The following is a 54,600-nucleotide window of genomic DNA, read 5'->3' as shown; positions in this document are numbered from 1 at the left end:
TTCTTCAAATAGAAGATGACTGAAAATGTACTTCTCATTGCTTTTGTTCCTTTCGTTTGCAAAATTATTTACTGTGGAGCAGTTGTCCACTAAGCAAATCGAGGGGAACGCGGAATAAGAAACCGAAGGGTAGGAATTTTCAGCCTAACAGCCTATTTCAGAGCGAATCTCCTTGTTTTCCCATTTGTTCATTCTTACCCTTGCAGGGGTTACGAATAGGAGACGGAACGCTGTCACTGTTTGGCATAAAGACCGTACACGGTTGGCATTACACTACTTCCAAAAGCCCTTTTAAGTCTTTGATTGATAACGTTATCGCTACATTTTCCCAAATTTCAGATTTTATATGTACTTTAGCGTGCAAAATGGCTGCGATTGGAACGCAAGGCGTAAGTTGTTGATAGCCATTTGACTGCATGTAGGGACGCACGGTCCGTGCGTCCGCTCCTAATAATCGTGCATTTGTGTTTCATTCTCCTTGCGCGGACGCACGAGCCGTGCGTCCCTACATGCCTCTAAGCATGCAACTCGTCCACCAGTCCACTTGTTTACTCCTCAACTGCGCGTGCGCGGACGCATGGGCCGTGCGTCCGCCCAACCAATCCTGCATGATGTGATTTCAATACAAGGGAGGGTCGTTCGCAACTTGATCTTCCATGAGCGAAAAAACAGCGTGGAAAGAAAAAAATATCGGCCGGAAATGATGAACATATCATGATTTTCTTTATATTTGTAGCCTGAACAATAACCTAAACGCAATTAAAACCAACATGAGACACATTACTTTCTGAGTCCGAAAGGACATGGAATAGCTGCCACCGTGCAGGGTATTCCGCTCTATCATCGCTTAAAAAACAAACTAAAAACAACGTATTTATTTCTCAAAAAACACTGTTATGAACCTAAACATCAAACCATCAACCTTGCTCATCGTGCTGTGTTCCGTCGCCGGGACATTGGCAACGCAGCAGGTTTCGGCACTCCCGGCGGTGCAAAACACGTCGGTTGTGCAGCAAGTTCGAAAGGTATCGGGCACCGTAAGCGATGCCATGGGACCACTGATCGGGGCAACCGTGAAGGAAAAAGGAACGTCGAATGGAGCCGTTACCGACCTCGACGGCCGCTTCACACTGTCGGTTCGGTCCGGAGCAACACTCGTTTTCTCCTACATCGGCTATGATGAGCAGGAGTTATCCGTGGGGAACAACGCCACGTTCAACGTGACTTTGAAAGAGCAGGGCCGCAACCTGAACGAGGTAGTTGTCATTGGTTACGGTACACAACGGCGTGAAGCAGTCACCGGTTCGGTAGCCAATGTGAGGGGAGACCTTGTGCGTGAGGTGCCCGGAAGCGACATTTCGAATGCCTTGCAGGGCCGTATTGCGGGCGTACAAATGATGCAAGCGTCTTCAAAACCGGGCGCTTCGATGCAGATTCGCATTCGCGGTACGCGTTCATTAACGGCAAGTAACGACCCATTGGTGGTGCTTGACGGGGTTCCTTTCGCCGGAAGTATCAATGACATCGACCCGAACAACATCAAATCGATGGACATTTTGAAAGACGCTTCGGCCACGGCTATCTACGGATCGCGCGGTGCCAACGGTGTAATTATCATCACAACATACAAGGGTTATCAAGATCAAAAGCCCACAGTAACGTACAATGGCTACGTAGGCATGAAGACGTTGTTCCACCGTTATCCCATGATGAACGCCGAAGCGTTCACGGAATTGCGCCGATATGCCAATAAATACCAATACGGAACGGACGAGATTGCGTGGGGAGAAGCCGGAAGTGTGGACACGGATTGGCAGAAATTGCTGTTCAAAAACGGCCTGACAACCAATCAAGACATCGGTGTTTCGGGTGGCTCTTCACATGGAAGTTACAACTTTGGTCTATCATATTTCCGCGATGAAGCAGTCATTCCGACGCAGAACTTCAATCGTTATGCGTTGCATGCCGCTATCGATCAGGAGATAGGGAAGTATATCAAGGTGGGCTTCAGCACCAATGCCAACTACAGTATCACCAATGGTGGGTCGTTGGGACTCTACAATACGCTCAGTGCGACGCCCATTACGAACCCCTACAGAGCCGACGGAACGCTGAAAGAACGCGTGAACATGGCCAGTGATACGCAGTGGGTGTATGCCAAGAAGAGCATCGAAGGCTTGGGAGATAATTTCAAAGACCAGACAAAAGCCTATGGTGCATATAACAATTTCTATGGAGAAGTGAAGATACCCGGCGTAGATGGGTTGAAATACCGCATCAACTTAGGACTTAACTACCGCCATAGCGACTACGGAAACTACGTGGGTACGGGCGTATTCTCAGATACTCCGAATGCCGATTCGCACGCAACTTCGCGCGAAAACACCACGACCAACTGGGCGATTGAGAACACTTTGAACTACGATAAGAGTTGGGGAAAGCACACCATCAACGCTGTCGGGCTCTATTCGGCAGAGCAAACGGTCTTCAAACAGACCTATATGTATGGCTTAAAGGTGCCGGCCGGCTTCCAATTCTACAACATCGGACAGGCCCAGAACGTTACGATAGACCCCTCGCAACAGGCTTATTACAAGAGTGGATTGGTGTCGGTGATGGGTCGTTTGATGTATAACTACGACAATAAGTATATGCTTAGCGTGGCATTCCGTTCAGATGCGTCGTCACGTTTGGCCAAAGGACACCAGTGGCACACCTATCCTGCGGTGTCATTGGGCTGGAACATGGCCCGAGAAACGTTCATGCAAGATGTCAAATGGCTTGAGACTTTGAAGCTACGTCTGGGCTATGGCGAGACTTCCAACCAGTCTGTGAACCCTTATTCCACTATGGGAACGCTCAGTACGCGCCCATATAACTTCGGTGAAAGCTATGCCGTGGGCACTTATGTCAGTTCACTTCCCAACGCAGCTTTGGGCTGGGAGTATTCCAAAACATGGAACTTCGGCGTGGATTTTACGCTGCTGAAGGGGCGATTAAGTGGGACATTGGAGTATTATGTACAGAATACAGAGGACTTATTAATGGGGGTTAACCTGCCTTCAACAACGGGTGTGAACAGCTATATGGCCAATGTGGGCAAGACACGCAACCGCGGTTTTGAGCTATCTCTCAATGGAACAATCCTCAATAACAAGGAGGGTTGGACGTGGGAAGCCGGACTTAACTGGTATACCAACAAGAACGAGCTGATAGAACTGGCCTCTGGAGCAACGCGAGATGAAAGCAATTGGTGGTTTGTCGGATATCCCATTAACGTCGTATATGACTATGAAAAGATCGGAATATGGCAGAAAGATGAAGAGCATATCCGCCGAATTGCAGAGCCGGGAGGCAATGCGGGCATGATAAAAATACGCTATAACGGAGCCTATGAGGCCGATGGTGTGACCCCGAAACGGGCATATGGCGAGGCCGACAGGCAGATTATAAAGATGGATCCGGCTTGGGAAGGCGGCTTCAACACACGTGTTTCCTACAAGAACTGGGACCTTTCACTCGTCGCTTCCTATCGTCATGGAGGCAAACTTATATCGACTATCTATGGCTCACAGGGCTATTTGAACATGCTAAGTGGGCGTCGTGGCAACATTAAAGTGGATTATTGGACAGAGAATAACCCTACGAATGATAATCCAAAGCCCGGAGGTATCGAGAGTAGCAACAATCCAAAGTATGGCAATTCCTTGGGTTATTTCAGCGCATCTTACCTGAAAGTGCGTACCATCACGCTGGGTTACAACTTCAATCAGCCCTGGCTTAAAGCCTGCGGTATATCGAAAGCCCGCGTTTATGCAACGGTTCAGAATCCCTTTGTGCTCTTTTCTCCCTACACGAATAAGTCGGGTATGGACCCAGAAACCAACTCCTACGGTAACGAAAACCAGGCCGTTGGCTCGTTCTATAAGTCACATTTGCTCGTTGTGGGCTTCAACACGCCTGCTACCCGCAACTTCCTTCTTGGCGTAAACATCACTTTTTAAACGACAAAAAAGATGAAAAAACATCATAATACAATCGCAATCGGCATCTTGGTAACGGGACTTACGCTCGCAGGATGCTCCAATGTGCTGGACGAAGTGAATCGACAGACCTACACGCCCGGCTATTTTCAAACGCAAGCTGGTGTAGAATCGGGCATAACCTCGCTCTATGCGAACCTCCGTTACTATTGGGGCAATGGCTATTGGCTCATTGCCAACGAGACAGGAACAGACGAATACACCTACGGACACGGTGGAAATGAAAACGATCTGCCCATCGATATGTCGGGAAAAGGCGCACTCAACGCCACAAACTGCCGTGCCGACGTGCTCTGGAACGTGGCTTTCACCGATATCAACACGGCAAGTGGCGTGCTTGAAAACGGCGCATCGATCGGTGTCAGTGAGGCAATGCTCTCCGAAGCTCACTTCTTTCGTGCCCTTGACTACTTTGAATTGGTACAGACTTTCGGTGGAGTTCCGTTGGATTTAGGCTCGGGTCAGCTGAAATTCAACACTGCTTCGGTTCGCACTTCCAAGCGAAATACGGTGCCAGAAGTGTACACCAAGGCCATCTTTCCCGACCTTCTGACAGCCATAACCCACCTTCCTGACAAGGGAAGAGTAACGGGTGGGGTGACGAAAACGGCTGCCCGACTCGTGCTGTCAAAGGCATATCTCACCTATGGATGGTGGCTCCAAAACCCCAATGGCATTCCTACTTACCCCGAATGTGACCGTACTGACCCCGATGGACACACGGCTTCGTGGTATTTCCAGCAGGCTTATGACATTGCAATCACGGCAATCAAGAACCCCGGAGCCTTTACCTTGCAACCCAGTTTCTATCAAGTGAACGTGGGAACTAACGACCGTAATGCCGAAATATTGCTTTATGCAGACCACACACAAAGCAGTAATTACTACGATGGTGGCACGAATTTCGATTGGGGAAACGGCAATTCACCCGGCAATTTTGCCCGTTGGATGTGTCGATGGGACTACACTTTCCTTGAGTCTTCCAGCCATCCTGTGAAGTGGACCAAGTTCCGTTCGGTGCAAAGACAGGCCGTTCAAGGGAAAGACCGCCCGTGGAAAGAAATGGCAACTCCAATTGAAGTGATGACCAAAACCTTTAAGGAAAAGACGTTCGACTCGCGTTTCGACGGCACGTTTGCCTATCAGTTCCGGGGCAATTGGGAGCTTTCGGGTGCCAATTCCGATGCAAACGGCAACGCAAACGTAGCCTATAACGCCAACATGTTGCCCATCAATGCAGAGGATTCTGTGCTGACCTTCATCGATGACGATGCCATCTTGGGCAGCATCGTCTATCCCGTTAAGGGCGCAATCAACGCTGCAGGCGATGGAACAAGCGCTGCCGGATACAGCAATGTGGGCGGTGGTGTGCTGCCGGGACGGGCAGATTGGGTGATTGGTGCGCATGGAATCAGTCGCTACGCCTATCTGAATAACTGGAAGAACGGCATCTATCGCACGGGAGACAAGGGACTTGGCAAGCCCAACGGCGACAGTCCACGTCCTTATCCGGTGCTGAAACTCTCCGAACTTTACTTCATTGCCGCCGAAGCTGCAGTGAAAGGAGCAACTACAGAGAGCGGATATACGGCACGAGACCTTGTGAATGTGATCCGTGCACGGGCAGGAAAGTGGACGTATGACAATAATCGTCAGCGCGAAAAGATTGTAGATCATAGTGCAAAAATGGTGGCTACAACGCCTGCAACCATCACGATTGACTACCTACTCGACGAGCGTAGCCGTGAATTCTTCGGTGAAGGATATCGTTGGTGGGACCTTGTTCGCACGCAGACTTGGGCAACCAAGGCCGCAACCTACACCATTTGCGGACTTCAGGCGGGCGACCATACGCCGCAAACCATCACGCGAACCATCACGAAAGACCATTACCTGCGCCCGATTCCGCAAGGACAAATCGACGCTTTGCAGATGTCTGCAGCCGAAAAGACGACTTATCAGAATCCGGCCTATCGGTAATAACGGTCCAATCTCACCCATTTTGCACGATAAAATGGGTGATTTCACCGTGCAATATGGGTCATATTGCCGCGCAATATGGCTCATTTTAGAAACCGATATGGCCGAGCCGGAAATGTAGGGACGCACGGGCCGTGCGTCCGCTTAAACGAAAATACTTTCATAAAGCTTTGAGGAGGGTAGAGAAACGCTTGGTTGGAGCGGACGCACGGACCGTGCGTCCCTACATGCCAACAGCGATGTTGCGCAACACAACTGACGGAATTGCGACGCAATCAACGTACTTGTAGAACTTGAAGACATGAACAGTGCCTTTCCCCCGAAGTTTCATTGCGACGTAACCAACGCACTACGGGAGCGGACCTTGGCCTCACTTTCTCTTCGTTTTCTGCTACCGAACTTTCCGAAAAAATCCCTTGTCGGCCCCGAAATGGGTGGACAAGGGATTTTCCTTTAAGGTTTGAACTTCGAAACTTTGACGTTTGAGCTTTGAAACTTTGAAGTTTGAAGTTTGAAATTTGAACTTTATGATAAGCTCATCTTTCAGTTTAAGCCTTCAGACTTTGAAGTTTGAACTTTGAAATTTGAACTTTATGATAAGCTCATCTTTCAGTTTAAGCTTTCAGACTTTGAAGTTTGACGTTTGAAATTTGAACTTTATGATCGGTTGACTGTGTTTGTATTGCACGAAAGCACTGCTTATTTTGCGAACGAGAAGTGCTGCCAAGGACTGTCAGGTTCGTTCATGAGCTTCTTGACTGTGGTGGCACTGTGCTTTAATTCATAGCCGTCGGCACCCCAAAGGCAATAGCCGATGAGATAACTCTTACCGTAATCCTCCCACGAAGTGAGCGACTTATGGGCCTGTTCATCGGCAAAATCAACGTATTCCCACAGTTCCTTCTCACTGATATACTTTGATTCTGCACACCAACGTGCAACGGATATCAATTGAGTAGTATCGAAAGCGATGCCGCCGATGCGTGAAAACTCGGCCTCATCCTTTACGATTCCCTCTTTAACAAGATTGCCGATATACTTGAATGCACGTCCAATCTGCTCTGCACATGCCTTTGCTTCGTTTGGATTTACAAAGGTTTCACTGAGATACTCCTCTATGGCTTTCTGCTCTTTCAGCTTGAATGCCTCGGCAATATGAGAGGAATAGTCTTTCTTGCATGCAATCTTCAGATCGTTTAAAGCATCAACAGCCGTGTCATGGTCATCGATGTTCCAATCCTCTTTCAGCCTGTCTTCGCGCTCTTCCTTTTCAAGTCCGGTCTTAACGGAGTTCAGATAGCCTTTGTCGAACATTGCATATATGGCACCCAACAGTATTTTTCGCTGTTGGTCCTCGGTCAACGAAGTGTTCTCGTCCATACGGAACCCACTCTTGAAGAGGCGGAGAAAGCCCCTTGCCTTAAAGAAGTAGCGGTAAAGAGTGACGGCAACCACCACTATAACGATGGCATAGACAATCCATTTAACGGCTCCACTGGATTCACCGGACTCTCCTGCGGGAACCCGGACACGGAATCTAAGGGCGAAAACTTGCTGTGCTGCGAGGCACAACATCAGCATCATGCTTGTGATAACTCTCTTTTTCATAAATGATATGTTTGATTTGGTGAAATAGTTTCAAGTCGGGAGTGGTGAACTTGCGCCTTATTTCGCGAAAGGAATGCACTTCCAAGGACTCTTCGGGTTGGTGTACATCTTCTTGGCATAGCCTGTCATCACCTCGAAGTAGTTGGCCGTGCCACACCACAGACAGCGACCAATAATGTAACTCTTGCCGAAATCTTCCCAATTGGTAAGTGTGCGGTGAGCAATTTCGTCAGCTGCATCGGCATAACGCCACAGTTCTTCCTCGGTGATCCAGCCCTCTTCGGCACACATTCGGGCCACAAATACGAGCCTACCTACGTCCCATGCGTCGGGTCCGATGCGTATAAAGTCGGCCTCATCCCGTATGATTTGCTCCTTCATCAGCGGTTCCAAGGACGCAAAGGCATATTGCACTTGCTCCCAACAGTCCTGCATGTCCTCCTCATCTTCAAAGCTTTCGCTGATATATTGCTGGATTTCTTTCTTGTTTTTGAGCTTCAATGATTCGGCAACTTGGGTGAAGAAGCGGCGCGAACCGGCATCTTTGAAATAGTCCAACTTGTCTTTTGCCGTCGCCGAATCGGTAATTCCGTAGGCCCGGGACAGCAGTTCCCGGCGTTCTTCCCTGCCCATTCCGGTCTTGATGACATTCATGGGCGAACTCTTTTGCGTTGAATAAACCCCGCTCAAAAGCATTTTTCGCTGTTGGTCCTCGGTCAGTTGGGTGTCCTCTTCCATGCGAAGACTTCCGCCAAACATGCGGAACAGCATCTTCACTTTCGACCAATGGTTGTACAAGGTGACGAGGAGGAACACGCCACCGAAAGCAAGAATGAACCATAACGTAGTGTAACTGCTGCTTACGGGAGCTTCCAGTCGCTTCTCAGTAAGCTTGGATGCCGCTGCATACTGGGCCGTGAAGCACAGCAACGGCAGAAGGATTGTTGTTGTTTTCTTTATCATATAGGTGTCATTATTAGGGGTTTCGGCTTATTTCTTCTTGCCTTTTGCAGTCTTCTTTGCCACAGGTTTCTCGGGCATTTTGTTCTCCGGACGTTCAAATCCGTCTTTCTTTGCCCGCTCACTCATGGTCTTGATGCGCTTGTCAAGGTCGGGATGAGAGGAGAACATACGCTTCCATTTGCTGTCTTTTTGGTAACCTGCGTCCTCTTCGAGCTTCTTTAACTTCTCAAACGACAATGCAATAGCCCACGGGTTCTTGCCGTTTTTCTTCAGAAACTCATAGCCATAGCTGTCTGCACTGCTCTCTTGTTTTCGCGAATATGAGGCATTCAGCAACGTTTCTCCAAGGTCGCCGAGTTGCGAATCAGTGAGTGCTGCGGCCTTACCGTTGGTAGATGAGACGCCGTCTTTTAGTGCCGAAGTGAGCAAAGCCGTGCGGAATGCGTCCTTAGAATCCTTGTGTGCGACGTGTCCGATCTCGTGTCCAATGACCCCAAGTAGCTCTTCATCGGTCATAATGTCCATCAAAGAGGAGAACACCCGCACGCTTCCGTCGGCACAAGCAAAGGCATTCACGTCGGTAACATAATAGACCTTGAAGTTCAAAGGAATGCCTTCAACGTTGGTCAGGCCTGTCGTCAGCCTCTTCAGACGCACGGTATAGGGATTCTTTTCAGGGCAAACCTGATTGTGTTTGTCCATCCAAGCGACGTATTCCCTGACATAATTCGCCATGTCGGCATCGGTCAGCGTCGCCGCTTTCACTGCCTTTGCAGCCCCGCTGACGGCTTTCTTAAGATTAAACTGTGCCATCACCGGCATTGAACTCACCATACAGCATGCTGCAATCAGCAGGCGTGATACTACTTTTTTCATACAATAACTTTTTAATATACTGTTAATCGTGTAACAAAAGTATATAAAAAATCGGTAAATCTGTACAGTCTCACTGTCTTTTTTACGTTTTTTCGTTTCAGATAAACGCCACGGTGAGTCCTGCCATGACGATGCTTACCATCGACATTAGCTTGATCAAGATGTTCAGACTGGGGCCTGAAGTGTCTTTAAAAGGGTCTCCAACGGTGTCACCCACGATGGTTGCCTTGTGAGCCGCAGAGCCTTTGCCACCGAAGTGTCCTTCTTCTACCATCTTCTTTGCATTATCCCACGCGCCACCGGCATTGGCCATGAACACCGCCAACGTGAACCCTGCCGACAAACTGCCCACCAATAAGCCCAAAACTCCGGCCACTCCGAGCACCATTCCCACTACGATTGGAATGGCAATCGCCAGCAAACTCGGCACAATCATCTCTCTTTGAGCACTCCGAGTGGATATTTCTACACAGCGACCATAGTCGGGTTCGGCCTTTCCTTCCAGTATTCCTTTGAACTCACGGAACTGCCTTCGCACCTCTTCCACCATGGATTGGGCAGCCCGTCCCACGGCTCCCATCGTCAAACCACAGAAGAGAAAGGCCGCCATTGCACCGATAAAGGCACCCACAAGTACCTTGGGATTCATCAAATTCACTTGAAAGAAGTCCATGAAATCAGGCATCGTAGCCCTCGAAGGGTCGAAAGATTGCCCCGCAACATCTATGAAACGGGCCCCTTCTTCCACGGCTCTTGCCATCGCTATCTTTATCTCTTCGACATACGAAGCCAGCAAGGCAAGGGCCGTCAATGCCGCACTTCCGATGGCAAACCCCTTGCCCGTGGCGGCCGTTGTGTTGCCCAATGCGTCGAGCGCATCAGTACGTTGGCGCACTTCCTTGCCCAGTTCGCTCATCTCGGCATTGCCTCCTGCGTTGTCGGCAATGGGACCATAGGCGTCAGTTGCAAGCGTTATGCCGAGCGTTGAGAGCATTCCAACGGCCGCAATGCCGATGCCATAGAGGCCACGACTGATGGAATCGGCCCGCATGCTCATGTCGAAACCGTTGGCACAAAGGTAACTCAGCAGGATAGCCGCAGCGATAACGAGCACGGGAATGCACGTGGAAATCATGCCGGTGCCCAAACCTTTGATGATTACCGTGGCCGGACCGGTCTGGCTTGCCTCGGCTATTTGCTGCGTGGGACGGTAACTTTGCGAGGTATAATACTCGGTTGCCTGACCGATAATGACCCCTGCAATGAGTCCACTGATGACAGAAAACGACACACCGAGCCAGTTTTCAATGCCTAAAAGATAAAGAATAACGAACGAAGCCACGGCAATCAGCACCGCACTCACATTGGTTCCGAGTCCCAAGGCCCGTAACAATTGCTTCATCGTTGCCCCTTCTTTCGTGCGAACAAGGAAGATTCCGATGAGCGAAAGGAATATTCCTACGGCCGCAATAATCATCGGTGCGATGACAGCCCGCAGTTGCATGTCGCCTTTCATGGCAAAGGCTGTGGCCCCAAGTGCGGCAGTTGAGAGGATACTTCCGCAGTAGCTCTCATACAAATCGGCCCCCATTCCGGCCACATCGCCCACATTGTCGCCCACATTATCAGCTATCGTGGCCGGATTTCGCGGGTCGTCTTCGGGGATATCTGCCTCAACCTTGCCCACAAGGTCGGCTCCCACGTCGGCTGCCTTGGTGTAGATGCCACCGCCGACACGCGCAAACAACGCCTGCGTAGAGGCGCCCATGCCAAACGTGAGCATGGTTGTCGTGACGGTAATCAGGGCCGTTTGCTCGCCTTCATAGACGTAATTGAGAATCAGGAACCACAGGGCAATGTCGAGAAGTCCCAGTCCCACGACTACAAGTCCCATCACGGCGCCACTTCTGAAAGCCACTTTCAGTCCGCTGTCCAAGCCTTTCTGCGCCGCATGCGCCGTGCGTCCGGAGGCATAGGTGGCTGTCTTCATGCCGAAAAAGCCCGAGAGTCCCGAGAAGAAACCACCCGTCAAGAAGGCCACGGGCACCCAAGGATTCTGTATTTTCAGCACATAAGCCATGAAAGCAAACACCAAAGCGAGCACCACAAACACGATGCCAACAACCTTATATTGCTGCCGCAGGTAGGCCATGGCGCCTTTCCTGACGTGCATGGCGATTGTTTTCATCTTCGTGGTTCCCTCATCTTCTTTCATCATGGCCGTGAAAAAATACCACGCCATGCCCAATGCAACGGCCGATGCCAGCGGCACAAGCCAAAAAACGGTAGGAATGTTCATCATGCGTTTCTATGTTAAGGTAAATCAATTCGTGCAGTGTTTGGGAACAAATATACGAATATTCGTCGCTTATTGTCCCCATTTTGGATTATTTAACAAAGGAAAAGCCCTCCGAACATGGGTTTGGAAGGCGGGGAGAAAGGGCACGACAATCCATCAGGACGCACGAGACCGCACGCCCTTTTTGCCCATCGTTGAGGCCAAAAACACTATGCTTGCGTCGCCTTACCGCTCAAACTTCTCGATGCTCAGCCCCTTTTCGCAGAGCGATTCCAACTGAGGCACAAGGCGGGTGAAGTGCTCTGAATGCGCATGCTTATCCAAAAGTTCGCTGTTTTCCCAGCTTTCACAGAACATATATACGCCGGGTTGAGTGGTACTTTCAAAGAGATCGTAGCCCTTGTTGCCTGCATCTTGGCGCGATTTCTCCACCAATTCGTCGGTCACAGCCTTCACTTGGGCGGTGGTCACGCCCGCTTTCACTACGAAAAATGCATTGATACGAATCATAATCCTAATGTTTTATTGATTGATTGAAGTGCCGCAAAGATAGTGTTTTTTGCTGAACAGGCCATCGTTTTTTGCATATAATCGCACCGAATGGCTGTCCTGAGCGCCCTTTTTCACGCTCCTTTCAATGCCGTCGGAGTGAGATAACGATGTAGGGACGCACGGCTCGTGCGTCCGCGTAAGGGGATTACAAACGAATATGCGTGATTGATGGAGCGGACGCACGGGCCGTGCGTCCCTACATGCGTCGAACCATCAACTTGTCCACTTGTTTACGCGTCCACTGTCAACTGAAATGTGAACGGACGCACGGGCCGTGCGTCCCTACATCATTCGCAGTGATTATCAACGACTTTCATCTCATGTTCCAATCTCACCCATTTTGCCGTGTAATGTGCCCCATATTACACGCTAATCTCACCCTTATTGCGCGGTAAAATGGGTGAGATTGGAACGCAACATGCAAAGGGTTGATTTTCAATCCTGTTTGCGCTGTCTGAAACGGCTGCCTTCCGGTATTCCCGATGGCGGTTCATGCGTCGTGATGTTCACGCACCGACGGTCCGACACTAGGCGAATGGGCCTCGGAAAGTGGTGACCTTTCGGTCGTTTCGGGCAGCATATACCGCTCCACATTGTCGTTGAAGAGCGGGCATGCGGCCGACTGCGCCTTTCCTTCACGGTAGACAAGGCGGCAGATATGGAGCAAATCGGGCACGTTGGCATGCAATAACATGATTCGACGCGTCAGGATTTGGGTGGCAAACATGCGCTTCATCAAGGGCGCGGAAAGCCAAACGGGGAGCCGGAACGGGAGCACTTCGCCCCTGTAATGGCGCAAGTTGACGCCCCGACCGGCTACGATCTTCATACATTCGCGCACCGTCAGCACCGCACGGCGCAGGAGATGGGTGCTGTCCATCAGCCTTTCTACGCACTCGTCTGCCCGCTTTGGGTCGGCTTCGGCAAGGGCAATGATGGTCGAAATCACGCCGGCATTGATGCTCATATGCAGCCATATCCACTCTAACATGTCGTGGGGGCACTCGCTTTTTATGCCAGATTGGAGGAAAGAACGGGTGATATCGTCGTAGTTTTCGACAGCGGTTCGCTCGCGGGATTCAAGCATAATGTGGTCGAAAACCACGCATTCCAGTCGGCAATCTGCCTTGTTCAGTCGTCCTCCTGCAACGGGATAACCCAACAGATAAGGCCTTCCGGCCATGATATGTTCGATATGTTCGCGGCTTTCCCATACGCCGCAGAAGAGCAATATCGTTCCTTCGAAGCGGTTGTCGCGAAGGGTTTCGAGCGCTTCTTCAAGGCGGAGGGACGACAGACTGACGATGATGAAGTCGTAACGGCTGCCGGGTGTGGCACGAGTTATAGGGTAATGGTCTTCCGTTTGTAGCCCTTTCTTGTCGTTCCGGCCGTCGAGCAGCGACACAGAGAGGCTTTCGGTGGCATGGTTCTGCGACGTGGGACGAATGTAATGTGCCACATCGTGCCCGCTTTTTCGTAGGATATAGCCATACGTAGAGCCGATGACACCGAGCCCGAGGATTAATATTTTCATGCGAATATGGCTTTAATGATGATGAAAATTCATGTCGCAAAGGTAGTCATTCAATGAGGAATATCGGGTCTTTCGGCTGGAAAAATAACATTGTTTCAAACAAACAACCGGCCGAAATACCGAAAACCGAGTAATAAAACAAGGTATGTGGGGCGGCTGTGAATTGCCTATTAATAGGTATTGCGAGCCGAAAACGGAAGGCGTATCTTTGCATTTGACAAATCAAACCGTAGAATTTAAAACGCAATCATATGAAAACAAAATGCTTTTTAGGCTTGATGGCACTGCTGTGCACACTTTCCTTGCCCGGTAAGGCGGGCGAACCGGTGGCGAAGAACCGCACCGATGCGAACATCTATGGGCATGTTGTCCAAGCAAAAGACAATGAACACCTGGCCTATGTCACCGTTTCTGTGAGGGGAACCACGCTGACGACCGCCACAGATGCTACCGGTCACTATTACTTAAAGGACCTTCCTGTGGGCAAACATACTGTTGAAGCGAAGGCATTGGGCTATCGAACGGCCACCCATGAGATAGAAATCAGCGCGAATAGTTCGCAAGAAGTGAACTTCACACTCACCGAAGATGCCATCGCTTTGGACGAAGTTGTGCTCACAGCCAACCGCTCACAGACGCTAAGGCGCGAGGCTCCGGCCCTCGTAAACGTGTTGGACAGCAAGCTATTTGACCAAACCAACGCCATGTGTATGGCGCAGGGACTGAACTTCCAGCCCGGTGTACGCACCGAAAACAACTGTCAGAACTGTGGCTTCTCACAGGTGCGTATCAACGGACTTGACGGACATTACAGTCAGATATTGATTGATTCGCGCCCTATTTTCACCTCACTCAACGGTATATATGGCTTGGAACAAATCCCTTCAAACATGATCGATCGCATCGAAGTGGTGCGGGGTGGCGGCTCAGCGCTATATGGTGCGTCGGCCATCGGAGGCACCATCAACGTCATTACCAAGGAACCTGTGCGCAATTCTGCCGAAGTGAGCCACACAACGACGTCCATAGAAGGAAAGGGAGGCATGGAGAATAATACCACAGCCAACGTCTCTGTGGTGAGCGAAGACGGCAAAACAGGCCTCTATGTCTATGGTCAACACCATTACAGACCAAGCTTTGACCACGACGGAGACGGCTATACTGAATTGCCAAACCTGCGGAATCAGACGCTCGGATTGAGCGCTTTCTACAAGTTTACGCCTTATTCAAAGCTCTCATTGCAGTATCATAACATCAGTGAATTCCGAAGGGGAGGCAACAACTTGGACCTTCCGCCCCACGAAGCCAACATCACCGAGCAGCTCGACCACGACATCAACGGGGGCAACTTGGCCTATGATCTCTCGTCAAGTGACTACAAGAACCGCCTGAAAGCCTATTTCTCGTTCAGCAATACCACCCGGAAAAGCTACTATGGTGGCATCGGTGAAGGTTCTTTCGCCGACCGAATTGCAGCGCAAAAAGCCTACGGACGCACCACAGATTTCACTACTGTTACGGGCTTACAATACCTCCATCAGTTCGATAACCTGCTCTTTATGCCATCCGATCTCACCCTCGGTGCAGAGTATAACCATGATGCATTGAAAGACAAAATCATCGGATATAACCATCTACTTGAGCAGAAATCGAGGATTACCAGCGCTTATTTGCAAAACGAATGGAAGAATAAGACGTGGAGTTTCCTGCTGGGTTGGCGCATAGATAAGCACAATCTGATCCGTCATGCCATCTTCAGTCCGCGCGTGAACCTGCGCTATAACCCCACAGAAAACATCAATCTGCGGGCCAGTTACTCCAGTGGTTTCCGCGCACCGCAGGCATTCGACGAAGACCTTCACGTGGGGTTTGCAGGCGGAGAACGCATCGTTACGCGACTGGCAAGCGGACTTAAAGAGGAGCGTTCACACAGTTTTAGTCTCTCGGCCGACCTTTATCAGACGATAGGAAGCGTGCAAACGAACTTCCTCATCGAGGGCTTCTACACCCATCTGACCGATGTTTTCGCCCTAAGACAGCTCAACACGAAGGACAGCGAGGGTAACCGCGTGCAGGAACGCTACAACGGAAGCGGCGCAAAAGTGCTCGGACTGAACCTCGAAGGCAAGGCAGCTTTCACCTCATGGTTCCAACTTCAGGCCGGAATGACGCTGCAGCAAAGTCGCTATGACGAAGAAACGGAGTGGGACGAAGACGCCCCCAAGGTGAAGAAATTCATGCGCACGCCCTCTGCCTACGGCTACTTCACGGCCTCGTTCACGCCACTCAAGAACCTCTCGGCCTCGCTTTCGGGCAACTACACGGGCCGAATGCTCGTCGGACATGCCAAGCACACGCTCGAAGACGGAACCGAAGTAGGGCCCGAAGCCGTTGACACACCGGCCTTCTTCACGCTCAACACGAAACTGGCCTACAACATCCGGCTCTCCGATTACGTGAAGCTGGAGCTGAACGCCGGCATTCAGAACCTCACCAACGCCTATCAAAAGGACTTCGACCGCGGTTGGGGACGCGACTCGGCCTACATCTACGGTCCGGCTCAGCCCCGTTGCTTCTTCGCCGGCGTAAAAATCGTTTATTAAGGGAGCCTCCCCCGGTCCCTCCAAAGCAGGGGAGTGGTGTCTTGCGGGCTATCATGCCCGTGAAACAGCGCGTGGAAGTCGGCGGAACGGGGAGGAAGAGGCTGCAAGATAGAGAGAACTTATGGCCTAAATAGGGAGCACTTGTTGACAAAGTAAGGAGCACTTATGGCCTAAGTAGAGGAAAGCTATCGACCAAATAGGGAGCATCTATTGACCAAATAGGGAGCATCTATTGACCAAATAGGGAGCATCTATTGACCAAATAGGGAGTATCTATTGACGAAATAGGGAGAAGAGGACGACAGCTATAGGAGTTGCGACTTTCCCAACGTAGTGGGAAAGTATTCCCACTACGTTGGGAAAACAGTCCCACCACGTTGGGAACATCGTCCCACCACGTTGGGAAACCGATAGGTCCTATAGCTGTCGCTATCAAGTCCTATAGTTGTGCACGTCAGAATAGGCTTTTGTGTTGCACAATACCTATTATTATACAACGGAAGGCCTATCGTTATACAACGCAAGGCTTATCGTTATGCGACGCAAGGCCTGCGCTTGTGCCTCGCAAGGTGTATGTTCCCACTGCGCAAGAGACATGCTTCGGGCGCACGCCCCGGGGCGCCTCACATTCCTTATAAATAATGATTGCACGGCCGAATGCAAAGCTTTAACTTTGCAAACGAATTCAAAAAGACGAAAACATGAGATTTATGTTATCCCTACTCGGGGCATGCTTTGCGACGGCCGCAGGTGCAACGGAAGCCGACTCGACCATCGCAAGCCGGCACGAACTGCGCGAAGTGGTCGTGACGGGCTTCAAACAAGACAACGTGAAAGATGCACCTGTGTCGGTTTCGACAGCCGGAAGCCGCTTCATTCAGGACAACGAACTGTGCGGACTGCGCGAGATGAGCACGGTGTTTGCCAACTTCTTCATGCCCGACTACGGGGCACGGCAGAACACGCCCATCTATATTCGCGGCATAGGTTCGAAGATCAACGCGCCTTCCGTGGGACTTTACGTCGACGGAATGCCCTATTTCGACCGCTCGGTTTTCGACATGGAGCTTGCCGGAATCAGTGGGATTGAGGTGCTTCGTGGGCCACAAGGCACGCTCTACGGACGCAATTCGACGGGCGGACTCATCAATATTTCGACCCATTCGCCGCTGGATTACCAGAACACTATGGCCCGAATTGGCTACGGATCGCGCAACGATATGCAGTTCACTTTGGGTCATTATGCGAAGCTGAACGAGCGTTTCGGCTTCTCCATATCGGGTAATTACCACCACAACGACGGCTTTTTCTATAATCGAACCCTTGGCGAGAAGGCCGATGACAGCAACACTGCGAGCGCCAGACTGGGCTTTGCTTGGCGGCCGACCGACCGCTGGACGATGCGCATGAGCCTCATCTTCGACCACACGCTGCAGGGCGGTTATCCCTATGGTGCCTATGATGTGGTGGCAAACCGGGTCGGAACGGTCGGCTATAACCGCCGGAGCAACTACCGACGCAACCTGTTCTCGGGCGGAATGAACTGGCTCTACCGCGGCGAGGGCTTCAGCTTCAACAGCCAGACGTCCTTTCAATACAGCAAAGACCGGCAACACATCGACCAAGACTTCATGCCGGTCGACCTCTTCTTTGCCATCACTGCACTGAAACAACGCCTCGCCAGTCAGGAGTTCACGCTGCGTTCGACGCGCCACGACAGCCGCTATCACTGGATTGTTGGGGCATTCGGCTTCTATCAGAAGCTCAACAACATGGTCGAAACACAGTTCCTGACGCCGAAATTCGCCACACCGAGGTTCTATGACAACCCCACTTGGGGCGGTGCCCTCTATCATCAATCCACCTATGACCTTACGCAAAGCCTGCATGCTGCCGTGGGATTGCGCTACGATTACGAGCGCGTGGGCGAGGATTATGAGGCTTATAAATACGCGTTGGCGGCGGGAATGGACAGCAAGGTGCTGACGGCTACGTTCAAAGACCACATGCATTTCAGTCGGATTACGCCGAAGTTCACGCTCAGCCAACACCTCTCGGCCGACAAAATGGTGTATGCTTCGGTGGCAGCCGGCTACAAAGCGGGCGGCTATAACCTGACGTCGACCACGAAAGACCTGCCGGCTTACGACCCCGAATACAACTGGAACTACGAGATCGGTGCGAAGTTGGCCTTCTTCGACAGGGCACTTCAGACCGAAATAAGCCTGTTCTACATCGATTGGAAGCATCAGCAAGTGACCTCGACCGTGCCGGGTCTGGGCAATATCATCAACAACGCGGGTCACTCCGACAGTAAAGGTGTCGAGCTTTCGGCTGTCTATAGGCCCCTCACGGGCTTGGAACTGCGGGCCAATTACGGCTACACCTACGCCCGGTTCCTGCGCTATGAGAAGAGTGCGACGGTCAGTTACACGGGCAATATGCTGCCGATGGTGCCCCGACAGACGATGGCTTTCGCGGCCAACTACACCATTCCGCACGTCATGGGCTTGGACAAACTGATGCTGAATGCCGCACTCACGGGCGCAGGTAAGATTTATTGGACTGAAGACAACATGCTCCGGCAACCCTTCTACACCCTGCTCAACCTGAAAGTTGCCGCAACCAAGGGGCGGTTCACGTGGGAACTGTGGAGCAAGAACACCACCAACACGCGCTACATGGCCTATGCTTTCGTGGCTCCCACCGCCTATGCACAGCAAGGCAGGCCGTTCACGATGGGCACGTCGCTCTTGTTCAAACTCAATCCCTGACGCCTATGCAGCCATTCCATGACACCATCGTCATCGGTGCAGGCCTCACGGGCCTCACAACCGCCCACACGTTGCGCAAACGCGGCGTGGATTGCATTGTATTGGAGCAGGAAAAGCGCGTCGGCGGACAGATACATACGTTCCAAGATGGGGGCTTTGTGTTTGAAAGCGGGCCCAATACGGGCGTCATTTCCTACCCCGAAGTGGCCGAACTTTTCGATGAATTGCAACCTTACGGCTGCCAAATTGAGACGGCACATGAGTCATCTAAGCAGCGATGGGTATGGAAAAAGGGACGCTTCCATGCGCTTCCTTGCGGTCCGAAGTCAGCCTTTTCGACTTCTTTGTTCACGTGGACCGACAAGCTGAGAATACTGGGAGAGCCATTCCGTAAGCCCGGAACCGACCCCGATGAAAGCGTGGCCGAGCTTGTTATCCGACGCTTGGGACGCTCCTATCTCGACTATGCTGTCGACCCATTCATATCGGGTGTCTACGCCGGAGACCCGTTCAAGCTCGTCACCCGCCATGCCCTTCCCAAGCTTTATAACCTCGAACACGACCATGGCAGCTTCATTCGGGGAGCCATAGCCAAGTATAAAGCGCCCAAAACCGACCGCGACCGGCGCGCAACGAAGCAGGTGTTCTCGGCCAAGGGCGGCTTGGGCAGGCTGATAGAGGCCTTGGAAAGGTCGGTAGGCAGCGACAGAATCGTGCTCGAAGCGACCCACATCACGGTGCAACCCACTGCCGACAGAAGGTGGGAAGTGGGCTATCGCACGCCCGACAGCACCACGTTGACGATGCAATGCAACCATGTTGTCACCACCGTTGGTGCCTACGCCTTGCCGTCGCTGCTACCTTTCGTCGACAAACGGCAGATGGAGGCCATTGCCTCGCTGCATTATGCACCCATCGTGCAGGTGAGCGTGGGCGTAAACCATACGGGTGGCGTCAGACAACGCGCATTCGGCGGCCTTATTCCCTCGTGCGAGCGGCAGCAAGTGCTCGGCATTCTCTTCCCGTCGTCGTGTTTCGACGGCCGAAGTCCGCAAGACGGCGCACTCTATTCGTTCTTTCTCGGCGGAATGCGGCGTCCGGAGATGCTCTCCATGAGCGATGATGCCCTGCTGGCGTGCGTCTCTGAGGCTATGAACCGCATGCTTTCGCTGCCCGAAGGCACGAAGCCCGACCTCATTCGCATCTTCCGTCACCCGCGGGCCATACCGCAATACGAGCGAACGAGCACTGAACGGTTCGCCGCCATCGCTGCCATTGAACGGCAATACCACGGCCTTACGCTCGGCGGAAACATTTGCGGGGGCATCGGAATGGCCGACCGTATCCGTCAGGCCGTCGATATGGGAAACAAGATATAAGAGGTGGTTGTACCATGCGCAGGGGATAGGCATGTAGGGACGCACGGCTCGTGCGTCCGCCCAGCACGGTTGACGAGTAAACAACTGAGAAACGGAGCGGACGCACGGCCCGTGCGTCCCTACATGCGTTTCATCGTTTTTCAATCTCACCCATTTTGCATGCCAAAATGGGTGAGATTGCGCGGTAAAATGGCTGCGATTGCGTGGCAATATGGCTGCGGTTGCAACGCCGCCTTATTGCTATTAAAATCAGCGGGCAGGCATCGAGCTATCGGTTCAGGCTCAGGAACTGTTGCCAAAGCGATTGGTGCGTCTGCTCATAGTGGTCGATAGCCTTGTGCGTCTTGCGTTCTCCGATTTGCGAGATGGCCTCGGCCTTGTCGAAGTCCAAGGTTCCATATCGCTTCATCGGTGCCTGAACGACGATATCCGGGTGCGAAAGCTTGATTTGCTGGCGCGTGTTCTGCTCCAACATGATGGCGATGGTGCGCATCAGTAGCGTGACATAGTTGACGTTGAGGCCTTCGAGATGGGTGAGCACGCGGTTCATGATGGCCGCCGGCATCGATTTGCCGAGCAACTTCTTCTCAACGAAGTGCTGCATGAGCAGTTCGCCGCGGTAATCGTGCGTGCTCACGTTGATGCCCACAAGCAGGTCGTCCGACTGGCGGGCCACTCTGTTCAGCGGAAGCGCGTTGACAAGGCCACCGTCTACCAACAACATCTCCTTGCATCTGACGGGATTGAAGAACAACGGAATGGAGATGCTCGCCCGAATGGCGTTATACAGGCTTCCTTTGCTGAAGATTACCTCGCGGCCGCTGTTCCAATCGGTCGCCACGGCCGTATAAGGAATGGGAAGGTCTTCGATGTTGACGTCGGGAACCACCTCTTTCAGGGCGTCCATCACCCTGTTTCCCTTCACCAAATGATTCAGACTGAGCGAGAAATCGACCAGCGAGAGCACCTTCCGACGGTCGAGTTTGAACATCCACTGCTTCACTTCGGGCAGCTTTCCCGCCGCATACATGCCGCCGATGAGCGCACCCATCGAGCAACCCGCTATCGACGAAATCTCATACCCGCGGCTCTCCAAGGCTTCGATGGCCCCGATGTGAGCCAATCCGCGTGCCCCACCGCTCGACAGTACTAATGCAATCTTCTTCTTCATGCTTTTATCAATAAAAGAGCCACGGACCAATCGCGCAGACCGGCCCGTGGCTTCCCGTAAAAATAGCGGAACCGTCGCGGCATCAGCCGTAGATGACCTTGCCGTTCTCGTCCTTATAGTCGTCCAACGCCTTGCTGTATTGGTTCATGGCCCGCAGGCTCATGCCCATGTTCGAGAAGCCTCCGTCGTGGAAGAGCGTCTGCATGGTCACCTTGCGCGTCAGGTCGCTGAACAGCGTCACGCAGTAGTCGGCGCAATCGTCAGCCGAAGCGTTGCCCAGCGGCGACATCTTGTCGGCAAAGTCCATCATGTTGTCGATATCCTTGATGCCCTTGCCCGCCGTCGTGGCCGTGGGCGACTGCGAAATAGTGTTGATGCGCACGTTCTTCTCGCGGCCATAGATGTAGCCGAAGCTGCGTGCGATGCTTTCCAGCAGGCTCTTGGCGTCGGCCATGTCGTTATAGCCGAAGAACGTGCGGTGCGAAGCCACATAGGTCAGCGCAACCACCGAGCCATACTCGGCGATGGCGTCCACCCTCTTGGCGGCCTGCAGCATCTTGTGGAAAGAAATGGCCGAGATGTCGAGCGTCTTATTGAGCCAATTGTAGTCGAGGTCGTCGTAAGTGCGGCGCTTGCGCACGTTCGGACTCATGCCGATGGAATGCAACACGAAGTCGATTTTGCCGCCCAACAGCTCCTGTGACTTGACGAACACGTTCTCAAGGTCGTCGTAATTGGTGGCATCGGCCGCTATGACCGGCGCACCGATCTTCTTTGCCAGCACATCAAGCTCACCCATACGCAGGGCCATCTCGGTGTTACTCAGCACAACCGACGCCCCTTCTTCAGCACAGCGTTCGGCCACTTTCCATGCAATAGACATGTCGTTCAGCGCACCGAAAATGATGCCACGCTTACCTTTCAATAAATTGTATGCCATAATTTTCTACTTTAATGAATAGTTGCGTGCAAAGTTACGTCTTTCAGACAAGATAACCAAAGAAAAGCCGCGCGAACTGCATTCCGCACACAAAAAAGATGCGCTGCAGCCGCATTCCGCCGCTGCCGGAATAGCCGCTGCAGCGTGTCGCTCCGCGCTTCAGCCCTGTCCCTTTCCGCGCCACAGTCCTACCGCTCTTATCTATAAACCGCGCCACAATTCATTATACAGTGGTGTAGAACGGATTATACTCCCGTGTAGAATAAATTATACAGCTGTGTAGAACGGATTATATGCCCGTGTAGAATAAATTATACAGCTGTGTAGAATGGATTATACTCTTGTGTAGAACAGCTTGTACAGCTGTGTATCATTCTTTATCTCCTATGAGAGGGTTCGTTTTCTACCTGTGGATAATTAATTGGACACGGCTGTCCAATAAGCTGGACACGGCTGTCCAATGAGTTGGACAAGTCTGTCCAATCGATTGGACAAACCTGTCTAATGGATTGGACACGTTTGTCCAATTCGCTCATGCTATAAGGTTGATTTGCTTCCTTACGGGGAGAGTCGTTGCTTCTCTGCTTGTTTGCATTTGCGCGGACGCACGAGCCAATGTATATTGACTTACATTCACAATGGAGCGGACGCACGAGCCGTGCGTCCCTATATACCTCTTGCCTGCAAATCATTTTTTGACATAGCTAATCCCAAAGTTCAATATTCAAAATTCAATGTTCAAAGTCAAAGTCCCTACATGCTTGTCATGACTATATTGATGTGCAAAATGGTTGAGATGGCAAGCTGTGCGAGTGCATGTAGGGACGCACGGCTCGTGCGTCCGCCCAAAACGCTGCGTACATTCGCTCCAACAACCATGCTATTTACTTGCCATTCACCTTGCGCGGACGCACGAGCCAATGTATATTGACTTACATTCCCAACGGAACGGACGCACGGGCCGTGCGTCCCTACAAGGGGAAGGCGTTGCCTCTCTGCCTTGCGCGCCCGTTTGCGGCCTTGCTTTTTCGCTTTGCATGGCAAGAAAGAGGATACACTTTATTGCAGAAGCGAAAAGAATTGCATATATTTGCCTTCGTGAAACGATTCGTTTAACTCAACCCTGACAGCATGAAAAAGAATTTCATAACCCTGCTTTTGGCCTCGACGACAGCCTGTATGGCCACTGCACAGCCTGCCGTTGCGGGCTATCCCTACCGGCAAGTGCCCTTCACGAGCGTCAGGCTCGCGCCCGGTTCGTTCTTCGGCGAACGACTGAAAGCGGCGCAGAAGGTGACGATTCCGCTGGCGTTCGGCAAGTGCGAGACGGAACATCGCTACGAAAACTTCGTGAAGGCGGCTCATCCGAGCGACGATTATGTGGTCAATAAGTTCATGCAATTCCCCTTCGACGACACCGATGTCTACAAAACCATCGAGGGTGCGAGCTACATGCTGCAGAGCTTCCCCGACAAAAGGCTTGAGGCTTACATCGACAGTGTGCTCGACATCGTGGCCAAGGCGCAGGAGACGGACGGCTATCTCTACACGGCACGCACGATGAACCCGCGGCATCCGCACCCGTGGGCTGGCATGAAGCGATGGGAAAAGGTGGAAGAGCTGAGCCATGAGCTTTATAATCTGGGCCATATGCTCGATGCTGCCGTGGCACATGAGCAGGCTACGGGGTCGAAGAAGTTCCTTGATATCGCACGACGGTATGCCGATTGCGTGGTGCGCGAGGTGGGCCCGCGGGCAGGACAGGCGTGCGTCGTCCCCGGCCATCAGATTGCTGAGATGGGACTTGCCAAACTTTATCTTGCCACGGGCGATAAACGCTATCTCGACGAGGCGAAGTTCTTCCTCGACTACCGCGGAAAGACGGCCATAAAGAATGCCTACTCGCAGAGCCACAAGCCCGTGACGGAACAACGCGAGGCTGTGGGCCACGCTGTTCGGGCCGGTTACATGTATGCCGGCATGGCGGACGTGGCTGCACTCACGGGCGACACGGCCTACGTGCATGCTATCGACCGCATCTGGGAGAACATTGTGGGCCGGAAGTACTATCTGACGGGTGGCGTTGGGGCGCGACACAGCGGCGAGTCCTTTGGCAACGACTACGAACTGCCCAACCTGACGGCTTATAACGAGACGTGTGCGGCCATTGCGCAGTGCTATTTGAACCTTCGGCTCTTCATGCTTCACGGCGACGGAAAGTATATCGACTGCCTTGAACGCACGCTCTACAATGGCGTCATCAGCGGCATGAGCGTCGATGGTGGCCGCTTCTTCTATCCCAATCCGCTCGCGTCGGACGGCAATTATAAGTTCAACGCCGACGGCACACTGACGCGCCAACCGTGGTTCGGCTGTGCCTGCTGCCCGAGCAACCTGAGTCGGTTCATTCCTTCAGTGCCGGGATATGTCTATGCCGTTCGGGGTGACGACGCTTACGTGAACCTTTTCATGGCAGGCTTCGCAACGCTGAACGTAGGCGGAAAGGAACTGACGCTCGAAACCATGACCGACTATCCGTGGGACGGCAAGATTACGATCCGTGTCTTGGGGAATGCCAATAAGAAAGCGTCGCTGATGGTTCGCATACCGGGCTGGGCGCGCGGCGAAGTGGCTCCCGGCGGACTCTACCGCTTTACCGATAAACGCGAAAACGGCTGGCGCATCGCCCGCAACGGCGGATATCTCTATCCCGAACTGCAGGAGGGCGGCTACATGCGCATCAATAACGTTAGGAAAGGTGACGTGATTACGCTCGAACTCAACATGCAACCGCGCACGGTCGTGGCCGACAAACGCGTGAAAGACGACTTCGGTCGAGTGGCCGTGGAACGCGGTCCGCTGGTCTATTGCGCCGAAGCAGCCGACAACAATGGCGTACAGTTGCAGCAAATATACGTGAAAGCGAATGCCGATTTCAGCCTCGTGAAGGGCTATAACATCTGGAACACCGAGGCCGACGGCCAGCCGTTCGCCGTCAATGCGCTCCGGACAACGGCCCAAGAACTGACGAAAGACGCCGATGGCAACCTGGCATTGAAGCGCGTCGGCCTTACGTTGATACCCTATTATGCTTGGAATCATCGTGGTGCAGGACGCATGGACGTGTGGTTGAAGAGCACCGATGTGGAATAACCGAAGGCTCCCGGCCCCGGCTTATACAAACGATTAAGGGCAGCAAAGCCTCATATTGATTGGCTTCGCTGCCCTAATGTAGTGTTCTTCTGACGGTTGTTCGGTCCCTTTCAGGGGCAGACTACCATTGAAGATTTAGAGCTCGAACTTGTAACCTACTGTAATCTGAAATACGCTGTTCTTTGCGCTGATGTTCTTGGAGACCTTGGTTACGCCGAAGTTGTAGCGACCGTCAATGACGAAGTTGCTATATTCGTAAGACAGACCTACGGGAATAGAGAGGTCGAATGTCTTAGCGTCGTCGGCTTTGTCCTTGTCAATCATGAAACCGGGCTGAACACCGAGCTTCACGGCAAGGCCCTCAACAGGATAAACATTGGCCAAGACCGGCACATTGAGGTAACTTGGAGCCCATTTTCCATCACCGTCTTTCACTTTGTAGCCCTGACGAGAGTACAAAAGACCACCACTCAGCGAGATAATATCATCTACTTGATACTCCAATTCGGCTCCACCAACGAAGTCAACTCTTGCTTTTCCGTCAACCTTTGTGACGTTGGCAATGTTCAAACCTACCTTGGGTTGAATGGTCAAAGTACCTACTTCGTGTTGTGCAAACATTGCAACCGATGAAAGCAACAGGGCTGCTGACAATAAAACCTTTTTCATAATACTTAACTTTTTAGTTGATAATACTGTTTATTTTCATTAAAGCGAAAATGCTTTTAGGTTTTCTTTTCTTATCGTTTCTGTTGCAAAGATATATCTTTTTTAATTTATTTGCAAAACTTATCCACATATTTTTGTTTCTAAACGCCAAAATAATTGATTTATGGCAAGCCCACCTTGCAAATCCGTCGCCTTATATCAGGCCGTACAACGCCTCATATCTCCGTCTCATCACGGCCATCGAGAAGTTCTCCTCGACGAAGTGGCGGGCCTTTTCCTGCAGTTCGGCCCGATTAATCACGGGCAGAACATCACAGAAAAGGTGTTCATAGGCCGCAAGGTCGTTGTTTTCTACCCGCAACGGCCAGTCTTCGGGAAGCGTATCGCGCAGTCCCGGGCAAGCATTCATGATGACCGGAAGCCCATTGAAGCTGGCTTCGAGCGAGAGAATGCTCAGCCCTTCGAAGCGCGAAGGCATGAGCAAGAAGTCGAATGCGGCAAGGAATGTGGCCAAATCTGCCAGCGGTTCGCCGATGGAAACATTGTCGCAACCGACCAATTGCACCGTCAACAGCGGACAGAGCGACCCACTTCCGACGACATGGAAATAATATCTTGCATCGCCGTTCAGGCTTTTGATGATGGCAATAAGCATGTCGATGCCTTTCTGTTCCTCGAATCTTCCGGCAAAAAGCACATTGATTTTATCGGCTTTCAGGTGCGGATAAGGTCGCTGACCGACGGGAGCCACACCATTATATATAATAGGTGGGTCGGCATGATAGGTGTTCTGATAGTTCAACCGCACGGATTCGGAGATGGCCACATTGGCATCGTGTCGGATAAAAAAAGCCTCCACGCGTCGCCCCGTGCGCTCCATTCCCGTCCAAAGGCGCGTGTTGTGAATGGTCCGCACAATCTTGCAACGCTTCAACAGCCATGGAAAAAGGCAGAAAAACCAGTAAACAGCCAAGTCGGGCATCTCGGTATGACAGTGTATGACGCGTGGCCTATACCTCAAAAACAGCCACAGGAACCACAGCGGAAAGGTCAGTGCGGCCAGCCGTTCGAAGAGATAATGAAAGTGAACCTCGGGGACAAAGCCGCGATGATAGCGGATATGGTGGGCCCGAAGCTCCGCGGTCAGCACCTTGTTGAAGGCACCATGCGCCCTGATAAGCTCCACGACGTGATACGAAATGCCCTCCGTGGGCGACTCGGCCATGTTGATGGCCACGCGTTCCGCACCGCCTACGTCGAGATGGGAGATGATATGGAATACCGTCTGCTGCATATTTGCAAAAGTAAGGCTTTTCTTTTGAACTTCAATCAAATAGTCGTAATTTTGCAATCAAAACGAAACGCGAATGGCAGAAAGTTTGAAAGAGAAGACAGCAAAGGGACTTTTTTGGGGCGCTTTGAACAGCGGAACGACGCAATTGCTGAACCTTGTCATCGGTATCTTCCTCGGAAGGCTCATCAGTCCGGCCGAGTATGGCATCGTGGGTGTGCTGAACATCTTCACACTGATAGCCGGAAACCTGCAAAGTAGTGGCTTCTCGCAGGGCCTCATCAACCTGAAAAGCCCGCAGGCACGCGATTACAACTCGGTGTTTTGGTTCAACATCCTTGTCGGTTTCGTGCTTTATGTCGTGCTGTTCGCCTCGGCTCCGCTCATAGCCTCCTATATCCGGCAACCTTGTTTGGTGCCGCTTTCGCGCTTGGTCTTCCTGAGTTTCGTCATTTCTTCATTCGGAATAGCCCACGGGGCCTATATGACAAAGAACATGATGAACCGCGAAATCGCTATCATCGGGGCCATTGCGCTCGTCTGTTCGGGCAGCATTGCCATCGTGTTGGCCTTTTTGGGCTTCTCATATTGGAGCTTGGCGTGGCAGCAAATCGTCTATATTGCGGTGCTGAACCTTGGCCGTTACTGGTTTACGCCATGGCATCCGTCGTTCCATTTCACGTTCGAACCCGTCAAACGCATGTTCGGTTTCAGCGTGAAAGTGCTCATCACGAACATCATCAACACCGTCAGCAACAACATACTCACGCTTGTTTTCGGCCGACTTTACCCCATTAAGGCCGTCGGAGACTTCACGCAAGCCTACAAATGGGACTCAATGGCCAACTCATTCGTGGCCAATGCGATAGGCCAAGTGGCCCAACCGGTGTTGGCATCCGTGCATGAAGAGCGCGGAAGAGCAGTGCGCGTGTTCCGCAAGATGATGCGCTTCACGGCCTTTTTCAGCTTTCCGGCCATGTTCGGACTGGCCATCGTGTCGCGCGAGTTTATTCTGGTTACAATCGGAAAGCAGTGGGTCGATGCCATTCCCTTGCTGCAAATGCTGTGCATCGGTGGTGCTTTCGTGCCCTTTTACACGGTGTATCAGAACGTGGCATTGGGCAATGGACGCTCCGACGTTTATATGCGTTGCAACGTGATGCAGATTGTTTTGCAAATCGGCATCATAGCTCTTTTCTATCAATATGGCATCAACAAGATGGTGATGGCCTACACGTTGTTCACCATTGCATGGCTGATGGTGTGGCAGTTTGCGGCACATCGCATCATCGGCGTACGCTTTTCGGCGGTGATGAAAGACGTTCTTCCGTCGCTCCTTGTGGCCTCCGGCGTGATGACGGCCACCTATTTCGCCACGTGCCTCATTGCTTCTCCCGCCTTGTTGCTCGTGGTGCGCATCGTCATCGCCACCCTGTTGTATGCCGGAACAGCCAAGCTGCTGCGCATGGAGATGATGGAAGAGGCGGTGAAGTGGGTGGAAAGAAGGAAATAGGGGGCTCCCCTCGGCGCCTAAGAGCCTCCCCCTGACCCCTCCAAAGGAGGGGAGAGCGAATAGCGTGGACTTCTTTCGGGTGGAGAAGAGCCTCCCCCTAACCCCTCCAAAGGAGGGGAGGACGAATAGCGTGGGCTTCTTTAGGGCGGAGAGGGAGCCTCCCCCGACCCCTCCAAAGGAGGGGAGAGCGAATAGCGTGGGGGATATTGGAAAGCATAGTAGCAAGCATGGCGTTGCAAGAACTATCGGTTAATTTCCCTTGCAGTCATTAATCGTAAAATCATCGCGTTGGAATGGCGTTGCAGGAACTATCGGTTAATTTCCCTTGATTTTATTAATCGTAAAATCATCGCATTGGAATGGCATTACAATATCAGCCACATTGCATGGTAATATGGGCCATATTGCGCAGTGAAATGGGTGAGATTATCGTGCAAAATGGCTGAGATTGCAACGCAAGGTGTAAGTCGTTGGTAATCAACACGTCCGATATGACAATTCGCGCGAGTGCATGTAGGGACCTTGACTTTGACCTTTGAACCTTGAACTTTGACCTTTAGGATTAGTCTTATTATGAAGATGATTTGCAAGCAAGAGACATGTAGGGACGCACGGCTCGTGCGTCCGCTCAAAAATGTCGTGTGCATTCGCTTCAACAACCACGCTATTTGCTTTTAAAATCCCTTGCACGGACACACGGGCCGATGCATATTGACTTACATTCATAATAGAGCGGACGCACGAGCCGTGCGTCCCTACATGCCATCATGGACTTATTGATGTGCAAAATGGTTGAGATGAAAGGCTGCGCGAATGCATGTAGGGACGCACGGCCCGTGCGTCCGCTCAAAATGCTGCGTGCATTCGCTTCAATAACCGCGCTATTTGCTTTCGAAATCCCTTGCGCGGACGCACAAACCTATGTATATTGACTTACATTCATAATAGAGCGGACGCACGAGCCGTGCGTCCCTACATGCTTGTTGTGGGCGTATTGCAATGCTCAAGGCCAAAGTTCCTACATGCTTTTCTCGGGCATATTGATGTCATTGTCTCCATGTTGTGCCATATTCTGATAATATTCGCGCGTGAGTTCTTCGATTTCGGGCTTCACAAGACCGTGAATGGAGCGACCGTCTGCCACGCGTTGGCGGATAACCGTGCTGTTGAAATCGTAGAGGGGCGTGTCGATGAGGGTGACACCCGGTGGAAGTGCGGCGGCATCGACAGTGGAATTGTGACGCGGATAGACGATGATGGGATAGTCACGGAGGATTTTTTCGTGGTCTTTCCAGCGGTCGAAAGCGAGCCAGTTGTCGGCTCCCATGATTAAGGTGAAGTGGTTCTGGGGGTAAGTCTCGGTGAGTTTGCGGAGCGTGTCGTACGTATAAGAGGGTTTGGGCAGGCCAAATTCGAAGTCACTGGCCACGAGACGGGGTTCGCCTTCGAGGGCAAGTTGGGTGAGTTTCAGGCGCAGATTGTCGGCTAAAAGGTCTTCGGTTGCCCGCTTGAATGGGTTAAGTGGCGACACCATGAACCAGATTTCGTCGAGCGAAGTAAGCCGGAGCAGTGTCCTTGCCAATGCGATATGGCCCGTATGTATGGGGTTGAATGAACCTCCATAGATGCCGATGTGCGTCGTATGCTGGGTTTTGGCCACGATTATCGTTGATTCAGAAACGTAGAAAGCAGTTCGTAGGTTTTTTGTTTGGCCGTTTCGAGGTCGTCGTTGACCACGATATGGTCGAACTTCCGGGCGAAAGAGAGTTCGTAGTCGGCCTTGGCCAGTCGCTGTTCGATGACTTCTGGCGTATCGGTTCCACGGCTATTGAGTCGTCGGCGCAACTCTTCTATCGAGGGAGGTTGCACGAAAATGCTCATTGCCCGGCTGCCATAGCATTGCTTGATGTTGCAACCTCCTTTCACATCGACATCGAAAACGACGTTCTCTCCCCGTGAGATTTGCTGCTCAACCTGCGACTTCAACGTGCCATAATAGCGGTCCTTGTAGACCTCTTCATACTCAATGAACTCCTCATTTTCAATCTTTTTCTTGAATTCTTCGGGCGAGATAAAGAAGTATTCCACGCCATTTTGCTCCGTTCCCCGAGGCAAACGGCTCGTGCATGAAACGGAGAAATGCAGGTTGAGTTCGGGATGTTCCTTCACTAACCACTGTACAATCGTGCTCTTTCCCGAGCCCGAAGGGGCGCTAAAGACCAAAAGCCGACCCGGAAGCCCATGCTTATCCACCGGAAACCCACCCCGGCCAACCGGAAACCCACCCCGGCCCTCCCGAAGGGAGGGTGCGCTTGTTTGCGAAAGACTTGCTGGTTTGTTATCAAAAGAGTGCATATTGCTGATTTCTTTCATTTTATTTCTGATTTTATCTAACACGAAATGGAGTCTTGAAAAGATGTCATCATTACTGAAACGCAGAATGGTAAAGCCTTTGGTTGCAAGCCATTGACTTCGTTCCTCGTCTTTCTTGCGCTGCTCTTCCGTGCAATGATAGTCGCCATCTACTTCGATGATGAGTTTGAGCGCAAGGCAAACAAAGTCGGGAATGTAGTCGAGCACGGGGTGTTGTCGCCTGAAATGCGCTCCCATTTGGTTGCCATTGAGGTGTTGCCACAGCGTTCTTTCGGCCTCCGTTGGGTTATTTCTCATCTCTTTCGCCCGCTGAAGCAGCAGATGATAGGTGATTGCGTCGTTCGTTTCGTAGCGATATTTCATTAACGAAGCTTTTCTTACATCAAAAAACAGTCCGAACAGCTCGCCTCAAGCACGCTCTCCCTCCCTTTGGGGGGGGCTGGGGTGGGTGTTTACTACAGCACATTCAGCACCTGTTCCTTGATTTGTTCCAGCTCATCTTTCATCATGACGACGATGTTCTGCATCTCTGCTTGGTTGCTTTTGCTGCCGGTCGTGTTGATTTCGCGGCCCATTTCCTGTGCGATGAAGCCCAGTTTCTTGCCCACGCCGCGGCCGTCTTCGTTCATTGTTTCGCGGAAATAGCGGAGGTGATTGGTCAACCGTTGTTTCTCTTCGCTGATGTCCAGCTTCTCAATATAATAGATCAGCTCTTGCTCCAAACGGTTTTTGTCGTAGTCGACACCGGGGATTTGCTCCAGTCCCTTAACGATATTCTGGCGTATTTTCTCCGTGCGTCCCTTCTCATAAGGCTCGATACAGGCAAGAAGACGCTCGATATTGTCAATCTTTTCGTTGAATTTCAGTTGCAAGGCCGAGCCTTCCTGCTTGCGAAAAGCCACCAAAGCGGCAATCGCTTCATTGATGGCTTGCAAGGCAAAGGCCCACTCCTCGTCGGAGAGTTGCTCCATATCGGTCTTCGTAGTGACGTCGGGCAGGTGCAACAACGTGTCGAACCAATCGGCAGGTTCGGGGATACCGGTCTGCGAAGCAATGGTTTTGAGCTGCCGGTAGTAGTTCTCTACGAGGGCAGCATTGATGGGTGCCGCATCGACGATGGCCTCTTTCTCAATCCAAATCGCAAAGTCCACCTTGCCCCGCTCAAGGCTTTTGGCAATCAATTGGCGTATTTCCATCTCCTTTTCCCGGTAGAGTGGCGCAATACGGGCAGCGAGATCCAAGGCCTTACTGTTGAGCGATTTGATCTCAACATTAATCTTCTTCTCTTTAAAGATGACCACGGCTTTGCCGTAACCTGTCATGGACTGTATCATGATTCAATCGCGTTAAATTTCTGCAAAAGTAACAATTTTGCAGGAAAAAAGCGTAAATTTGCACTTTATTTAGATTATATTTTCATCGTATGTCGTGCATATTGAATCTTGAAACGAGCACCGACGTATGCTCGGTTGCCGTCAGTAACGACGCAGCATGCATCTTCAACAAGGAAGACCACAGCGGACCTCACCACAACGAGACGCTCGGCAGCTTTGTCGATGAGGCGCTTTCGTTCATCGACAGCCATGACCTCGTGCTCGATGCCGTGGCCGTGAGCTGCGGACCGGGGTCGTATACGGGGCTGCGCATCGGCACTTCGATGGCGAAGGGCATCTGTTACGGTCGCGATGTGCGGCTGATTGCCATACCGACATTGGAGCTTTTGGCTGTCCCCGTGCTGCTTCAAGAGCTCCCGAAAGCCGAAGATGCGCTGCTCGTTCCCATGCTCGACGCCCGCCGTATGGAGGTCTATGCGCAGGTGTTCGACCGCGCATTGAACGAGATAAGACCCGTTCAGGCCGACATTGTGACTGCCGATACCTATCGAGATCAGCTTGACAAGGGCCCGGTTTACTTCTTCGGGAACGGTGCGGCCAAGTGTATGAGCACGATAAACCATGCGAATGCGCATCTCGTGGAGGGCATTCTGCCCCTCGCCAAGAACATGTTTCCGCTAGCAGAGAAGCGCATTGCGCAAGGAAAGTACGAAGATGTGGCCTACTTTGTGCCCTTCTATCTGAAGGATTTTGTGGCCAAAACGCCAAAGAAATTACTGTGATATGGATATAAAAGGATTGGATTACAATACGCAACGCGAGAAACTCGTGATGCCGGAATACGGACGTGAAGTGCAAAGCATGGTGGATTACTGTGTCAATCTGGCTGACAAGGCCGAGCGACAAGCCTGTGCCGAGACTATCATCACCATCATGGAGCGTATGTTTCCGCAGGGAAGAGAGAGCACAAACTACCGCCAGAAGCTGTGGGACCAGCTGGCCATCATGAGCAATTTCAAGTTGGACATCGACTGGCCTTACGACATCAGCGAGGCCAACAAGATGGTTTCGCGGCCCCAACCGATGGCTTATCCGATGCAACGGATAGCGGTCAGGCACTACGGACACATCATTTTCGAACTCTTCGAAAAGCTTAAAGCAATGGAACCCGGGCCGGAACGCGATGCCCTTGTGCGCCTGACAGCCAATCAAATGAAGGTGGATCTCATGGCATGGAGCCACGGATCGAACGACAATGAAAAGGTTGCTGCAGACCTTGCACGCTACACTGACGGCAAGATACAGCTGGATTTGGACTCTTTCGTGTTCAATAAAATCGTCGAACGGCCTGTTGCCAACACGGTCAACAAGCGCAAGAAGAGATAGCCATGGAGTCATTCATCATCGAAGGAGGGCATCGGTTGAAGGGCGAAATCACGCCTCAAGGAGCCAAGAACGAGGCATTGGAGGTCATCTGTGCCACGTTGTTGACGGCCGACCCGGTCAGAATCAAGAACATTCCCGAGATACTCGACGTCAATAACCTCATTAAGTTGCTGCAGGAAATCGGTGTGAAAGTGACGCGACATGCGCAAGGTGACTTCACGTTTCAGGCCGACCAGCTCAACCTTTCCTACCTCGACAGTGTGGCGTTCGTGCAGAAATGCGCCTCGCTTCGGGGCAGTGTGCTGATGATAGGCCCGTTGTTGGGTCGCTTTGGCAAGGCCACCGTGGCTAAACCCGGCGGCGACAAGATTGGAAGACGACGCTTGGATACGCACTTTCTGGGCTTCAAACACTTGGGAGCCAAGTTTGTTCACGACCATGAACGCGATGTTTTCCAAATTCAGGCCAAGCATCTCAAGGGCACATATATGCTGCTTGACGAGGCTTCGGTCACGGGAACGGCCAACATCATCATGGCGGCTGTGATGGCAAAAGGCACAACCACCGTCTATAATGCAGCCTGCGAGCCCTACATTCAACAGCTTTGTCACTTGCTGAATGGCATGGGTGCGCGCATCAGCGGCATTGCCAGCAACCGCATTACGATAGTGGGTGTGGAGCAATTGCACGCGGCCGAGCACACAATCTTGCCCGATATGATCGAGGTGGGCTCCTTTATCGGCATGGCAGCCATGGTGGGTGACGGCGTACGCATCAAGAACGTGTCGTTCAGGAACCTTGGAATCATTCCCGATACCTTCGAACGTTTGGGCATAAAAATACAGGTTGAGGGCGACGATTTGGTTGTTCCACGTCAGCCTCATTACGTGGTCGACTCCTTTATCGACGGCACCATCATGACCTTGGCAGATGCGCCTTGGCCCGGACTTACGCCGGATTTGATTTCCGTTCTGCTGGTCGTGGCCACACAGGCACGGGGGTCGGTGCTCATTCACCAAAAGATGTTCGAGAGCCGCCTGTTCTTCGTTGACAAGTTGATAGATATGGGCGCCCAAATCATTCTCTGCGACCCCCACCGGGCCGTCGTCATCGGGCACGACCATAAGAAACGGCTGCGTGCAGGGCGAATGACAAGTCCCGATATCCGTGCCGGTATCGCCTTACTTATTGCGGCCATGAGTGCCGAAGGAACCAGTTGGATAGCCAATATCGCACAGATTGACCGCGGTTATGAGAACATCGAAGACAGACTGAACCGCTTGGGAGCCTGCATCAGGCGTGTAGACGAATAGATGATACAGGAAGAAGGCATGTAGGGACGCACGGTCCGTGCGTCCGCTCATGCGTGAACGAATAGATGATACGAGAAGAAGACGTTTACAAGATAGGAAAGCTGGGGAAGCCCCATGGTGTGAAGGGCGAATTGTCGTTCCTTTTCAGCGACGATGTATTCGACCGTGTCGATGCCGACTATCTTGTTGTGGACATGGATGGCATTCTCGTGCCCTTTTTCATCGAGGAATACCGCTTCAAAAGCAATGAGAACGCACTCGTGAAGTTCGAGGATATCGACACGCAAGAGCGTGCCCGAGAACTCACGGGCCATGCGGTTTACTTTCCGCGCAGCCTCTCCGACAGTGACGAGGCACACGTTTCGTGGGCCGAAATCATAGGGTTTGCGGTCATCGACAGGCAGAGTGGCAAGCTTGTGGGGCATATCACGTCGGTCGATGAAGCCACGATCAACACCCTGTTTGAGCTGGAAACCACCGCTGGAGGCCATGTCTTGCTGCCTGCCCACGAGGAGTTGGTCCACGAAGCCGACCTGCAGAAGCGCGAAATCCGAATGACGATACCCGACGGTCTGCTCGACTTATAAATCCAAGAAAAAGGAAATGGAAAAGAAGAAACAACAGCTATGTATTCTCGGTTCTACCGGAAGCATCGGCACACAGGCCCTCGATGTCGTCCGACAGCACCCCGACCGCTACGAAGTTTATTGTCTGACGGCCAACAACAGCGTTGAAAAACTGGCTCGGCAGGCCCGTGAATTCAAGCCCGCAGCGGTGGTCATAGCCAACGAGACCCATTACGAAGCGTTGCAAGAGCTGCTCCGTGACGAGCCCATTAAGGTTTATGCCGGCAAAGAAGCCTTGGAACAAATCGTCTCAGCCGAGCCCATCGACATGGTATTGGCCGCGATGGTGGGCTTCTCGGGCCTTGTCCCCACCATCAAAGCCATTGAATCGCACAAGAAAATATGCTTGGCCAACAAGGAAACCTTGGTTGTTGCGGGTGAGTTGATTTGCCGTTTGGCCAAAGAAAACCACGTGCCTATCCTGCCCGTCGACAGTGAACACAGTGCCATTTTCCAGAGTATCGTGGGCGATGCCGACAATGAAATCGAGAAAATCCTGCTCACGTGTTCGGGCGGTCCCTTTCGTTTGTTCACCCAAGCGCAGCTGGAAAGCGTCACGGCGGCAGATGCCTTGAAGCACCCGACATGGGACATGGGGGCCAAAATCACCATAGATTCGGCCTCATTAATGAACAAAGGGTTCGAGGTTATGGAGGCAAAATGGCTCTTTGGTGTGCCGGCTGAGCGGATAGAAGTGCTCATTCACCCGCAGAGCATCGTGCATAGTGCCGTGCAGTTTGCCGACGGTGCGGTGAAGGCACAGCTGGGCATGCCCGACATGCGGCTGCCCATACAGTATGCCTTCTCCTTTCCCGAACGCTTACATCTCGAGGGTGAGCGGCTTGATTTGGTCAAACAGCAACGCTTGGAGTTCTTCGAACCCGACCGAAACAAGTTCAAATGCCTCGCTTTGGCCTACGAAGCCATCGACAAGGGAGGCAATATGCCGTGCATACTGAACGCGGCCAACGAGATTGTCAATGCGGCCTTCCGCGACAATCGCTGCTCTTTCCTCGGCATGGCCGATGTGATTGAGCGCACGATGCAGCAGGCAACGTTCGACAAGAGTCCCGACCTCGACGTCTATCTGCAGACAGATGCCGAGGCGCGTGCCATTGCCCAAGGGCTCATTCCGAGCTGAACGGGCAGGCGAACCCAATCATAAAGTAAACAAAAACAATAAATAAGAATGGAAGTAATCGTAGTAAGAGCGTTGCAGTTTGTGCTGGCAATCTCTCTGTTGGTGCTGCTCCACGAGGGCGGACACATGTTTTTTGCCAAGCTCTTCGGCATTCGGGTTGAGAAATTCTATATCTTCTTCGATGTCGGCATCGGCAAATGGGGTGGCAGTCTGTTTCGTTTCAAACCCAAGAACAGCGATACCGAGTATGGCATGGGCTGGCTTCCGCTGGGTGGTTACTGCAAGATTGCGGGCATGATTGACGAGAGTTTCGACACCGAACAGATGGCCAAGCCTGCACAACCGTGGGAGTTTCGCACCAAACCCACGTGGCAACGCCTGCTGGTAATGATTGGTGGTGTCACCGTGAACTTCTTTCTTGCCCTCTTCATCTACTCGATGATCATGTTCGTTTGGGGCGAAACCTACGTTCAACCCAAGGATATGACGCAGGGAATGGTGTTCAACGACGAGGCAAAAAGCTATGGATTGAGAGACCATGACGTGCTCGTGGGCACCGAAAAAGGCACGTTCAAGGAGTTCGATGCCGACATGTTCCGTACGCTTTCAGAGGCCCGGTGCGTCGATATCGTGCGCAATGGAAAGCCGATGCGGCTGAACCTGCCGGGCAATATCAATCTCTTGAACATGATCAAGACCACACCTGCCTTCTGTCGGCCTTATCTTCCTGCAACAGTCGACTCTGTTATGCCGGGCGGTCCGGCTGAGAAACTGGGCCTGAAAAAGGGATATAAGCTGCTGGCTATCAATGGCGTGAAAATCACTTCGGCCAATCTTTTCCTCGATGAGCTTAGCCGTTTGAGCGATGAATTGGCCGCTGCGGAGACGCATGCCGACAGTATGCGAATAAGGACGGTGCAGTTGGTTTATCAAGGTGAGCGGGTTGACACTGCAAAGACCCTACTCACGCCCGACCTGAAACTGCAGATTGCCTTCCCAAGTGTGGCCGGTCTCTACACACCCGTGCACAAAAGCTACGGTTTCTTGGCCAGTTTCCCGGCCGGAATTGCCTACGGTTGGAACGTACTCAAAGGCTATGTGGGCGACATGAAGTATATCTTCACGGCCGATGGTGCCAAGAGTTTGGGCGGTTTCGGGTCCATTGGGAGTCTTTTTCCCTCTACGTGGGACTGGTATCTCTTTTGGAAGATGACCGCCTTCCTCAGCATTATCCTTGCCTTTATGAACATTCTTCCGATTCCCGCCCTCGATGGTGGTCACGTGATTTTCCTCATCTACGAGATGATTACGGGGCGTAAACCGGGTGAGAAGTTCATGATCAGGGCCGAATATACCGGCTTTGCTATCCTTATCCTGCTGATGGTCGTGGCCAACCTCAACGATGTCCTGCGCTGGCTGGGGTATATGTAGGGGCACATCGGGCCCGTGGTGCCCGATGTGTACGCTGTTTGCGTCTTTGTCGAACGATAATCATTTCCCATATTATTGTACATTATGAAGAGGGGGAGCTATTCGGAACTTCCGAATAGTTCAGAATGAGGATAGTCGCCAAATCGAACGTGAAGTAATGTTTCAAAATAAGAACTTAGGATAATGGTAAAAATAAGTTGCCGATTGTTTGCAACGTAAATCATAACAACAATGCAGAAGATGATATTAGCTGTGGCAGTAAGCCTCTTTGCCAGTACTTGTACAGCTAAAACGGAATCAGAAACCAGTTGGGAAACCCCGATAGACACTCTAACAGGCCCCCTCTTAAAAGGAAGGGCGATTGTTGTTGGGAAGCAATCTGAAACGGATATCGAAGAAATCTCATTGCCTTTTGATTTTGGGCAATTCCAAAAAGAAAAGGATCGCCATGATATGGGAGAGCAAGAAGATATGCCATACCTTCCTATCACCATAGAGGGGAATGCCACATTGGAGAATATTTATAAGAGCCGATGGGATAAATCTCGGCCAAGTCTGTTTTATCGCATCCATACCGGCAAGAAATTTCAGCTTGATATGGTTTGCTATTATCTCGAAAACACCCCTTCACACATTTACAGACTAATAACATCAGCTGGTGAGAACATAATAGATGGGTTAACCGCCTTCTCGCAAATTGGAGAAAACAGTGGAGATTGGAAAGCCAAATCCTTTACCATAGCCAAGAATCTCGATATCATCGTGTATAAGAATAAATTATATAAAGAGAAAGTAGTTAAAAGGCAAGTGGTTGGCAGATATACTATTGATGATAAGGGAAGATTTATAAAACAATAGCATGGCGCTGTTGTATTCCTTAACGAATTGAGCGGACGCACGAGCCGTGCGTCCGCTCCATCAATTTGCACGCTTGAATATACCGTTTGGAATTGCCTTTAGCTTGAGTGGACGTACTGCCACCGTGTAATATTGTCCGTCAATGCTGTTCATTGCATAGCTATATGTCTCTCCCGAGGGTTACAGTTCTTTTTCTTCGGCCGTAAAAGGAACGGCAAACTTTTTGTATTCGAGTTTTAATTGATAGGAAGATACGGTGTCATTAAAATAATCAACGTGTCCACCGTCTTATTGGTCCAATCAACTGCGCCTTTGATGTGTTGCTGTGAAAGCGAACAGAAAGAAAAGGATAAGACATTGATTGCTAAGAAGAATATCTTTTCAAACTTGAAAGCATCATTTTCAGAGAGATTGCCTAACCTATCGAACGTGTACAGGCAAGTTTATGCGGTCAATACAATGTTTGTTAAAACTACTTTCATACCAAAATGACATATATGTTCCCATTGTATAACCAACCCTTGGGTAACTTTGCATACTTGGCATTGTAGAAATAGCCATCGCCAGACAATTTTACTTCCTTGTCTATGGTCTTCTTTATTTGGAAAACCAAAGGAAACTCAATATACTGATGATATCATTATCAACTTTCATTAAAACAGGGAAATGAGAATCTGCTTGTGCTACGGAAATAACGTTGTCGATTTTATCATCACAAGATAAAAGAAACTTAAAACTAAAAGAATAAAAAGATTTTTCATAGCTACCTTACCTCTACAGGCATATATATAGTGTTTACTATATATTTTTTCATGAAATTTATATGACTGAATGTAAAAGAAATGCTGTCTTTCTTGAGAAAACCAAAAACTATTTGTTTGTTTTTTTTCCGTAGTTGTTGAATATTACCAATTTTTACTTCACCGCTATCTGGAAAAGATTTTATTTGTGTTTTCAAAAGTGTTTTTGCTTCTTGAGTTAATTGCTGGTATCGGATAAATACTATATATTCGCGCTGTTTACAACTAAGTTTTCTCCAATCTTCTCCTTCTGGAGAATATCCGATTTTCCCATTTACGTTATATAGGATTATTCCATTGAGATACCATTCTTTATCCCCCAGTGTGTAACTGCTTCCAGACTTATAGGTATGCCCCAATAAAGTCACTGGATTATTAGTTTCTCTATTCATCAAAAAACTTATTGGAAAATCAACGTACGAAATTGTGTCGTGTGTTATACCAATAGTAATCGGATACTTTGAATCTATCTGTTGGATAGAAACGTAATTATTTCCACTTGTACATGACAAGAAAACGAATAAACTTATAAACAATAACTGTTTCATAAAGATTTTAAATCCCTTTTCATTTCAAACAATCTAATCATATATTTTATTTCTTCCCATACGCAATATCATCTTCAATGACATCCCCATTACGTGCATCAATAGTAACAAGATGGAAATAAACTTCAGTCTTATCTTTCCATGTTATATACCAATGGGGAATGTTGGATTCATCTACATACCGATCTACAGTTGTTTGGTCATCATAAAGATTGATGTTACGTTCTTTTGCAAAGGCCAAGATATTTTGCCAAGAATATTTCTTGTAAGGTTTATCCATATCAGTTTCTTTGAGCAGATTGCCTTTCTCATCGTATGCTCTCCAAATGCCACAATGAAAATCCTGAAAATAATATTCACCAGATTCTTTGAGATTGCCATTAAGGAAATAATAGCGATACTCTCCAAACAAACTATTTTTTTTCTGTTTCGTTGTGACATATCCATTAACTGTCTTGGTAATAGATATGGTACATCCCATAGAATCCGTATATTCACAATAACTGGCTGGATCCATAAATTGCTCATCAGGAAATTCTGCTTCTTCCATTTTCCTATATTCAAGGATTCTTTTGTTGGCATCAGCGGTGTCAAGCCTTTCCAAACAAACCTTTTGCCTGCTTTTTCTCGATATACTCTTTTTAGGCGTAGATGTAACACACGCCGTGAAGAGAATAGACATCATCAATAAAATAAACTTTCTCATCTTTCCTGCGTATAAATGAAATGCACTTGCATGCTGTTTCGCATTCAAAAATAGATAAAAAACAAATACAAAGCAAGGATATAGAAAGAAAATCACGGAAACAAGGAGATTGAATAATAAAATAAAAAGCCAGCCGGCTAAATTATTCCACTTTTTCCCCGAAAAACTTGCAAAGGGGGTGCAAGATTTTGTATATTTGCAGAAGCCAGGCTGCACTCGGCAATTTGAAAACAAGTTTTCATTGCGCTCGTTTGCACTGTCTTTGCAGAAGCCAGGCTGCACTCGGCAATTTGAAAACAAGTTTTCATTGCGCTCGTTTGCACTGTCTTTGCAGAAGTCAGGCTGCACTCGGCAATCTGAAAACAAGTTTTCATTGCATGCATTTGCACCGACTTTGCAGCCAAGCAAATAAGGATAACACTTAATAATCACATCAAAATGGAAAACAAAAACACGCAAAGGGTGGGAACAACCGCCCGAAGGAACACCGTAAACAATGCTTCGGAACTCTTCGTACGCTTCAATCTCTCGATGCTCAACGCTTATGACATGGTACTCGTACGCGAAAAGTACGGCATAGCGGGCTGGGGCATCGTGCTCTACATCATGAAATACCTCTTGGAACGACGCACCGAATGCCGCGCTCCACTCTACGCTGTGGCGGAGATTGCACATGCTTGCCACAAGAATCAGAAAACAATCCTGCAACTCATTTACGATCTCCCCGCACTCTTCACCATCGAACCCGATGGACAGATTTTTACGAGCCCCTATCTCGTGCGATTTTTTGTTAAAAATAGCACGGGAAAAGAGAAATCAAATAGAAATTTAAATAAATTAACAAATGGAAGCATTGATAATCAAGCGATTAACTTTCCTAAGAACTATGAACTAGAACTAGAACAAAGAACGACGAAAGAGAAAAAAAGAGAAAGTCGGCGGGAAAAAGTGTTCGCCGTCGTCGCCGATTCTTCTGTCGATAAAACTGTTTCTGAAGACGCGGAGGCCGTCGACGCCGACGTTGTGGTCGAAGGAAAAGTTGCTGAAGACACGAAAGCGGTCGCCGTGGCCAATGCTTCTGCGGATAAAACCACTGCGACTCCAAGGCATGCCGTGCCAAAAGCCGCCAGAAAGGCTCCTGCCACCGCAGTCCGCGCACCGTCACCACAGCCCGTGGCGCCCGATTCGCAAGCCACACCGCCAGCCGACGTGGCTACACCGTCGCCCGACACGACTGCACAACCCGACGAAGGCGTGCCCCGCGAACTGCTGGCCCTGCTCTATGCCGACAACAGCTACATGGCGAGCCTCGAACACATGGTCGACCTCGCTGTGCATGCCAACCTCTTCGTGCGCCGCAACCTGCTGCTGTGGTTCCAAGGCTACTGCCGAATGCACGCCAAACGCATTCGGTCGGCCTCTGATGCCAAGGACTATTTGGCCAACCTGCTGCGTCCCGGCAGTAACACCCGTGCCCAATTCATGGCCTATCAGAACCGGATTTATGAAAGACAAAGGTGAAAGCCCCAAAAAGAGGAGAAGCCTCCCCCTGCCCCCCTGGGCCGGAGAAAAATAACCCCCGTGCAAACGCACGGGGGCCCGTCTAACCTGAATCTTCTTACCACAAAATCAAATGCTAACAGCTATTGAGATTAGACGGAAAACACCGGATATCACATCCGATCTCCTCCTATCACGCTGCAAATATACGGCTTTAATTCCGAAGCATTGTTATACATTTTACGTTTGGATTTACACATTTCGCTGATATTTGCATCATTTGGCAGAAATTCCATAAGGAAGGAGATGCGCAGGCGCGGTAATCCTGTCTGTTCGCCCAATATTGATACGTGCGAATGTCCGTAGGAAAGGACCACGCACACCGTTGGCGGGTGTGCACGATACAGCCGTATGATTGGAAGAACGCGTTGAAATTCAAGGCTGTTCACGCTCGGGCGAGACCGCATGGATATAGCGGAACAGGGGGCGGTCAACAGTTTCGAGGGCCAACGCGTATCGGCGCATGAACGGGGGACGGTGAAGGTTGCGCCGCTGTCGGGCTTTCGAGAGATAAGACCGCGGATTGTGGGGCTCGTGGAGGTTGAGGCGCAGGCAGACGTCGTGGGTGAGACGGCCGAAAGAGTAGCAGCGGCCGGTGGCATCGCAGAGGTCGCAGCCCATGCACACGACATTGATGGCCTCCAGCAGGTCGGTGGTGGTGCCCTTCCATGTGTAGCGGTCGGGCGAAAGGGCGAGGATAGCGACGATTTCGCTTTTCATGGATTCTAATATTCTTTCCATCTTCAACTGGTTTTTGGTTCATTGGTGGGCCTTCCGGTCGGTCTTCGTCAGCAAAGCAGGCGGGCCGGACAGGTAATCCTTAGGTGCAAAGTTAGCAGTTTGAATGGAAATATATTTTCACTCGAGCCTGTTCGGGCGTTAATGGAATTTAAAACAGCGACTTTTTCGGAGCGTATCAGTTTTTTGTATCAGATAAAATTTGACAAAGGGGTGCAAGATTTCGTATCTTTGCCATGTGTTCAGGATAACAATTTTCTTATACCTTAATAACAAAAACAAATGAGAAAAACAACAGAAGAAATGTATTCGCCTCATTTCTCAAAACAGGAAATGCAACGGTCGGGCATGGCGATAAGACTCGGAATAGAGAATCTGCCCGGCCGTGAGGAAGAGGAAAACCTGCGGCAACTGTGCCTCAACGTGCTGGAACCCCTCCGCATGCGTTTCGGACGCATCATCATCACGAGCGGATATCGCTCAAATGCCCTGAATAAGGCAGTCGGAGGAGCCTCCAATTCACAGCACATGCGCGGGGAAGCGGCCGACATTCATATCCCCAACGAGGCAACCGGACGGCGCTACTACCTGTTCATCAAGCACACACTCGTCTTCGATCAACTGCTCTTTGAGCACCGAATGCGCAATGGTTGCATGTGGCTCCACGTGAGCTTCCGCCAACCTCCGCACCACAATCGGGGCGAAGCTATGGAAATGACTATCTGAAAGCAAACGTTTCGCAATATTCCAATTGGAAAAACACTATCAATCTTATTAACAATTTAACAAAAAGAAAGGGTAACTATTATGTCAGTGATTTACAAAATCTACAAGAACAACAACAAGAAGCACCCGGGTTACGGTAAGTTCTACGCACGGGCCATGCACAACGGCACTGCCGATCTGAACGACATCTCGGCCATCATCGAGCGCAACTGCTCCATGAAGAAGAGCGATGTGCAGGCCGTGCTGACCGAACTGGTGGAAGTGATGACCGATCAGCTCCAAAGTTCCAAGCGCGTGAAGCTCGATGGGTTCGGCAGCTTCAAGATTTCCATCAGCACCGCGGGCGCAGACTCGGCGGGAAACTTCAACCCCACCAAGCACCTCAAGGGCATGCGCGTGCTCTTCACGCCCGAAACGCGTGTTGACGGCAGTTCTCACAAACGCGTGAAGGCTATGCTCAGCGGTGCGACGCTGAAGGAGATGGACCAGTATGCCATCGTGAAGGAAAAGAAAAGTAAGGCCGGTGGACAACCCCATGCATAAAACAGAAAGGAGGTAAATATGAACAAGCTCAATCTATGGAAAATCATCTTCCACGTGATTATCAATGTGGCTACAACCATTCTTGAAAACCTCTCCCGACCGCAAAAGGAGGAGCGGACAAAGTAGCAAAGGCCGAGTGAATGAGGGCGCACTGAAGACCCCAATCATGTGAAGACCGGGCAGGGTAGTCTAACCAACCACCCTGCCCCTTTTGTTTTGAAGTCTGAAGTTCGAGGTTTTGAACATTGATGTTTCATTCCTTCTTATCCTAAATGGAAGGAGGAAATACCGGAAAATCTTGTTCGCTGTTCGCTTTAATGGTGGTGGTGCCACGGTTCCCATTCGGTTCCCCAAGTATATCTATAACCATTCATGTTGTTAAAGACGGCCACAAAGGAACTATAGGGCCACATGAAGAAGTTTATCTGATGAGCAATATAAGTCATATCAGTCATATTAGCACGCAAAATGAGCGGGATTACACGGTGAAATGGGCGGGATTAAAATGTAGGGACGCACGGTTCGTGCGTCCGCGCAAAGGGGAATTGAAAGCAAATCGCACGATTGTTGGAACGGACGCACGGACCGTGCGTCCCTACATGCGTATGAACAATCAACTTGTCAGCCTGTTTACTTTGTCAACCGGCCAACTGAAAACGGGGAACGGTGCTTTCTTACTCTTTTCGGGCCCGACCATGTGGTGCGCCCTACCGCATCGCGGTTGTACATTCGATAGCCCGGGGTTGCCGACGACAGTAGGCTACCCCGGGTAACGACGCAAGCAAAAATGCTACCCCCTTGGGGGTTGTACTCTCTCCCACGCACAACGCGAAGGCGGAATAACTTTACCGCCTCAGAAACACTGATGCTTAGAAATGGATGAAAGCGCGAACACATTCACCTGTCCGTCCCGTAGGTTCAGAGGTGAGTCGGAACGTGTTCGTACCGCCATTCGCAAGGTCGATGGAGCAGGCTTCCAAGGTGTGATATTGCGTGCTGGTCCAATACCAATAGTTGTCTAATTTATTTCCACCAACGCCCGCAGCTGTGAATGAGCTATTCAAATAATTAATGTCTACATTTCCCGTGGTAGTCGAACTGCCGCTGCTCACGAGGTCGGTCGGCAGGGTGGTGGTCTTTCCCAATGCTTTCAGTGCCAAAACCCATTGTCCTAAGCTGGGCAGGAACCATTTGCCGCGCTTGCCGCCACCGAAAGTGATGGGAGCCGGCGATGTGTGGTTGGCTGCTTTGTAGAAAGCATCCATATTGGGATTGTTAGCTTTGATGGTCACTCCGTCGAGGCTTCCGGCAGCCTCCCAGGTGTATTTATAACCGTCCATGTCGGCAAGAACATCAGCAACCGTAGACTTCACAATATGGTTGAATTGCTGAGTAGTTTCGCCGCTCGGACCTCCCCATTTCACGGTGCCGATTCCATCTGATGCATCGTCCTTCAGCGCGATGGCCAAGCCATCCTCAGTAGCGGTCTTCTCTTTCACCACAGCTGCTATCGGTGTGCGCGACCCCTTCTCGGCCAATGCGCCACAGGTGCCATCTTCAAAGAGATAGAGGGCGGGAGTGGGTTTGAGCTTAAGGTTGATGGTGTAGCTGCCGTTTTCGATCGTTCCGATGGCGGGGTCGAAGGTACAATCTACGGTTTTGTTCACTGTCTTGCCATAGATAGTGCCTGAGAGTTCGAATGTAAATCCGCCCACACCCCCATATTTAGCATAGGGAGGACTAAGATATTTGTAGTCGCTCAAAAATTCGTTGGCCAGCGGATAGGTGGGCGAAACCCGCGTGGGCGTTGAAGGTAGGGTGTAGGGACGAACGGCTGCAGGGGCAGACATTGATGTTCCTGGGCCTTGAAAACCTGTAGGAATATTGATGTAAGTATAGTAATTGCTTTGGGAGTCAAACAATAGCTTGAATTTTACATCGGTGAGTTGGTTGGTATAGGCTATCGTCCGAAACCGAAAACGCATTGAACGATGGTGCATCAGGAAAACAATCTGATCGTCGTCGCCCGAGATGGTCTGTTCTGTTGCACCAGCCATTTCGTTTGTGATGCTGATTGCATTCCAATTCTCACTTGGGTATAGAGATCCTGTGCCATAAGTATCATTCAAGTGGATATTATCCGTGCAGCAAACAAACTTGTAGGTGCCGGCCTCCAACTCTAAGCGTGAGCCGGCATCGGGGGTGAAAACGCCACCCACCACGTTGCCCGATAGCTTCTTGTTGGGGCCGATGAGCATTTGGTTGGTGTTGGCATCGTAGGCGTAGATGTTGTAGTGCCCGTCGCTCACCACGGTGGCGCGCGTCTTGGGGGCGGGGGTGCCTTGACTGATGGAGACTTCGGCTTCGAGGCCGTCGCCCAAATCAACCGTGCCCGCGGGGATGGCTTGTGCCATTCCTCCCGCACGTGTCTGGGTGGTTGTTTCGACATCGAATGGCTCTTCGTTGATGACTATTTTCAGCTTGTCGCCCCCCACTTCGATGAGTTGCTTGCTGGTGGTGATGTTGTCTTCGCTGGTGCATGCCGTCAGCACAGCCAACAGCAACAGGGCGAAGAGGCCTTTGTTTTGTTTTATGTTCATCATTGTTCTTTCTGCTTTTGTGTTGTTAAATATCAATATCGCCGGCATCGAGGTCTTCGTTGCTGCTCCAGTCTTCCTCGGTTGAGCCCGGCAGTTTTGGCGTCACCCTCGTTTTGGGTTCGGCTACGGGGCGGACAGAGAGCCCGAACGACCGACGGCTGTGGTTCTGCGGGTACACGAAGTCCGAGTCGAAGTTCAGGTGGCAACCGCGGAACGTGTTGACCGGGACTGCCGACCAATAGTGGCCGCCGCTGCCCACGTAGCCCAGCGAACCGTTGTAGTAGTAGCGAAAACCCGAAGCAGGGAAATATACGGTGGCATCAGGAGAAGATATCTTGTTGTTGAAGTTCCACCCGTTGTACCAACCACCGCTTACATTCATTGGCCCATTATTCTGCCCATTCCTCGTGAAACCGGTGAAGGCGTTAGAGGCGGGCATGTGGAAACCTGCGGGGCAGGGATCATAGATGGTCTTAACCACGGCTTCGTCGTTGAAGCCGGTAGTGGTGTTGTTGGCCGACCACAGGTTGTAGTAAGAGTAGCCGGCAGGTGGATTGCTCATCCAAGACGAACCGTCGGTGTAGAAAGTCTCGGGATGCCGGATGCCGTTCTGAATGGACATGTTGTCACCGCCATTCTTGGTAAATGAGCCTTCGGCTGTAGCATCGGTGCCGGGGAAGGCATCCTTGCGCCCGAACTGGTAGAGGGTGTTGTAACCTTGCCGCACATTACCCGGATTCTGCGTAATGGTGAGGACTGCCTCTGTACGCGTTGCAGGAGAAATCTGTCCTTTTGTCTGTCTGACTTTCACCTTGATGCTGCGTGGCGAGGTGTAGCTGGTACGACTCCAAACAGTATATTTCCAGCCAAGCGTTTCTTCGGAGAAATCATATCGTTTGTTTTGATAGTTCCGGCAGGCAATGGTGTTGAGCGCATCGTCGTGAATAAACCACAGATGCCACGACCAAACGACTGTGCCATTCTTCATCACAGCGATGACGGCATTGCCGTTCTTGATTTTATCGGCAGGCACTTCGAACTGCACGAAGGCATTACTGCCGGCATCGTGCACAATCTTGGTTGCGCCAAACTTCACCAATCCGGCTTCGTCTGCCCAAACCACCTTGGCATCGTTCACACCATTGTTGGCCCCACTGTTGGTCTTCTCTATCCAAGGGTCGGTGATGTCCTTGTTGTCGTGATCCTTAAAGTGCGTCAAAATAAGAGGCCCGGTATTACCGGTTTGGTAGGCACTTTCATTCTTACCACCGTTCTTGATGGCGTTGCCATAAACCAGGGGAATTTTATAATAGCCCGGGTGGGAGATGATATAGCAGTTGGCGGTGTTGCGCAGTGTGGTGTTGCCTTTGATGTCGTGGGTCGACAGGTCGTAATAGTCTGATGCCGAACCCTTGGCATTCAGCTTTAAAGCAGCATTCATCGCTGCCAATTTGTTTATGCTTGCAGCCTCGGGCACCAAATGGGCTACGCCCGTTTCGCCGGTTGTCGTAATGCTGCCATTGCCACTCGTTGTGGTCAGGCTCGTAAACCAGCTTGGAAGCGGTTCGGTCATCGAGAAAGTGCCATCACCGTTGGTGTCATAGCCTACCACTTCCCAAGGCACAGCTTGTTTGGTGTGACTCACTGGGTCTTCGCGATAGCTTTCTATCTTGTAATTGCCCGTTGCATTGGCATTATATTCTGCTGGGGCAGGTGGCGTGACGGTCAGTTCATACTGCCATGTCGACGTATTCTGCGACAGCGCGTAGGTCTTCGTTGTGCCGGGCTTCCATTTACCGGGGAGGGAAACTGTGATAGCAGGAGTGGTGGCACCGTCGAAATAGAATCTTGCCTGCACGCCCGTAAGCGTTTGCGGTATCATATAGAACACATAGTTGTCGCCGGGCTTGCCCACGATGATGTTGTTTACCGCCTCTGACGTGCTCACGCTCACCGTTCCGTCACCACCTAATGTAAAGGTTGCAGGTGCAGAGAGCGAGGAAGCATCCCATGCGCCGGTGTGGTCTTTATCGGTGGGCAACGTATATTTGCCTTTGCTCTTTGCACCAACGATTTCCACCTTTGTGATGTGCTTGCTATATGATAGATTCTCGCCCACCTTGAAACGCACCGCCGTGAGCGCATGGCGGAAAGTGAGGTCGGTGCGCGGAGCCGTGGCACTCATCGTGCCAATAGTGGAGTGCACATTTCCCGAGCAGGCCGTCATCAAATCTTTTTGGTTTTTCACGTCGGATTCCACAGTGAAGTCCACATACGGCGTACCCGTATGGCTCTCAGGCGAAAGCACAAGTTTGCTGTAAGGCCGTGGATAGACCGCATAGAAGCAGGCATGGTTCTTAAACCAGTCCCAATACATGGGCGAAACGAGCGTTCCGTCTTCCTTGGTCTCCTTGTCGTAGAACCAAGGTTCGAGGGTCGCGTCCGATGAACCGTAGAAGGCTGTGGTCGAAAAATGCTGCAATGTGGCCATGGTCGTGATGTTCGCGCGCGTGGACACTTCGGCTTTAAGCTGTGAAGGCACACCGGCAACGGTGGTTTCTATCAGGCAGAGTCCTGCGCCGGCTTTGCCTTGCACGGGCAACTTCTGCATTGTGAGGTCTTCGGGTGTGAGGTCTTGCACGGCAAGTTCGCGCGTAAAAGCCGCGCGACTGATGGGACCGTAGGCCTTGGCACCGGCCTGCGCCTGGTCTTGCGTCTCTGAAACATTGAATGCCACGAGGGCTTTTCCGTTCGAATCGTCCGTTTCAATGTCTTTGTCGGCACACGAAAACAGCGTGAAGCCGACCGTAAGGCATGCGACCGCCAGCGGGACGGCCGGCCAAAGGATATTGTTCTTGAAATTCATTTTTTCCATTTTTCTTTTTTGAATACGATTTTTATGTATTGATTGCACTGCGGTGCAGCCGCGCGGTCAGTCTTCTTCCCACACGCTACCCCAATGTTTGGCCCCCGAGATGTTGGTATCGTCGTCATCTTCTGTGGGGTTCTCAATATTCACGGAGCCTCCTTGGTCGCCGCCCGGCCGTGCGTTCGGCCTGCTGTCCTGCAGGAGATGGCAAGCATTATCAAGGGGAATGACCTCGATACCTGGACTTAAGTATACCTGCTTTTCTTTCTTTTCCATTTTTCCGTTTAAGTTTAAAATGTTATTGATATTTAGTATTACCTTTGTTCATTCATTGATACGCACAAAAAAGCATGCAGAAAGTTATCAAAAAACTTCTTGCACATCCTTTGTTTGTAAGACTTTATGGTGTATCTTACGCGCGCGTAAGAACTGTTGTTTAAATGTGTGTGTGTGTGTGTGTGTGTGTGTGTGTGTGTGTGTGTGTTAGCAAATTATTTGGAATGACCAAATAAAAAGGTATAAAAAAAGCTACAAAAGAAAAATTCTTCTGTATCGCCATTGTTACTTTGTTGTTCACCCTATTGATCATTCTTCCTGATATTTTACCGCTGCAAAGTTAAGCTTTTTTCACGAGACTCAAAAACTTTGGCAAGGAAAATGATAGAATTATGTGCTAAAATGCAAACCGCCTACCGCTTGCATGGGCAGAATACCTCGCCAAATCAGCCTTATTACCGTGCAATATGACCTATTTAACCGTGTAACATCAGTCATATTAGCATGCGAAGTGGGTGGGATTGAAATGTAGGGACACACGGTTCGTGCGTCCGCGCAGGGGGGATTGAAAGCAAATCGCGTGATTGTTGGAACGGACGCACGAGCCGTGCGTCCCTACATGCGTTTGCATAGTTCGCCATCTCAACTATCTTGCGCATCAATTTGACTATGACAGGTATGTAGGGACGCACGGTTCGTGCGTCCGCGCAACGCAGAACAATCACCTTGTTAACCCGTTTACTTTGTCAACCAGCCAACTGAAAACGGGGGAGCGGTACTTTCTTACTCTTTTCGGGCTTCAATGGCCTGCATGATGAGCTTTTCGAGCTCTTCACACAGCTCGGGATTGTCGCGGAGCAAGGTCTTGGTGGCATCGCGACCCTGTGCCAATTTGGAACCGTTATAGCTGAACCAACTCCCGCTTTTATTGATAATATTGTATTCAACGCCGAGGTCGAGAATCTCGCCCACCTTACTGATGCCCTCACCGAACATGATTTCGAACTCAGCCTTGCGGAACGGAGGGGCCACTTTGTTCTTGACAACTTTTACACGTACTTGATTTCCGATGACATTGTCACCGTCCTTGATGCTCGTGACCCGCCGGATATCGAGACGGACGCTGCTATAGAACTTCAGAGCATTACCGCCCGTGGTGGTTTCGGGACTGCCGAACATCACGCCAATCTTCTCGCGCAACTGGTTGATAAAGATGCAGCAAGTGTTGGTTTTGCTGATGGTCGAGGTGAGTTTTCGCAGGGCTTGGCTCATCAACCGGGCTTGCAGGCCCACCACATTGTCGCCCATGTCGCCCTCAATCTCCTTTTTCGGTGTCAGTGCGGCAACGGAATCGACCACCAATATGTCTACGGCACTCGAACGAATCAGCTCATCTGCAATCTGCAAAGCCTGTTCTCCGTTGTCCGGTTGACTGATCCATAGGTTGTCAACATCGACACCCAACTTGGCAGCATAGAAGCGGTCGAAGGCATGTTCGGCATCGATGAAGGCCGCAATGCCACCTTTTTTCTGCGTTTCGGCAATGGCATGGAGGGCCACGGTGGTCTTACCAGATGACTCGGGGCCATAGATTTCGATGATTCTTCCACGCGGATAACCGCCCACACCGAGGGCCACATTGAGGCCGATGCTGCCGGTAGGGATCACTTCCACATGCTCAATCTGCTCGTCACCCATGCGCATGATGGAGCCTTTTCCAAAGTCTTTCTCTATTTTAGACATTGCTGCCTGCAGTGCTTTCAGCTTTTCGCTCTGCGGGTTGCTTTCGTTTTCTTTTGTCATATCTTTGTTTTTTAAATGAATTTCTTAGAGTTCCAAGTCGCCATCGAACACTTCGTGCCACGGAAGTCCCTGCGTGTTGAGCTGTTCCATGAACGGGTCGGGGTCGAATTCCTCCACGTTCCACACGCCGGGCCGCCTCCACAGGCCCCTGACAAACATCATTGCACCGATCATCGCGGGCACACCTGTGGTGTAACTGACGCCTTGCATGCCCGTTTCCTTGTAGGCTTCCTGATGCTTGCAGTTGTTATATATATAATAGGTGTGCTCCTTTCCGTCTTTGATTCCGCGTATCCGGCAGCCGATAGAAGTCTCTCCATCGTAGTTTTCGCCCAAGTCTTGCGGGTTGGGCAGCACGGCTTTGAGGAATTGAAGCGGCACAATCTTCACCTTTGCGGTCTTGGTGGGATCGCTGGAAAGCGGGGCTTCATACTCAACCTCGTCGATACGAGCCATTCCGATGTTCTGAATCACGTCGAGATAGTTGAGGTATTGCTGTCCGAACGTCATCCAAAAGCGAGCCTGTTTGATGGTGGGATAGTTCTTAACCAGCGACTCCAACTCCTCATGATGCATCAGATAGCTATCGCGCGGTCCGATGTTTGGGTAGGTAAGGTCCTTGTGAACAGCCAGCGGTTCGGTCTCAATCCACTCGCCATCCTTGTAATATAGGCCCTTCTGGGTTATCTCCCTGATGTTGATTTCTGGATTGAAATTCGTTGCAAAAGCCTTGTGATGGTTGCCCGCATTACAGTCTACAATGTCGAGATATTGCAGCTCATCGAAGTGATGTTTGGCCGCATAAGCCGTGTAGATGCCCGAAACACCGGGGTCAAAGCCGCAACCCAAGATTGCAGTAAGCCCAGCCTTCTCGAACTTGTCCTTGTAAGCCCACTGCCAAGAATACTCGAAATGAGCCTCATTCTTAGGCTCATAATTGGCCGTGTCGAGGTAGTTACAGCCGCAAGCGAGGCAGGCTTCCATGATTGTCAAGTCCTGATAAGGCAGTGCAAGATTGACGACAAGTTCGGGTTTGTAGGCATTGAAGAGCGCTTTGAGCTGGTCCACGTCGTCTGCATCCACCTCGGCTGTCTTGATATTCATGCTGTATCCCTTGGCATGGATGGCCTCAACGAGTCGGTCGCACTTGGCTTTGCGCCTACTTGCAATCATCAATTCCGTGAAGACATCGGTGTTTTGTGCCATCTTAAAGGCTGCGACGGTGGCCACACCACCGGCTCCTATCATCAGTATTCTACTCATATTGGTTTATTTGATTTCGTCTGCTTTGATTCCGAGTGCACTCATTAGCGCGTAGCCCAATAGCTCTTGGCGGAAGTTCCCGCCCTCCATGGGTTGCATGGCAAAGAGGGTGATGCGCTTGTTGTCATCGTCTGCGCTGTGCAACAGCCTGCGTAACCGGTCCCACGCATCGCCGTTGCCGTCGGGAATGACCATGATGCGGCGCACTTCCTCATGCTCCAACAGCGTGCGCATCACGTTTTCGATGTATTCTTCCTTGCTGATGGTCTTGCCACATGCCACAGAAGTGAGTGTGAACTCGCCCAGCTGCGGGTCGGTAAAGGCCTGTGCATGCAGTTCATGTGCATAATCCGACGGC

General features: G+C 51.0%; 40 protein-coding genes. 18 read left to right on the top strand and 22 right to left on the bottom strand.

Features of this window, described 5'->3' with window-relative positions:
• Positions 1-896 precede the first annotated feature (896 nt).
• Positions 897-4,004: a SusC/RagA family TonB-linked outer membrane protein gene (locus H164_RS0111530; protein WP_019968763.1), complete on the top strand. Its 3,108-nt coding sequence runs from the start codon at positions 897-899 to the stop codon at positions 4,002-4,004.
• Between the two features lie 12 nt (positions 4,005-4,016).
• A complete protein-coding gene (locus H164_RS0111525; protein WP_019968762.1) occupies positions 4,017-6,023 on the top strand; it encodes a RagB/SusD family nutrient uptake outer membrane protein in 2,007 nt (668 codons plus the stop codon).
• Between the two features lie 699 nt (positions 6,024-6,722).
• On the opposite strand, the gene H164_RS0111515 is transcribed toward H164_RS0111525, so the two are convergent.
• The 6 genes from H164_RS0111515 to H164_RS0111490 form a co-directional block, all read right to left on the bottom strand.
• Positions 6,723-7,631: a DUF1266 domain-containing protein gene (locus H164_RS0111515; RefSeq protein ID WP_019968761.1), complete on the bottom strand. Its 909-nt coding sequence runs from the start codon at positions 7,629-7,631 to the stop codon at positions 6,723-6,725.
• A gap of 57 nt (positions 7,632-7,688) precedes the next feature.
• Complete coding sequence (locus tag H164_RS0111510) at positions 7,689-8,594, bottom strand: DUF1266 domain-containing protein (RefSeq protein WP_019968760.1); 906 nt, start codon at positions 8,592-8,594, stop codon at positions 7,689-7,691.
• Positions 8,595-8,621: 27 nt separating this feature from the next.
• Positions 8,622-9,470, bottom strand: coding sequence for a M48 family metallopeptidase (locus H164_RS0111505; protein WP_019968759.1), 849 nt, complete (start codon positions 9,468-9,470; stop codon positions 8,622-8,624).
• 97 nt (positions 9,471-9,567) lie between these two features.
• On the bottom strand, positions 9,568-11,772 hold the full coding sequence (locus tag H164_RS0111500; protein WP_019968758.1) for a sodium-translocating pyrophosphatase: 2,205 nt from the start codon (positions 11,770-11,772) through the stop codon (positions 9,568-9,570).
• Between the two features lie 222 nt (positions 11,773-11,994).
• Positions 11,995-12,279 (bottom strand): putative quinol monooxygenase, encoded by a 285-nt coding sequence (locus H164_RS0111495; RefSeq protein WP_008565903.1) that lies wholly within the window; start codon positions 12,277-12,279, stop codon positions 11,995-11,997.
• Positions 12,280-12,811: 532 nt separating this feature from the next.
• The gene (locus tag H164_RS0111490) at positions 12,812-13,855 is read right to left on the bottom strand and encodes a ketopantoate reductase family protein (RefSeq protein ID WP_019968757.1); all 1,044 of its coding nucleotides are present in this window, start codon (positions 13,853-13,855) and stop codon (positions 12,812-12,814) included.
• Between the two features lie 251 nt (positions 13,856-14,106).
• Between H164_RS0111490 and H164_RS0111485 the strand changes: the two genes are divergently transcribed.
• The 3 genes from H164_RS0111485 (at position 14,107) to hemG (ending at position 20,611) form a co-directional block, all read left to right on the top strand.
• Positions 14,107-16,458 carry a TonB-dependent receptor gene (locus tag H164_RS0111485; RefSeq protein WP_019968756.1) on the top strand — a complete coding sequence of 784 codons (2,352 nt, stop codon included), beginning with the start codon at positions 14,107-14,109 and terminating at the stop codon, positions 16,456-16,458.
• Between the two features lie 701 nt (positions 16,459-17,159).
• Complete coding sequence (locus tag H164_RS0111480) at positions 17,160-19,232, top strand: TonB-dependent receptor (RefSeq protein ID WP_025830309.1); 2,073 nt, start codon at positions 17,160-17,162, stop codon at positions 19,230-19,232.
• A 5-nt stretch (positions 19,233-19,237) separates the two neighbouring features.
• Positions 19,238-20,611, top strand: a complete 1,374-nt coding sequence (gene hemG, locus H164_RS0111475) for a protoporphyrinogen oxidase (protein WP_019968754.1) — start codon at positions 19,238-19,240, stop codon at positions 20,609-20,611.
• Positions 20,612-20,879: 268 nt separating this feature from the next.
• Here the strand turns inward: hemG and H164_RS0111470 are convergent, their stop codons facing one another.
• Positions 20,880-21,782: a patatin-like phospholipase family protein gene (locus tag H164_RS0111470; protein WP_019968753.1), complete on the bottom strand. Its 903-nt coding sequence runs from the start codon at positions 21,780-21,782 to the stop codon at positions 20,880-20,882.
• A gap of 82 nt (positions 21,783-21,864) precedes the next feature.
• Entirely contained in the window at positions 21,865-22,722 is an 858-nt protein-coding gene (locus H164_RS0111465) for an enoyl-ACP reductase FabI (protein WP_019968752.1), read from the bottom strand.
• A gap of 1,131 nt (positions 22,723-23,853) precedes the next feature.
• Here H164_RS0111465 and H164_RS0111455 point away from each other — a divergent pair.
• The gene (locus H164_RS0111455; RefSeq protein ID WP_019968750.1) at positions 23,854-25,875 is read left to right on the top strand and encodes a glycoside hydrolase family 127 protein; all 2,022 of its coding nucleotides are present in this window, start codon (positions 23,854-23,856) and stop codon (positions 25,873-25,875) included.
• A 135-nt stretch (positions 25,876-26,010) separates the two neighbouring features.
• On the opposite strand, the gene H164_RS0111450 is transcribed toward H164_RS0111455, so the two are convergent.
• On the bottom strand, positions 26,011-26,544 hold the full coding sequence (locus H164_RS0111450; protein WP_025830310.1) for a porin family protein: 534 nt from the start codon (positions 26,542-26,544) through the stop codon (positions 26,011-26,013).
• Positions 26,545-26,737: 193 nt separating this feature from the next.
• Positions 26,738-27,838, bottom strand: coding sequence for a glycosyltransferase family 4 protein (locus tag H164_RS0111445; protein ID WP_025830311.1), 1,101 nt, complete (start codon positions 27,836-27,838; stop codon positions 26,738-26,740).
• 73 nt (positions 27,839-27,911) lie between these two features.
• On the opposite strand from H164_RS0111445, the gene H164_RS0111440 reads away from it, so the two are divergent.
• A complete protein-coding gene (locus H164_RS0111440; RefSeq protein WP_019968746.1) occupies positions 27,912-29,348 on the top strand; it encodes a lipopolysaccharide biosynthesis protein in 1,437 nt (478 codons plus the stop codon).
• 1,018 nt (positions 29,349-30,366) lie between these two features.
• On the opposite strand, the gene nadD is transcribed toward H164_RS0111440, so the two are convergent.
• The 3 genes from nadD to H164_RS0111425 all read right to left on the bottom strand — a co-directional run bounded on the left by nadD (position 30,367) and on the right by H164_RS0111425 (position 33,055).
• Complete coding sequence (gene nadD / locus H164_RS0111435; RefSeq protein ID WP_019968745.1) at positions 30,367-31,008, bottom strand: nicotinate (nicotinamide) nucleotide adenylyltransferase; 642 nt, start codon at positions 31,006-31,008, stop codon at positions 30,367-30,369.
• A gap of 2 nt (positions 31,009-31,010) precedes the next feature.
• Entirely contained in the window at positions 31,011-32,084 is a 1,074-nt protein-coding gene (gmk, locus tag H164_RS15235; RefSeq protein WP_019968744.1) for a guanylate kinase, read from the bottom strand.
• 92 nt (positions 32,085-32,176) lie between these two features.
• Entirely contained in the window at positions 32,177-33,055 is an 879-nt protein-coding gene (locus H164_RS0111425) for a YicC/YloC family endoribonuclease (RefSeq protein WP_025830374.1), read from the bottom strand.
• An 89-nt stretch (positions 33,056-33,144) separates the two neighbouring features.
• Between H164_RS0111425 and tsaB the strand changes: the two genes are divergently transcribed.
• From tsaB to H164_RS0111390, 7 genes are all read left to right on the top strand, one after another.
• Positions 33,145-33,837, top strand: a complete 693-nt coding sequence (tsaB, locus tag H164_RS0111420) for a tRNA (adenosine(37)-N6)-threonylcarbamoyltransferase complex dimerization subunit type 1 TsaB (RefSeq protein WP_019968742.1) — start codon at positions 33,145-33,147, stop codon at positions 33,835-33,837.
• Between the two features lies 1 nt (position 33,838).
• Positions 33,839-34,441, top strand: coding sequence for a DUF4290 domain-containing protein (locus H164_RS0111415; protein ID WP_019968741.1), 603 nt, complete (start codon positions 33,839-33,841; stop codon positions 34,439-34,441).
• Between the two features lie 2 nt (positions 34,442-34,443).
• Complete coding sequence (murA, locus tag H164_RS0111410; RefSeq protein ID WP_019968740.1) at positions 34,444-35,754, top strand: UDP-N-acetylglucosamine 1-carboxyvinyltransferase; 1,311 nt, start codon at positions 34,444-34,446, stop codon at positions 35,752-35,754.
• A gap of 65 nt (positions 35,755-35,819) precedes the next feature.
• The gene (gene rimM, locus H164_RS0111405) at positions 35,820-36,341 is read left to right on the top strand and encodes a ribosome maturation factor RimM (RefSeq protein WP_019968739.1); all 522 of its coding nucleotides are present in this window, start codon (positions 35,820-35,822) and stop codon (positions 36,339-36,341) included.
• Positions 36,342-36,357: 16 nt separating this feature from the next.
• Entirely contained in the window at positions 36,358-37,521 is a 1,164-nt protein-coding gene (locus tag H164_RS0111400; protein ID WP_019968738.1) for a 1-deoxy-D-xylulose-5-phosphate reductoisomerase, read from the top strand.
• Between the two features lie 48 nt (positions 37,522-37,569).
• Positions 37,570-38,952 (top strand): RIP metalloprotease RseP, encoded by a 1,383-nt coding sequence (gene rseP, locus H164_RS0111395; RefSeq protein ID WP_025830372.1) that lies wholly within the window; start codon positions 37,570-37,572, stop codon positions 38,950-38,952.
• Between the two features lie 231 nt (positions 38,953-39,183).
• Positions 39,184-39,810, top strand: a complete 627-nt coding sequence (locus H164_RS0111390) for a hypothetical protein (RefSeq protein ID WP_019968736.1) — start codon at positions 39,184-39,186, stop codon at positions 39,808-39,810.
• Positions 39,811-40,573: 763 nt separating this feature from the next.
• Here the strand turns inward: H164_RS0111390 and H164_RS0111380 are convergent.
• Both H164_RS0111380 and H164_RS0111375 read right to left on the bottom strand, forming a co-directional pair.
• Complete coding sequence (locus H164_RS0111380; RefSeq protein WP_019968734.1) at positions 40,574-41,002, bottom strand: hypothetical protein; 429 nt, start codon at positions 41,000-41,002, stop codon at positions 40,574-40,576.
• A 202-nt stretch (positions 41,003-41,204) separates the two neighbouring features.
• The gene (locus H164_RS0111375) at positions 41,205-41,864 is read right to left on the bottom strand and encodes a toxin-antitoxin system YwqK family antitoxin (protein WP_025830371.1); all 660 of its coding nucleotides are present in this window, start codon (positions 41,862-41,864) and stop codon (positions 41,205-41,207) included.
• 438 nt (positions 41,865-42,302) lie between these two features.
• Between H164_RS0111375 and H164_RS0111365 the strand changes: the two genes are divergently transcribed.
• On the top strand, positions 42,303-43,385 hold the full coding sequence (locus tag H164_RS0111365) for a DUF7833 domain-containing protein (protein WP_019968731.1): 1,083 nt from the start codon (positions 42,303-42,305) through the stop codon (positions 43,383-43,385).
• A 414-nt stretch (positions 43,386-43,799) separates the two neighbouring features.
• On the opposite strand, the gene H164_RS15225 is transcribed toward H164_RS0111365, so the two are convergent.
• Entirely contained in the window at positions 43,800-44,165 is a 366-nt protein-coding gene (locus tag H164_RS15225; RefSeq protein ID WP_081622295.1) for a hypothetical protein, read from the bottom strand.
• Between the two features lie 279 nt (positions 44,166-44,444).
• On the opposite strand from H164_RS15225, the gene H164_RS0111355 reads away from it, so the two are divergent.
• The 3 genes from H164_RS0111355 to H164_RS0111345 all read left to right on the top strand — a co-directional run bounded on the left by H164_RS0111355 (position 44,445) and on the right by H164_RS0111345 (position 46,204).
• On the top strand, positions 44,445-44,888 hold the full coding sequence (locus H164_RS0111355) for a D-Ala-D-Ala carboxypeptidase family metallohydrolase (RefSeq protein ID WP_019968729.1): 444 nt from the start codon (positions 44,445-44,447) through the stop codon (positions 44,886-44,888).
• Between the two features lie 81 nt (positions 44,889-44,969).
• Positions 44,970-45,431: an HU family DNA-binding protein gene (locus tag H164_RS0111350; protein WP_019968728.1), complete on the top strand. Its 462-nt coding sequence runs from the start codon at positions 44,970-44,972 to the stop codon at positions 45,429-45,431.
• 428 nt (positions 45,432-45,859) lie between these two features.
• On the top strand, positions 45,860-46,204 hold the full coding sequence (locus tag H164_RS0111345) for a hypothetical protein (protein ID WP_154652156.1): 345 nt from the start codon (positions 45,860-45,862) through the stop codon (positions 46,202-46,204).
• Positions 46,205-46,300: 96 nt separating this feature from the next.
• On the opposite strand, the gene H164_RS0111340 is transcribed toward H164_RS0111345, so the two are convergent.
• The 6 genes from H164_RS0111340 to H164_RS14610 form a co-directional block, all read right to left on the bottom strand.
• A complete protein-coding gene (locus H164_RS0111340) occupies positions 46,301-48,034 on the bottom strand; it encodes a hypothetical protein (RefSeq protein ID WP_019968726.1) in 1,734 nt (577 codons plus the stop codon).
• A gap of 22 nt (positions 48,035-48,056) precedes the next feature.
• Entirely contained in the window at positions 48,057-50,906 is a 2,850-nt protein-coding gene (locus H164_RS0111335; RefSeq protein ID WP_019968725.1) for a fimbrillin family protein, read from the bottom strand.
• Positions 50,907-50,963: 57 nt separating this feature from the next.
• Complete coding sequence (locus tag H164_RS0111330) at positions 50,964-51,176, bottom strand: hypothetical protein (RefSeq protein ID WP_019968724.1); 213 nt, start codon at positions 51,174-51,176, stop codon at positions 50,964-50,966.
• Between the two features lie 783 nt (positions 51,177-51,959).
• The gene (gene recA / locus H164_RS0111325) at positions 51,960-52,979 is read right to left on the bottom strand and encodes a recombinase RecA (RefSeq protein WP_019968723.1); all 1,020 of its coding nucleotides are present in this window, start codon (positions 52,977-52,979) and stop codon (positions 51,960-51,962) included.
• A 24-nt stretch (positions 52,980-53,003) separates the two neighbouring features.
• Positions 53,004-54,242: a saccharopine dehydrogenase family protein gene (locus H164_RS0111320; protein ID WP_025830340.1), complete on the bottom strand. Its 1,239-nt coding sequence runs from the start codon at positions 54,240-54,242 to the stop codon at positions 53,004-53,006.
• 6 nt (positions 54,243-54,248) lie between these two features.
• Positions 54,249-54,600: DUF6621 family protein (locus H164_RS14610; RefSeq protein WP_019968721.1), on the bottom strand; the 352-nt coding region annotated here is incomplete at its 5' end.

The organism is Segatella maculosa DSM 19339 = JCM 15638, assembly GCF_000382385.1.
Taxonomy (GTDB): Bacteria; Bacteroidota; Bacteroidia; order Bacteroidales; family Bacteroidaceae; genus Prevotella; species Prevotella maculosa.
Note: the sequence above shows the minus strand (reverse complement) of the source record. Positions and strands in the feature narration are given on the sequence as shown.

What these genes read in the sequence shown, in the direction of transcription:
- H164_RS0111440 (WP_019968746.1), top strand. Translation starts at nt 27,912, where the DNA reads ATGGCAGAAAGTTTGAAAGAGAAGACAGCAAAGGGACTTTTTTGGGGC.
- H164_RS0111415 (WP_019968741.1), top strand. Translation starts at nt 33,839, where the DNA reads ATGGATATAAAAGGATTGGATTACAATACGCAACGCGAGAAACTCGTG.
- H164_RS0111380 (WP_019968734.1), bottom strand. Translation starts at nt 41,002, where the DNA reads ATGAATAGAGAAACTAATAATCCAGTGACTTTATTGGGGCATACCTAT.
- H164_RS0111400 (WP_019968738.1), top strand. Translation starts at nt 36,358, where the DNA reads ATGGAAAAGAAGAAACAACAGCTATGTATTCTCGGTTCTACCGGAAGC.
- H164_RS0111485 (WP_019968756.1), top strand. Translation starts at nt 14,107, where the DNA reads ATGAAAACAAAATGCTTTTTAGGCTTGATGGCACTGCTGTGCACACTT.
- H164_RS0111505 (WP_019968759.1), bottom strand. Translation starts at nt 9,470, where the DNA reads ATGAAAAAAGTAGTATCACGCCTGCTGATTGCAGCATGCTGTATGGTG.
- H164_RS0111345 (WP_154652156.1), top strand. Translation starts at nt 45,860, where the DNA reads ATGAGCAATATAAGTCATATCAGTCATATTAGCACGCAAAATGAGCGG.
- murA (WP_019968740.1), top strand. Translation starts at nt 34,444, where the DNA reads ATGGAGTCATTCATCATCGAAGGAGGGCATCGGTTGAAGGGCGAAATC.
- H164_RS0111530 (WP_019968763.1), top strand. Translation starts at nt 897, where the DNA reads ATGAACCTAAACATCAAACCATCAACCTTGCTCATCGTGCTGTGTTCC.
- H164_RS0111500 (WP_019968758.1), bottom strand. Translation starts at nt 11,772, where the DNA reads ATGATGAACATTCCTACCGTTTTTTGGCTTGTGCCGCTGGCATCGGCC.
- H164_RS0111390 (WP_019968736.1), top strand. Translation starts at nt 39,184, where the DNA reads ATGCAGAAGATGATATTAGCTGTGGCAGTAAGCCTCTTTGCCAGTACT.
- H164_RS0111470 (WP_019968753.1), bottom strand. Translation starts at nt 21,782, where the DNA reads ATGAAGAAGAAGATTGCATTAGTACTGTCGAGCGGTGGGGCACGCGGA.
- H164_RS0111465 (WP_019968752.1), bottom strand. Translation starts at nt 22,722, where the DNA reads ATGGCATACAATTTATTGAAAGGTAAGCGTGGCATCATTTTCGGTGCG.
- H164_RS0111375 (WP_025830371.1), bottom strand. Translation starts at nt 41,864, where the DNA reads ATGAGAAAGTTTATTTTATTGATGATGTCTATTCTCTTCACGGCGTGT.
- recA (WP_019968723.1), bottom strand. Translation starts at nt 52,979, where the DNA reads ATGACAAAAGAAAACGAAAGCAACCCGCAGAGCGAAAAGCTGAAAGCA.
- H164_RS0111490 (WP_019968757.1), bottom strand. Translation starts at nt 13,855, where the DNA reads ATGAAAATATTAATCCTCGGGCTCGGTGTCATCGGCTCTACGTATGGC.
- H164_RS0111355 (WP_019968729.1), top strand. Translation starts at nt 44,445, where the DNA reads ATGAGAAAAACAACAGAAGAAATGTATTCGCCTCATTTCTCAAAACAG.
- tsaB (WP_019968742.1), top strand. Translation starts at nt 33,145, where the DNA reads ATGTCGTGCATATTGAATCTTGAAACGAGCACCGACGTATGCTCGGTT.
- H164_RS0111515 (WP_019968761.1), bottom strand. Translation starts at nt 7,631, where the DNA reads ATGAAAAAGAGAGTTATCACAAGCATGATGCTGATGTTGTGCCTCGCA.
- H164_RS0111425 (WP_025830374.1), bottom strand. Translation starts at nt 33,055, where the DNA reads ATGATACAGTCCATGACAGGTTACGGCAAAGCCGTGGTCATCTTTAAA.
- H164_RS0111510 (WP_019968760.1), bottom strand. Translation starts at nt 8,594, where the DNA reads ATGATAAAGAAAACAACAACAATCCTTCTGCCGTTGCTGTGCTTCACG.
- hemG (WP_019968754.1), top strand. Translation starts at nt 19,238, where the DNA reads ATGCAGCCATTCCATGACACCATCGTCATCGGTGCAGGCCTCACGGGC.
- H164_RS15225 (WP_081622295.1), bottom strand. Translation starts at nt 44,165, where the DNA reads ATGGAAAGAATATTAGAATCCATGAAAAGCGAAATCGTCGCTATCCTC.
- gmk (WP_019968744.1), bottom strand. Translation starts at nt 32,084, where the DNA reads ATGAAATATCGCTACGAAACGAACGACGCAATCACCTATCATCTGCTG.
- rimM (WP_019968739.1), top strand. Translation starts at nt 35,820, where the DNA reads ATGATACGAGAAGAAGACGTTTACAAGATAGGAAAGCTGGGGAAGCCC.
- H164_RS0111455 (WP_019968750.1), top strand. Translation starts at nt 23,854, where the DNA reads ATGAAAAAGAATTTCATAACCCTGCTTTTGGCCTCGACGACAGCCTGT.
- rseP (WP_025830372.1), top strand. Translation starts at nt 37,570, where the DNA reads ATGGAAGTAATCGTAGTAAGAGCGTTGCAGTTTGTGCTGGCAATCTCT.
- H164_RS0111480 (WP_025830309.1), top strand. Translation starts at nt 17,160, where the DNA reads ATGAGATTTATGTTATCCCTACTCGGGGCATGCTTTGCGACGGCCGCA.
- H164_RS0111450 (WP_025830310.1), bottom strand. Translation starts at nt 26,544, where the DNA reads ATGAAAAAGGTTTTATTGTCAGCAGCCCTGTTGCTTTCATCGGTTGCA.
- H164_RS0111445 (WP_025830311.1), bottom strand. Translation starts at nt 27,838, where the DNA reads ATGCAGCAGACGGTATTCCATATCATCTCCCATCTCGACGTAGGCGGT.
- H164_RS0111350 (WP_019968728.1), top strand. Translation starts at nt 44,970, where the DNA reads ATGTCAGTGATTTACAAAATCTACAAGAACAACAACAAGAAGCACCCG.
- H164_RS0111335 (WP_019968725.1), bottom strand. Translation starts at nt 50,906, where the DNA reads ATGGAAAAAATGAATTTCAAGAACAATATCCTTTGGCCGGCCGTCCCG.
- H164_RS0111320 (WP_025830340.1), bottom strand. Translation starts at nt 54,242, where the DNA reads ATGAGTAGAATACTGATGATAGGAGCCGGTGGTGTGGCCACCGTCGCA.
- H164_RS0111525 (WP_019968762.1), top strand. Translation starts at nt 4,017, where the DNA reads ATGAAAAAACATCATAATACAATCGCAATCGGCATCTTGGTAACGGGA.
- H164_RS0111330 (WP_019968724.1), bottom strand. Translation starts at nt 51,176, where the DNA reads ATGGAAAAGAAAGAAAAGCAGGTATACTTAAGTCCAGGTATCGAGGTC.
- H164_RS0111340 (WP_019968726.1), bottom strand. Translation starts at nt 48,034, where the DNA reads ATGATGAACATAAAACAAAACAAAGGCCTCTTCGCCCTGTTGCTGTTG.
- H164_RS0111365 (WP_019968731.1), top strand. Translation starts at nt 42,303, where the DNA reads ATGGAAAACAAAAACACGCAAAGGGTGGGAACAACCGCCCGAAGGAAC.
- H164_RS0111495 (WP_008565903.1), bottom strand. Translation starts at nt 12,279, where the DNA reads ATGATTCGTATCAATGCATTTTTCGTAGTGAAAGCGGGCGTGACCACC.